The following is a 57671-nucleotide window of genomic DNA, read 5'->3' on the forward strand; positions in this document are numbered from 1 at the left end:
CGGTAACTGGTATCGGTAGCGGCGCATAGCTGTCTTGCGGTCATTACCTTGCCTTGGTAGGTCACAAGGTGCTTGGTAGCCTCGGCCAGTAGTTTCTCTCCGATTCGTAGTCCTTTGTGATACGCGCGATAAAGGGAAGTCATTGGATAGCCAGTTAACTGAGCGAGACGGTACACGCTCATCGATTGACCCTGATATTGAATGCTCATAGTGACTCACTCCCTTAAGCCACTTTAGCGATTTGCTCGTAGATACCAGTAAGGTGCGTTCTACCTACCTTACGGTTAAAGCGCATGGATGGTGTTTGTAGACCTTTCTCGGTAAAGAGCACTAAGGCACTGCCGAAGTTCACACCTTGCTTTTTGGTGTGCCCATCTGTCTCATAGAACGGGTAACGGCCATCCGGCTTGTAAATCATCGTGGCGTAGCCCTCAACCAAGTCCAGCCACCACGTTGTGAGTTCTTCATGTGGTAACAGCATCATACCGTCACGGCCTTTTCTGGCTTGTTCTAGCGCCTTTTCCAGAAATTCAAACTTAAGGTCAAACGGGGGATTGCACCACCAGCCATCTTCCCATTCGCCTTGTAGGCCATCGAACCCAACACAAACAGGGTTTAGGAGTTGAGCGGCCTTGTGTTTTAGCTTAAGGCTTGGGAATCCACTCGGCTGTTCGTTAATCCAGTCAGGAGCCACGTAGAAGCGGTTCACCTTGGCGGTTTGTGGCTCGGCGGCAACATCTAAAACAAACTCTTTTCCGGTATCACGTCGAAAGAGGAATTGAGCATCAAAGAAACAGTTCCAACGAGTCGCCCATTTGTTCTTTGCGCCCTCGACGGTCTTACTTTTGACTAGGTGCGCCATTCTCTGACTTCTCCCCACTCTTGGCCGCGACAGTAATGCGCTCGATGCGTTCTGCGTCCAAATCAATCTTCACTCGCTCTATCTTTGGATAGACCACCAATCCATAAAAGCTGTATGTGCCAATACCGACAACAGCCACCAGCGCTAACACAATGGTTATGGCCAGTAGCCGAACGGAGCCGATAAAGACACGTAGCCCAATTGCCTTACTATCATTCATGGACGCGTACCATGTCCTTGTAAGCAGAGAACAATACGCTGTGCTCGGTTTTGACACCTAAGCGCTCTTTCGTCGCCGGATTAATGGTTGTGCGTTCACGCTCTATGTGACGGAAACGGCCAAAGCCTCGAATTCGCACCTCACGGCCTTTCGCAATCTCAACCAGAATGTGATTGGTCATTGCGTCCAGACAATCGCCCACCAGCTCTGCATCATCACCAGTAAGCTTTAAGCCAAGGCGCTTAGAAATGTTTCTTTCAATGTCAGTTCGGTTTAAGCGTGTGCTCATTAATGTGCCCCCTTGATCTCGTTTACCTTGTTTGCCAGCTCATCGCGGAATACATCCGATGCACTAAAAGTCAGCTTGTCTCGCGCAGCTACAATCGCTGGTGCTCCCGTTTTTGGATTACGGCCAGCTCGCGCTTTCTTAAGGCGAGGTGCGAACGTACCGAAACCACTAAGCAATACAGCATTGCCCTCAATCATGGTTTGAGTTGAGATTTCTTCGATAAAGGCATCAAAAACCTGCTCGCATTCTTCACGTAATGCGCCAGTTTCTTTTTTCATTGCTGAGATCAGTTCGTGCTTACCTACGGCTTTTTGTTTAGACACGCTAAGTCCTCTTGAATATCTTTCAGATAAATTCCGTGCTGTTGGCCTAGAAGATTGATGGCGTAAAGAACCAGTTCTTCTCGACTGCTACAGCCAAGTTCTATTTGGAGTCGCCTAATTTGCTCTCGTTGTGTCGCGCTGGCGCGATAGTATTGACGTTTAATGTCAAACCTAGCCATCTTGGCAAGATGACGATTCCAGCGCTGCTGAGGGGTTAAGGCGTTTTTCTTGGGTTTACGTCCTGCCATGAGACGATTATAACCATTCCGAACACGCCGTAAATATTCCGAACACGACTTCTGTTTTTAACACAAAAAAATACCGCCCATATAGGCGGCATTTGTGGAAAGATGATCAAGGATTGGCGTTAAGCTCGTTTGAACTCCGAAAAGTGGCTGCGCATGCCATCACGAACTTTGAGAGGCGTTTTGCGCAGCTTGGCGCGTGTCGCTGTGTCGTATAAGTATTGTTCCCATTCCCAATAGGACATATCACGTAGTCGGCCTACAGGCTCACCAACACTATTCATGAATATGTAGGTGTTCTTGGCTTGGCCGTTCGGGATTGAGTTGCCATTACCATCCAATATCTCAAAGACCCCTCTCGCACCGACAAACGTCACGGTCAGACCATATTGTGCCGCTGTAGCATCAATCATTGCGCTAGTGAGGTAAACATTCTCGCCAAAGATTTTAGTACGGAGGATTTCACGACGATATTTCTTAATGTCTCGAACCCATTCAAAGATAACGCAGCGAGTATGTGGCGTTCGGATGTTGGTTTTTACTTTGATTAGACCAGCATCGAATAGCATTCTAATGACTCGATAGTTGATCTTCTCTCTTGGTGCAATTGTGTCGCCAGTAGCATCGTAGTCACAAATATGACCACCAGTAAGCCAACGATACGCTTGAGCGCTACCAAATTCCCCTGCGGGAGCATAGCTTAGCAACAACTTGTCATAGTAAAGGTAATCGCATAGGAAGTTACGGACTACCTTTGTTGCTTCTAACACGTCTAAATCAACTGGCTTTTGGCCAATGCTGTGATATTCACTCGCTAACATGAGATAACTAAGCCCTTTTTATATACTTATGCGGCTAGTCTAGTTTTGTTATCAAATGTTGGCAATTGGAGATAGCTATTAATTTGACAAATGCACTCATCAAACCCCTTGGCCACAACCACGTAATACCCTAGATTTTGGAACATTTTTATCTTTTCCTGTTGTTCCTTACTTGGGCGACCTTTTTCCGTTTTCACCTCCAAAAAGAACCCGTGATACACCCCTCTCGGGATAGGAAAAAATATATCTGGCACACCTTTCTTTTGTCCCTCATAGCTCATCATCGAAGCCGCTTTAGGTGTTCGGTAGCCACCATTAGGGATTGAGAAAACCAGCGGGTAAATATCCTTGTACTGCGTCTCTAACGTGTAGAACAAACGCACCTGTAACCAGTGTTCGGCCAGTTTCGTGTCGTTAAACTCTTTCGGGCGCTTAATCCCTTGTGCAAGGCGCGTTTTGTGTGGTGAATCCAGTTCCACTTTCTTCTGTGTTGCAGCGCGCGCAACGTCATTGTCTTTCTCAAGAATACGGATAAGCCAAGCTGGTAGTTCCGACTTATCCACCAGCGCGGTATTAGGGACGTTTATCGATGCCGGATTGATGATGTGATTAACAGAACGGTTAATCTCATTAAGTGCTGCATCGATATTGAAGTCGCCACCGTGGCCAGCTTTCACGCCTTTGCTTTTCCACTTCTTGCGCTTAGCGACTTGGTTTGCGAGGAAAGAGTGATCGAATCGTGGTGCCTTGGCCATAACTAGATAAGCCCTTGTACAACTAAAATCTCTTGCTCCTTACGGCGGTTGAAGTAGGCAAACACCTCGTCCTTGATGAATTGCTTAGATACCACCTTGCGGCGGCCTCCTTGAGAGAAAACACGCTTAGCAATGTCCTCAGATAGCGTCCAACAAAGTGCGGTTTGGATTTCGGATTCGTCATTGATAGCTCGGTAGGCCGTGATCACCTTGGGTAGCTGGCGCACCAAGGAAGCTCTACAGTAAAAACATCGCTCATCGGGCAATTTCTCTACTACTCAAAAATTGGGATAAGGGAATAGGGTTAAAGTGTTTTATTCTTGGTTAGCAAAGCGCTCTAGGCGTTCTTCTAAGTCATCCAGCCAAACCAGTATTTCGCTACCTTTGTGAACGTAGTCGAGGTAGCTGTCTTGGATTAGTTCGGCCACATGACCCGAACACCCGTTTACTTCTGCCGCGATTGCACGGTTACTGAAATAAAAAGCACTTGGTGTGTCCGTAAAATCCGTTTCGCCTGTCGCCTCGCGCATTTCCATAAGCGCTTTAGTGGTCATTCGACGCAATACAATCAGTAAGTCGTCTTGAGTTGCTAACGCTAAATTTTGCTTACTCACCGTTCAAGCCGCCACGTAACTCAGCATCTTGTAATGACGAAACTCGTTCTGGAACGGTATTTCATCGTCAAAATCCATTGGTGGCTCGCCGTATTGCTGTTGAGATTGATCCCAACCGCCTTGTTGTTGCTGGCCACCAGCTCGGTTATTGCCAAGCATTTGCATCACGCCATTAAAGCCTTGAACTACTACCTCTGTGCTGTAACGGTCTTGGCCTTGCTTGTCTTTCCATTTGCGAGTCTGCAATTGACCCTCGATGTAAACTTGTGACCCTTTGCGTAGGAACTCCCCCGCTACTTCGGCCAACTTGCCGAACAACACCACTCGATGCCACTCGGTTTTTTCTCGGTTCTCCCCTGTCGCTTTATCGCGCCAAGTTTCGGATGTAGCGATCGTGATATTCGCTACTGCGCCGCCATTTGGCAGGTATCGGATTTCGGGATCTGACCCCAAGTTACCAACCAGAATGACCTTGTTAATGCCTCTTGAAGCCATTCGTTATTCTCCGGTATCTCTCTTTACCGCTTCGTCTCTGTTAGAAATCGCATCACCAAAGAACAAATAACCCACGTCTGTACTTGTGTAGACCGCTATCAGTTCTAGGTTTTGCACCCTTGGGTTCACTTCGCCATTCTCGATTTTTCGATAAGTGTCTGGTGATAACCCGATTAACCTGCTCATTTCGAGTATGGTTAAATCTGCATGCCGTCTCGATCGCTTGATTCGCGCTGCACGTTGCTGTCGATACTCAAGCGATTGGATTCGAGCGGCCTGTTTAGTCTTTGCGTCTCGCTTTTTCATAGAAGCTCTCCACTTCACTTGCTAGTCGTTCTTCCTCGGTTGTAGTCCCCTTAATCAATGCAACGCGATATTCATATAACCGATTCTTTGACCAATCGAGGCAGAGCTTTTGCCACTTGATAACGGCAACCGGTTCGGAAAGGTCGTAACCAGTCCCAAAACAGCTACAGCACTCCCACTTGCTAAATAACGACTTGGTGTAACCTGTGCCATTGCAAGTCGGGCAGCGATCCGGTTTGTCGTCCAATGTCACATCGGCATCTTGTAACCGGTTCGCCAGAGCTTCGCGTTCGTCCGTAAGCTCTATGCCCTCGAATGTATCCAGGATTGATGGTGAACTTTCGTCTCGCTCTCTTTGCCGTTGTTCCAGTTGAGAACGCTTAATTTCAGAAATTCCCTTACCCACCCCTCATTCCGAACACGTAATTTTTACTTAGAGTATAAAACCACTCAAAAAACAATGCAAAAAGTATTGATACAAAAACCGAAACGATGTATTTTCGTCTAAGCAAACAGGCTCATATGAGGAATCAGCAAATGTCATAGAACAACAGCAAAAAAGTTCACGACCAAATCCAAGCAGACGTTAAAGAGTACATGACCAACACCTCGAATAGCGTCTTAGACTTCGCTTTGGCCAATGCAATTAAGAACGGTCAGAACAACCTATATGACTTGTGTAAAAAGTGGAAAATCCATTTATATAAGCTACTTAGTAAGTTTAACAGTTCTCTTTTTAAAGTGGATGATGATAAAATCCACCTCGCATAGACGAATACGTTTAGCTATCGGGATAAGAGTAATGGAAAGCTTCGGGGAAACTCGAAGCTTTTTTTCGGCTCAACACTCAATCCGAACATTCAAGAATTTACGGCATAAAAAAGCGCCCACTCATAGAGCAAGCGCTTACCGTTCGGAAACCTACCAAACACCCACCAGCAACAAAAACCACAACCAAAAACCACAACCAATATAACAATAAGTGTCGTATTAACTACGAAACATGATTGGTGGAAGGTAAATCACTTCACTTTAAACAAATTATATTTATATTGAATACATAGCTACTTTATACAGATCAAAGATCAAACTGGATGTTATACATCGCCGATTTAAGTTAATGTCGATTTTTGATTATTAGGTTTTCAATGCACTTGGGGTGCAAATTTGGCAAGTGTATAGTGAAAAAAAACGCCTTACGTGATACCAGAGCGTTTAGCGTCTTATCACCGTCAATTAGTTGAGTTTAATACTGTCAACACTTAGGCTAATTGGAAATTAGTGAGCAAAAACTGGCCAAAATGATAGGAAGCTTAGCCACTTAAGTTGTACGGGGAAGCATTTTTGTTTTTAACAGGATAAGATGAGTTAACAGCAATACATTGAATGCGTTAACCCATCTGCTAGAAGCGGCAACTTTCTTTTGAGGTTGGCATCAAGCAGAAACGGAAAATGAACATGAATTATTGGATAAAAATCTTGCTCATATCCCGATTCATGTAGAGAAATGAATATTTTTCAAAGCGTTTCTTTATGAGAGGGGAATTATCTGATAACAATGGGACATAAGGACTTGGGAGTTTTCATGCTCCTAAACCCGAAACAGATAGCCAACGCGTTTGGGCGTTTGCAAAATTGGCAAAAAGTCTGGAATACTAGGCACAGCACGACTTGGAACAAAACGTTCCCTAATAACCTTGATGGTGTGAAGAATATAAAAAAAGGCTGGATTCGAAGAACCCAACCTTTAATTAGGAGGTAATTATGTAATCACCAACCAAGCTCGAAGCAGCTAGAAAGCTTCACTTCGTGCATACGGGTAATCAATGGTGGCCGCCATTAAAAACCCTTGTGCGTTGTCTTTCACCATGAGCCTTATCAGGGGAACAAATGGTAAATTTAATTGAACTGCTTATAGCGATAATCAATCTAGTCGCCGTTATAGTGCAAGCACTATTCGGTTAACCAACGCAGCTCTAGAAGTACATTGTTGCTTCTAGAGCACACTTACAACTATCCAACAATTAATATTTCCTGTCAATTCGTGTTTTTGTCAAGAACTCACACAAATGCGATCGCTATTCGGTTATGCCAGCCCAATTTGCCTTTCATAGTCCCTGCTACTATAAGCTAGATTGGAAATTGACCTACCACTACTTGTAGCACGCCGTTGTCTATAGCTAGGATCATTAACTCATCTAAACAACAAAAACTTGTTGTGTATGTGGGAAACTGTGTAAATCTTTGATTTTCCAGTTATCCACATACGCTATAAAGATCTATATTTAACTATATTAATCTATGGTAACTATAGATCTATAAGATCTATAGGAATTGTAAGTTATTGATATTAATGGACTTTAAATCTTTTAAAGATCTTTTTTTAGGTCTTTGAGTAACAAGATCTAGGTTTAATTGATCATTTATTAGGTGTTTGTGATCTTCTTACAGGCTTTAATGCAACATAATTTAGGTGAAAGTGATCATATATCAGGTGATTGGGTAACATATTTTAGGTGTTTATTTTCTTAAATGACATATTTTAGGTGTGTGAGATGGTTATATCGAAGTCTTGTTCGGTTTTTTTTACTTTCGAGTCAATGATCACGTCGGATTCTCGCTTACATACCTAAAATGTGTCACATAGCTCATTTCAACCTAAAAAATGTCATCTATAGAGCGCATGACCTAAAACTTGTTAGCTATCAGTAATCGTGAGTATCGGTTAGTTCTGAAAGGGTATCTATCTTTTCCATTAACGACTCTAGTTCATGTATTCCATCATCATGTTTTTGTTGCTCTTTTTCTGAGTATCGTTTTGACAAGCTATCTTCAACTTTAAGAGCGTGGTCTTCTTTACCCACATAGCGGTACGCGATGGCAAGTGATTCTAGTTCAGACTCGGTGAGTCTGACTTGGTTTTGAAGCCTTTTCAATTCGAGTTGTCGAATTGTCTTTAGAGCATCGTGTTGATTTAGTTCATCAATTGAACCTAGCTTAACCCACCGGAAGAGAAACTTGATTCCTGTAATGGTTCTACCTTTCTTTACAACCTCAAACCCCTTATCACCCTGGCTACTTTCTAAAAATAGAAGCTCTTTGCTAATCTGAGGATGTTCAGAAAGTTCTTTAATACTTTCCCGGATACAACGTTTCATAAATACGCTGTTGTTTTTGAAGGAACTTTTATCTTTTTTCAGCTTCCCTGATTCGTCCAAAAGCCCAAATATTCCTTTCAGTTCACTAAGCTTTTGCGCATGCATTTCAAAGCCCTTGTCTTTGAAACGACTAAGCAGTTCGTACAAGCGCTTAGAGTACTCCTTTTTTACCTCAAAGAAATTGCGAGTGTTAATCAGAGCAAATCCTTGATTATATTCAATATACTCTGGTTTAAGCATATCGTTAGGAACCATCGTAAGTATGCCGTGTTTATAAGCGATATGTTTAAAAAGAGGTCTATAGTCGAATTCAATATCACCTTTCGGGGTTTCCACCTTTATCCCGATTTTTCGACTAGCTAGGCGGTTCGCTACTGGACTTAAGTTGCTACCGATATGTTTAGACTCAACACCTAACCACTCTGATAATTGATGTGAAGTAAATTCATAGTGTGGTGTTTTCTGATCCCAGTCGTTTGGTTTCATATGTGCAATCATCAACGCAAACATATCAGCTTCCCTAGCGGATAGATCTTGACGACTAAAGACCAGTTGATGGCCTTTTTTGATATGTTTCGGGAGGTTATCGCTTACCGCAGGGTAGAAATATTCTTCATCACTCATGCAAATGCACATCCATAAATAACAAGATTTAGGTAATTATGACACATTTTAGGTCACGCATGTATAGAAATACTCACATCAAGCAGTGATTACAGATACCTGACTTGTACTCGCCCGACTGCGTCACGATAGTATTCAACTAAGCCTTGAGACTCTTTCTCGGAAATGGTGTTCATGTACTCTGCTAACATGGTGGCTGTATCACGAACCTTGTTCACGCTAGCTTTCACGGCGCTTGCAGCCTTGTTGTGCCAGCTAGCAATCACAAACTTAAGGTATGACACGAACTTAGGCGCTAAAGGCTGTTGGTGCTTGTTGTACAGCTTGATAACACGACGAGCTCCACTAGCTGATAGGCGGCCTTGCTTAGCTGCTAGTTGAAGTTGTTTTACTTCGTCAGCGTCACGTTTGAAGATCTTCAAAAACCAAGAATCAGACGGGACACCGTTATTAATTTTATTTTTACTCTCTGTAGAGAGATCTTTTGTATTTATAGTGCCATTTTTGTTTTTGTCTGATTGTTCGCAAGCCTTGTCAGCACTGGCCTCAAGAGGTTTTTCCACAGAAGCCCCCCCTGAGTGCCGTTTTTGTCTATTAAAACGCTTTTGTGCAGCTTGTAGCGCGTATTTGTATGCGCCAGCGAACATTTCTTGGATGGCGTCTACGCATAGAGTGATGTGACGTAGATTCTGACCTGTTGCATTGTTTGGCTTCTGTTCTCGGACAATTAAGTTCAAGTCTTCTGCTGTTTTCAGTTGTTTTTTGAGAGTGTCAAAAGTGGTTGGACGACAATCATAGCGATCGCAGTTCTCGTTGTAGACCTGTACCAATCGAGTAGTTGATGCAAAGCAGGTATGGCCATGCTTAAGAATATGGCTTGAGATAGTTTCTAGTAGGCAAGCAAGTTTACGTTGTGCCGACGGTTTATTGGCTTTGATATTGGAGGCTTGGGTTCTGAATCCTGACTTCCAGTAGCAAGGATGCAGTAAAAGCGGTGTGTTTTGCATAAAATTTGATCAAAAAAAAGGCGTAAAAATTTGCCACCGATCTCTTTGAACGTTATACTTACACCTGCTTTAGTGTGGTGTAATTTGTGTTAACGTTCGCTGAGATTGATGCTCAATCTAAACTGTTAAACTAATTACTAACCATTTGAGGCATTAGTCGCCAACTAAATGTCTCGCCTGATTAGGCTTCGGTCTAATTCATTACGGCATAATGACTTTCCTTAAGTTCGTTTGTCGTGACGCTTTAAGTTAGCCGCTTAAAGCTCGATTGCAGTAAGAAAGCCCGCTCGCCAAAGCGGGCTTTTTTATTTTCTGTTGCCCGAAATCGAATCTCTTTCTCTCTATCACGGTATCGCCATGATCTAATTACAGAAAAACTCCCCTATTATTGATCGTAAATGGTTGATCAAACAAGTCCCTGTATCAAAGCGATTCCGAACAAGGTGCGTTACCATCTGGCGCTAGAGTTTACCAAAAATTTTATCTATTTAAACTCCTTTTGGACGTGTTAATATTCCGAACACGCCGAATTTTGTGGATAACTCTGTGATGAAATTTACTCCCCCACTAAGTGCTGAACAGAAATTGGAAACTCAAGTTAACCAATTAAAACAACAATTTAAGCGCCGTCAGTTCCCGAAAAAGAACGCACCAGCGCTACCGTTGGATTTGTTAGTAACAATCTCAGGTTGCACCTTTGGTTTGCATAGCCAAAAAGACGGTAGACTCGTTCTAAAGGCCGATAAGGCGATTAACTTTGATAAGGGTGTCAATGTGTTGCGCTCAGTGTCGTATATTGCTGGCGCGCGAGATAGCGTATCTATCGCTGGTTGGGACTGGCGACCAACGCACTTCAAGAAAGATAAACTCTATTTGCGTCCTGTCGCGCCTAGTAATTTATAAAATTCCGAATTGGCCACCAGTATTTTCGATTTAATTGAGTGTTTTTTGTACTTAATTACTAATCGCTGGTGGCGCTTTTTAATTGATCAACTTATTGGAATTTTCGTGATGAAGATCCGAAGTTGACGAATTGCTGTTTAATTTGAGGCGCAACACTCACTTTTTGCTCTACTGGAACGTAGCTATTTGTCGGTAAAGTTGCCATTTTTCGGGAACCTAGCGACTCAAACATAGCTCGCACCACTTGATGATCTTCCTTGGTGGCCATGTTGGCGATCGCTTTGCGCTGCGCATCGGTTACATAGATAGGTAAAGAGTCCACAACATCAAGCAGCATCGAGGTTGCCTTAGCGTTTTGCTCTACCTGTTCACGCAATTCTGCGTTCACGCTTTCTAGGTACATAAGCTGGTTAGTAAGATCACCGACAAGCTCAACATTGGTCTGTTGAGTCATGTTCGCGTAGATATTACGCGCGGATTCCTCATCAAAACCTTGTTCCTGTAGCGATTCGAGGATCATTTGCTTGCTGTTCGCACTTTCCATCATCATGGCCGGATGGTCTAGGCTGATATAGTTCGGCTGCAACACGTAGTCCATACCGTGATATGAAGTCGTGATCGATGCCTCGCGTGTATCTTGGCCACCAGTCGCCCAACTCCAACCACCAGCACGGCTATTGTGCAAACCTAAAGCGATACGGCCTGTATCGGTATCTAAAAACTCTTGAGTGTGTTCAACAATACCGTCATCTGAACAGGTGATAGAGACTGTGCGGTTAGATGGCACGTTTTCTACCACAACCGGACGACCATTAATCATGATCACCTCAGTTTCACCGATTGAGAGCTTATTAGCGCGTTGGCGGGATTGATGGCCATAGTAACCATACGCTTCGCCTAGTCGTAGTAGCTCTTGAGTTCGTGGGCTGTTGATCATCGCTTGCACGGCTTTGATGATGTAATTACGCTTGTTGGCGCTAAGCTTGCGACCGTCATTGAATAGGCTGAAACGGTCGGATACTTGTTTAAGTGCTTTTGCTGTCACTTTCTTTTCTCCATTAATGGCTTTGGATTTCGGTTAGTAGGTCGAGAACTACGTCTCTAACGAATCGTTCCGCTTCGCTTTGGTCAGTCATGCCAATGGATTCCATCATTTTGTCGTTCTTGGCCACTTGAGCCGCGAGCTCGGAAATGACTTCATTGGCCAGCTCGGAATCGAGGCCAACAACGGACGTGTAAAGATGGTTTTTGAGTTTCGGAGACTTGCCGATTGGGGATTGCTCGATAAGGTCAAGCACGGTGGCCAGCATGGTTGCGTAGTTCGCTTGAGATTCCATTGCATCGGCTTTCTCTTGCTCAATAGCGGTATTGAGAGAGTTAAAGCGGATCTCGAATGGCATATCGTTATCGTTCCACACCTTGCCGTCTCGGTAGATGGTGTGAATATCGATAGCGCGCTTAACGAACGCCACCACGGCTGCGCGGATTTGGTTGGCGCGTAGTGCAGATTGAATCGATGTGCGGAAGAAGCCGCCCTCGCCTAGTCCACCAGAAAGAAGATCACCAAACCCAAGCATGGATGGGTCTACGCCAAGCGTTCCGGCTAAGCGTTTAAGGTGAAACATAATGTCTTCGATGTGGGAAATATTCGGGTCAGTGGTAAAGGTATCGATCTGCAAGCCACCTTTAGCGCCGCCCATAAATGGCAATAGCGTGTTGATAACGGTTGGAATGAAACCTAGCTTGCGGGAACGGTCTACCACCTCTTGACGGTCTTGCTTCATCTGGTCAGCGACCATGTTGATGTATTCCGCAGCTCCGGCCGCATCTAAGCCGTCAGTGTTTACCGCTATCATGCGATCGATAAGTGAAGCATTCACACGACTTGCGCCGAGCGCTGCAATGGACTGGCGAAGCATCGACCAAGCCTCAAAACAGGTCAGAAGAATGGATGTGCCGTAGTTCTGCGTCTCGATTGGCATGCGTGAATACGCATCGTCATAAAGTGAGTAGCGCTGGCCAGTGTAGTTAACTGGCGGTATATCCATATCTGGTCGCCAGATTGGCATTTTTAGTGGGATAAGCGCCCAAGGCTCGGCAAGGCGTACCTGTTCGCCGTTCGCTCGGGTTTGTAGATATTCCGCAGTAAATCCCGCTAGCTCGCCCGAACGTTCGTACTCACGAATTTGGTTTGGCAACGTGTAGTAGTTGGCCTCAAAGTGAGTAATACCCACGCCCTCTTTCGTGTATGGGCGAACATAGTTAACCCCATAAACCAGCGTTGAATACGTCCAGTTCATTAGGTTTTCGTTGATTGGAGTTAGCAGTTCTCGGTTAAGACGGCCTACGTACTCGGCGTACTTCTCATCGGTTGGATGAAGATACACAGCCATGCCATTGTCGTTTGATACCGAAAGAGCGTGACCAAGGTGCAGATTGAGCGCGGCATCAATCGTGCTGTCCTCGGCCATTTCCTTGAGTATCGGATATAGCATGAAGCGATCTTTCGGCAGCTTGTGCAGAAAAAAGCGGTCTGAGCTTTTTCGACCGTCATTGGTCAGAGCGCCGTTGCTTTCATCTAATTGGTGTTCGCGATCGTGGAATGGCGATCCCGTGTATCCAGCGCCAGATTCAAAACTTATCCCACTCTCTTTATCGTCATTCTCGTTAAAGAAAGGGAACGCTTGTTTTAAAGCTGCCGCTAGCCCAATTGATGCCTTGTTTTGCGACATGTGCGACCTCGGTAATTTGAGGCGCTTTTTACAGGGATGGGGATGATCTTGGATGATAGCGCATCGCGTCAACGTGACCAATACGCTAATAAATCATTGATTTTCTATGCGTTAATTTTTTTTAGTCAAAGTTCAATTGCTTGCCTTTGAATCTTGGTTACTCACCAAAAACACTAATTTTTATTCTTGATGATAATAACCGTGTTCGGAATAATTATCTCGTCCCTAAAAATCTACTTCCTTAGATATTTTAGATTATTCATTAACTTAAATTGATATTGATAGTGGCGTTTTTTTGGGATGGGGAATAGGAAAGGAAAAAGTCGGGCGAAAGCTCGACTTTTTTTTGGCTTTTATCCAAAGAATAAAAGGCACGTTCGATGAACACTGATTTAACCCGCAGTATTGAACAGGCGACAACAATCGATGAACTGGTACGCCAGTTTGAAGCCTTGCTCGCTGTCGATATTAGCGACACTCCAAAAGGCCACCAGCGCCTTAAGGCTAACCAACTAGCCAAAGATATTCTCGCCAAGTACAACGGCGACTACTCCAACGTTTCACCCGAAGATAAAGCAGCTCTGCGCGACTACACAGGTTTTGGCGGTATCGGTGGCTCCACCAACGAATACTACACGCCTAATTGACATCCTCTCCTAGCTAAGTCGCTAGGGGATTCCCATTACTAGGGCGCACACTAAATTGCTTTAGGTGCAAGGTTCCTGCTTCATCAAGCGGCTAATGCCGACTCTCCACAGGCTAACAAGCGGTGTCCCCGCTCTAAAATATTTAATGCACCAACAACATCTGCGTTGTTGGTGTAACCGCACTCAACACACTTAAAATGAGCTTGAGTCTTGCGGTTATCTTTCGATACGTGACCACAACAAGGGCAGGTTTGACTTGTGTATTGTGCTGGCACTGCGACAACCAAGCCACCACGCCATAGCTGTTTATACTCAAGCTGTCTTCTGAACTCATACCAACCTTGATCGAGGATTGATTTGTTCAGTCCTGACTTGGCTTTTACATTTTTACCGTGCTCCTCTATATTGCCTTTTGCTGATTTAGACATATTTGATACACGTAAGTCCTCAATCGCTATCATTGCGTGATTCTTGCTGATTAAGCTTGAGGCTTTGTGCAGGTAGTCTTTGCGGCAGTTGGCAATAAGAGTGTGTAGCTTTTGAATTTTGGCTTTCTGCTTTTGCCAGTTAGCAGAGAATTTAACTTTTCTGGATAGCTTTCGCTGCTCGATAGCAAGGCGTTTCTCGTGTTTGCGAAATGCGTTAAGAGGCTTTAGGTGCGAACCGTCAGACAGCGCAATGAACTTGGCAATCCCAACATCAATACCGATAGCAGAGCTTGATTTGTGTTTAGGTTCGCCAATTTCTTGTTCAACTTGGAATGATATGTACCAGTGTCCAGACTTGAAGCTAACAGTGCAATTTTTGATAGTTCCTTTCACCTCTCGAGACTTACGGAACTTCAACCAACCTAGTTTGCTTGGCAGCTTCACTCGCTTTCCGTCCAGTTCGCAATACTTATTAAAGTTAACGAATCTAATCGAGTCTTGGTTTTTCCCTTTTTTCTTGAAGCGAGGCTTTTCAGCGGCTAGAGACTTATCAAAACAGCGCATCCATGCACTTTGCAAGTCTTTAAGTTTTTGCTGCAAGTTATCCGTGTAAGCTTCTTTTAGCCACAAAAGACCGTCTTGCTTCTTCCACTGAGTCAGAAGTTTATTCAACTCAAAAGCGCTAGGGATTTTCTCGCCACTCTCAAGCTTGTCAAGACAGAACCGCAAACCGTGATTCCACACAAACCGAGCGTGACCGCAAAGCACGGTAAGTCTAGCCGCTTGTTCAGCGGTAGGCTCTAGTCGAAATTTGTATGCTTTGCGTATTAACATGACAATCAGTGTGAATATTGATAATGTATTTATATTATCAACTTACATCCAAAAGGCAATATCAGTGTGTGATGATTTTAATAAGGGTAGGCATAGTTGTTATTCACTGCATTTACATATCGTTTTCGTGACAAAATACAGAAAGAAAGTGTTTGGAGATTTGCATCTACAAAGTCTTGAGGCGACTTTCAGGGAGCTTTGTTTGGGCTTTGATGCGGAGCTAAAGGAATTTAACGGAGAGCCTGACCATGTTCATTTGCTAATATCAACATCTCCGAATACACCTAGCGTTGCAAAATTGGTGAACTCGTTAAAAGCAACCAGTTCACGCAGGATTCGCAGGGAATTTAATGATGTAGCAGGAGCGTTTGGTAAGAATGTGCTTTGGAGTCGTTCATACTTTGCTGGTACGTGCGGAGGTGCGCCATTAACAGTGATCCGCCAATACATCGAGCAACAGGATAGACCGCATTAAGGTGCTATCGCACCTTTGGCTATTCCCCTCCCTGCTTCTTCGCAGGGAGTACCCTAGCCACTTAGGATGGAATTTGGTAAGAAGTTCTCGCATGCGAAAACTTTTGAGATAGAAAAAATAAACCCCGCCACTGAACAAATGGCGGGGATTGCACGTTGAACAGATAAGCTTTGATGCAATCAATCCTACCCCTAATAGTTTTGTTGCCGCCTATCTGTAATTTAATTTATATGAAATAAATTTCATACTCAACAGGTTTTTCAATATTTTTTTATTAAAAACAATGAATTATGCAACTAGGTGCTTTCCCCTTCTTATGCCTGTTGACGCTGCTCTTTGTAACCTAGTTAAGTAATAGAATTGTCAAAAAGTTTTCGCATGCGAAAACACATGGAATCAATCTCACAATTTATCTAATGTTCTCGCATGCGAAAACTTGTGCAATCGGTTCTGTTTGTTACTTTTTTTTCTTGTGCTGTTGCTACTGGCAACGTATAGTGTGTGCCTGTTGCCAGTGACAACAATCGAGAGGCATTGATATGGCATCCAAGGAACGATGCGAAAGATTAAATCAATTAGTCCAAAAGGCAGGAAGTACCAGAAAAGCCAAGCAGCTCATTGATGGCGTTAAGGGTGTAAGCCCTTGCCACACTGCTATTTACAAAGCAATGCACGGCGGCGGTACAACTGATTACGTAGTTCAGTGCTATATCGAGGATCTTGAGGTAGCACTGAGCAAACCAAAACAGCAAACAAATTCCACCAGCAAAGGAAATTAATTAATGAGCATTATCATGGCGATTGCCAACCAAAAAGGCGGCGTTGGTAAAACAACTTGTACTTACAACTTTGGCATTAGCATCGCTAGCCAAGGCAACAAATGTCTATTCCTGGACTTTGACCCACAAAACAACTTAGGCGGCTCAATCGCACCGGAAATGGTCGAGAATCCAGAGTACACATCTGCGAGCTGCCTACACAACGCTTACAACCTTTTTGAAAATCCAGTAAAGGCTAAACCTTTCGAAGTCAGCGAAAACGTACACGTTATTGGCGGCGATAAGCGCATGGGTAACATTACTCAATCACAAATCTTAAACGTGGCTGAGTCTATCGACCTTATCAAAGACGACTACGACTATATCTTTATCGACTGTCCACCAGCGGCGAACGCGCTACAGCATGCAGCGCTACTTGTGGCCAGTAAGCTACTTATCATTAGCCAAGCACAAAAAATGTCGATCAAAGGCGTTAATGAGCTGGTTAAGACCTCGCGCCAAATCCGTCGAATGAACCCTGACTTGGAAGTATTAGGCATTGTCCTAAACCTTATCGAAGCCAACATTACAAACGACCAGCGCGAACAGGAAGCGGAACTTCGTAAAGAGTACGGCAACCTAGTTTTTGAAAACAAACTGATTAAAACAACGCGCGTAAGTGAAGCTCTAAACCAAGGCAAAGCACTGATTGAAAGCAACCCTAAAGCGGCTGAGAAATTCGGCTTTACAGCGGTTTGTGAGGAACTTTGCAAGCGCATGGTAGAGGTGACAGCATGACCAAAAGTTTAAGAGATCGAATCAAGCTTAGCGACCTAGATAATCTCTTGGATGAATCAGAGGTAGAAATCCGCGATGCAGCGAAAGTGTTGGCTATCCCTAAAGACTCTTTGTATTCAGTCGAGCAAGTTCGTGAAGAATTTAATGATGAATCACTACTTGAGTTGTGCGAAAGCCTAGAAGAAAACGGCCAAATTCAACCTGTCGTTGTTTACCCGTTTGATGGCAAGGGATACAAAATCCAAGAGGGTGAACGCCGTTGGCGCGCCACTATGCTGAGCGATAAGCTAACTCACGTTGAGTGTATTGTCCGTGAAAAGGGCGATATTTTTGGTCAGCTCATCGAAAACATTCAGCGAGAAGATTTAACGCCAATCGAATTAGGTAAGGCGTTTAACCAAGCAAAGAAAAAGCACAATCTGGATAACCGTGGCTTGGCTAAGCGCCTTGGCAAATCTGACGGCTACATTTCGAAATACCTAAATGTGCTTAAAGCCCCTGACTTTGTTTTGGAAGCATTCCAAAAAGGGATTATTGGTGATGTAGAGTCCATCAACGAACTACGCAAAGCAACCGTCGATAACTCTGAGCGCGTTCGTGAAGCACTGGAAAGCGGCGAGAAGCTAACACGCCAAGATTGTGTAAAACTGCGCACTGGCGAGCTAGATAGCAAGGTGGAAGTTGCACCTCAACCTAGCAAACCAGAGAAAGCAGAAAAGACCGATAAGACACCAGTAAGCAAAAAGCCTACGGCAAACCAAAAGCCTACCAGCATTTGTGTGATGGTTAATGACCGTCATGGTTTGGTGTTCGCATCTGGTAAGCATAGCGACAAGCTAACGGTACTGTTTGATGATGGCGAACTTGAGCAAGTGCCAGTTGGTGAAGCTCAATTAGTTGGGTATCGTGTGTAAAGTTCTCGCATGCGAAAACTTTTAAAGCGGGTGGCTAATTAGCTGCCCGTTTTTCGTTAGGACGTAATACCCGCCGTCACGGTAGACACCAACCACATAGTGATCGAGCGGCACGTCTTGCCAGCCAAATAGCCCTAGTTCGTCATCGCAATAAGCGACGATATTCACCAGCTTTACCTTTTGGACATGCAGTAGATAGATATTATCTAGCGCCCCTTTAAATGGTCTGTAGATATACTGGCCATCTTTCCTTAAAGCGGGGATCTCATTCCCTGCGACTGAATGGCCATCGGCAACGCCGTCTTCGTTTATGTCGATTAGCCCGTAGTGATAACGATGCCTGATAGTAAACATCCCCTACTCCCAAATGCAAAAACGCCAGATTTGACAATTAAATCTGGCGTTTTTGTGTCTATAAAGGTTGTATAGGCAATATATGCCAAGAACTATTTTAGAGCATGCCTCGAAGCGTTTGCAAGTTCGTCCAGTTGCACACTAGACTCGAACACAAAGCCTGTTTGTACCCCCTCGTTTTCTAGCTCTTGATTTACACGCCCAAGAATATCAATAAGCGATGCACCGCCGCCGCCAAACATATCCCCGAGCGCTTGGCCTTGGTGAAGCAGCTCACTATTGATTGCCTCGGCCATTGCCTTAAATGCCAGTGTCATGCGTTTTGCGCTTCGGTTGTTCGCAGCAATGAATCTCGCCAGCGCTTCGGCCTCGGGATCGTTGTCGCCAAACAAACCGGACTGAGCTAATAGCTCATCGATGTGCTGACCGGAATCTTTGGCCTGTCTTACTAGCTCGGTTGCTTGCACCAATGAGTCAAGTGCTGACTTAGCGAGGTCAGGTTGTGAGGCGTTAATTTCCACGGCTTCTGCCAGCGTTCCAGACGTGTTTTTATGCACCTCTCCGCTAAGGTATTGCATCTCAACAAACGCGCTTGCTGCACCGTTTAGCGCGCTCAAAATGTTGCGAATTTCGGGATCGGCTTCCTCGGCTACCAGCTTCACCAACTTCTCGTTTTTGTACGCCTTGGCAAACACGGCATTTTGCATGCGCTCAATCAGTTGCTTGGTTGGTCGGCCATCTTCGGTAAGTAGTCCGGCGGTTGAGTTATCCCCAATTTCAGTTAAGAAACTGTTTATAAATCCTTGGTTAGACTTGGCCAAAAGGTTGCCTGTTTCGCTCGGTTGGAAAAGGGCAATCATGCGGTCATCGATGCGCTCTGCGTCAACCCAAGCCGTTTCGGCGGCGCTCATCTGTTGCAAGTCAGAGAGGTTGGAGTCTCGGGCAAACTTAGCACGGTTAACTTTGGTGACACGTTCTCGAACCAACACTGGCTCGCGCATGCTCCCAACTTTCTCCGGTGATAGGTCGAAGCGCTCCGCATTGTCGATTAGGAACTGGCGGTACTTATCAGCCTTGCCCTCTCGATACGCCTCGATGATAGCTATGGTTCGACCATTCCCCGACTCCACCACATTATCCGAGCCAACAATCGGTGCGCCGTGGCTAGATAGTCCAGAATCGGTTTATTGTTGTGGACGCAAATCGTTGGCCATCTTTGAGATCTGCAATTTTGAGGATACGCGAGTACGGTCGCGCGGTTGCAGTTCTTGCGGGAAGTTCGGATTGATTCGACCGTCTAAGTCATTCGATGGAATAAGGTCGCTGGCTTCCACGACTTTAAAGCCTGTTTCTACTTCGTCGCCTTTTGCTGTCACAACGTAGCTGGTGCGACCTAGCTTGGGTTTTGGATTGTCTGTTGCGTACAGTTGAACAATCTCGGCTAGGTCATTGATGCTTTTCGCCTCTTTGATTTCGGCGCTAATTGATGTGAGTTGGTTCAATTTGACCGCTCCGGTTGGAGTGGCGAGTTTTCGCATGCGAAAACTTTTGGGACAGGGAAAAGGATTAAAGGCTCTTAAGCAATGCGAAAAGCGCCTTGGCGTAGTTATGACGTTCGCTGGCTGCTAGTGCAAGGTTTAAAGATTGCTTGTAGTAATAGTCTGCTCGGATTTTAGTGAAAATATTCATCGTTTTTTCTCAAGTTCTCTGAAAAGTTCTCGCATGCGAAAAGTATATAGAATGTCATGTTTTAAAGTTCTCGCATGCGAAAACTTAAGCGGCCAGTTTGTCAGGATTGTGCTCGAACCATTCAATCGCTTTTTGCTTGATGCTATCTAGCTCCAAGCCCTCTGAGTGAACGTCTCGCATTACATCAACAAACAACGATGGCTTGGCTGTATTAAACTCCCCTGCAAGGAATCTCGCAACCAGTTCGCTTTGTTCAACTGGACGTTCGCCATTGTCGCGCTCATTCTGCTCAATGTGCTTAGTGATAATCTTGATAGCCTTGCTACGGTCAGCGCGCGACCAGCTACCAAAACCACCATTTTTCTTGGCTGAGCCCGCATCGTTTTTCCAGTAGTCCAAACCGCGCGCAACATGCCCCTTGTAGCCAAACTGGAAGTTTTCGCCATCCTTGTAAACAACGTAGTTATCCCCCTTTTCAACCATTTGGTAGTTAGGGAAAAACGCCATTTCGTATTCGTACCAGTTAGGCAGAAGTAGCACTTCATTGAGCTTTTCAATCTTATCGGAGCGGCCTAACTTGGAAAATTCTTCTACCGATATTGGCTCATCCGAACTTGATACCGGTTCCTGCTCAACCTTTTGGTTAGCGCCTGTCAGTTTATTAAGAATTTCCACCAGCTCACGGTTCTTCTTGATGCGTTCACCAATCGATAGCTGGCCACTCTTAAGCTCTTTCAACAAACCCGCAGCATCGCGGTTGAGCGTCATTTTTTCTCTTAAGCTTAACACTTGATTCTCTCCGGTTTAGGCCGCCGAAGTGGCGGCCTTGGTTGTGATTAAATTTGCGCTTGGATCATGCTTGTGATGTTGCTTAGAGCGGCATCCATCAACGCTTCGTTCTCTGCTATTTGGTCGTTAGCTTCGAAGTGGGCGTAAGCCTGTTCTAGTGCGGTTTGGAACTCATCAACCAATTCCGGCGTAGGTTCACCAGTGAAATCTCGGATTTCCTTTAGTTTCTCTACATGTTCCATTTCTTCGTTATTGCCCTCTGTTTCAGATTGAGGCGCCTCACTACTTAGATTGAACGCTTTCACTAATAGCGCTTCCATTTCCGCTGTATCGTCAAATTCACCGATCAAGTCGTTGCCTTGGTATAGCGCGAACTTGTACTCGCCATCTTTAGCGATCGGATAAATGTCAGCGTGGCTTTCATTTAACCATGAACGGGCGATTAGCGGAGCGTACACGTTCGCTGGCACTGAGCCATTTACTGAGTGGATACCTGCCGCAACACTTGGTTGTACCAATGCGCCTTTTTCGTTGTAGTAGGTATCCGCAGATTGCCAGTCCTTAATCGTCTCAAGTTGAGCTTTCGCTTTTTCGCTTAAGTCGGTCGCTAGAATGTCGAATAGAACGTCTAGGCTGTAAGTGAGTCCGTCCTCATCTTTCGCATTAATCGACTTCACTCGGCCTGTTGGGAAAGTCACTTCCTGCTTACCAAGTTTTAGCTCTAGGTTGGTAAAGGCTTCTAGCTGCTCAAGCGCTTTCGCTTCTTCTTCATCTAGGCTTTCACGGAATGAGGTAACGTCTAATACGTCATCCTCTGCCTGTTCGCCTTGCTGGTGCATTTCAGTTAGAGACGCGAGCTCTACCACTTTGCGCTCTTTACCAAAATCAAAGTCCACGGTTAGGCGGCCACCAAAGAAATTGCGATCGTGGTAATCGGTCATCGTGTCGCTGTTGTTGTAGTCGTATTGGCCTACATAAGCGTTAACGAACTCGATCAGCTGATCTACTGCTTCGGTATAACGGCTCATACCGTGTGGCGCTGGCGAGTTAGGGTTATCAATCTCGAACTGTAGGTAAGCTGGATTGTAGAGCATGACGTTTCTTGGCAAGTCAGTCAGCGTTAGGTCTAGTGTGCCGTAGCGAGGCTTGCGTACTGAGATTTTAACGTCATTACTGATCTTGCCAGCTTTCTTAAGCTGAGCGATAAAGGCGCGGATTCGCTTAGCGATTTCACCCGTATCTCGAATGCCCTCGCTCTCATAGATTGAGCCAAATGAATATTGAGTTGGGTCTAGTGCGAGAAGTTGTTTTTCTTCCTCGGATGCACCCTTGCTCACTTCATCTGCTGTGTCAGATTCTACGGCGTTCTTAGCACCCAATAGCTCAAGCAGTTTGTTCGCACCGTCAACCGTTAGGTAGCTGCGAGAATTGGTGTTAGCGATAAAGCGTAGCTCTTTACCCTTGTTCGACTTCGCAGAGAAGAAACTGTAGCCAAATGTATTTTCCATTTGGTTCTCTTGTTCTTCGGTTAGCGCAATGCCGTTAATCTTGCCGTCATCGTCCACCTTGGCCAGTAGCTTGTCGGCGTTCTCGCGTAGTGTTGGGCGCGAGTGAAGCGAACCCGAGCCGTTAATGGCCAACGTTGAATACAATGATTCAAAGCCGTTGATTGTGGTGAACATAGCCGGACTGACAGGCTCAAGTGGTGCGCTGTATTCCGTCTCTGCAATTTGCTCAAGCGTTTTGCCGTCTTTAAGCATGTTAAAGATTGCAATAGTGCTTTCTTTCACTGCTTGGTCGTTTAGTTGAGTCGCTTTTTGCTGCGCTGCTGCGCCCTCTAGGCCAGTTTCTAGCACCTTGCCTGTGTACGTATCGATAACGCTAAAATCAGATTGGCCAATAGTGCCAACTGGTGCGTAGCGTTTCTCGCGTGTCGCCTTGAATTGACCTTTATGGTTCAAGTCAGGCAACGCAGCAAGGCTAGGGAAGCCACGGCTTTCGTATTCCGCTTCGATAGCTTTTGTGTACCACAATGGCATGACCGAGTTATGGATAGCGCGCGCCATCTGTTCATTGTCGATCTGCTCATCGTTATCCAAGTATCTAAAACCATGCATTGCCAGGATGTCTTGGTTGGTAACACTTGCCATTGCATAGTGCTGAGCAAAGAGCTCATCTGAACTTAGTTCGGATAGGTCAGGGTAGATACCGTCATCAATCGCCTTAATGAAGCGCTCAACTTTTTGGTAGTCCTCGCCTTGGTCTGCCATTGCTGGAATGACGGTTTCACCTTTTGCCTTGGTGTAAGCTACGTCTCCCTCATGGTAAACCGTAGTCGCGCTAAACGCTTTTTCTACGTCATCCAGTGCTAACGCTTCGCCGTTCTCAAACTTCTCGTATAGGTCGCCACGTAGCGCGCGTAGGTCGAACATTTTCGCCGTTGCACTAAAGAATCCGTCACGGTAGTTCAAGATAGCTTGCAGTAGGTCAGCGCGTTTCGCACGGCGGTTAAATGGAATGCGATGAGCCGTTAGGAAATCAGTGATCTCTTTGCGGTTCTTAAATTGCGCTTCCAGTGACGCTAGGGTTTCACCTTGTAGTGATTCCACTAGGTGCGCTTGTTCTGAAATACGCTTAGCTTGGTCATCCACTTTCTCGCCACGTTTTAGTGTTTTACCAGTACCTAGCGTTAGGTCAGCTAGCATAACAAGACGTTTGCGATCGCTTGGGTTTACTGACTGCATATCCTTAAGTTGGGATAGAGCTGCTTCTTGGAAGCGCATGCGGCCTTGCGTGTGTTCTGCTTGGCGCTGTAATTCAGCATCGCTTTGAACCAGCATTAGGTCTTCGGCAATCTCTTGAATCATGTCCGGCGTCACAAGGTCAATCGATGCGCTCCATAGCTTGTACGCGTTTGGATTTTCCTTGCGGTTCTTCATTTCTGGTTGCTGGCGTAGCTGCTTAGCGAACGCTGCTTTGAAGCCCACTTGTTTTAGGGTATCGAGCGTAGACTGAGGAATTTCATCAACGCCTTTGTCCTCAACCCATTGGTCTAGCGCTTCGGTTGCGATGCGCTCCGCTTCTTCTAGGTCGCCCTCAACCATGCCAAATAGCGGCTCTAGGTCAAAGTTACTTACTAATTCTGGTGGCAGTTTTTGGTCATAAGCGATCGCACCGTGGCGAATGCCATTACCAGCGTCAGCGAATTGCTCTTTGGCCGATTCTAGATCGAGGTACTTAACCACTTGATGTTGTGGCGGCGTCGTACCCAAGCCATAAGGGCGTAGACGTAGGCCATACCAGAATAGGTTATCCGTGGTTTCGTCTTTGTCTTGGTCGTTCGCGTTTGGCTCGTCGTTCTCAATTGGTTGTGGTTCTTCGTTGCTGTCATCGGTATCTTGAAGCAACTTAGATTCGCGATCGTAGTCAGCCAGAATAAGTGATTTAGCAGCTTCCCAACCTTGTAGATCGTCGCCACCAGCAAGCGGTGAACCCTCGCCGTAAGTGACAGCCAAGGTTTGGTTATCGCGCGCGTGGATCATGTACTGGCCAAAGCTATCATCGTCGTTCGCGTCAGGGGATTCGAAGTAGACAAACGGCTCGCTATCTTCGCCTTTATCCATCTTCCAGCCCTTAGCAATGGTCTTGCGACCAATAAGAGCCAATAGCCATTCTTTGCGCTCGATATTTGCTTTTCGTTCCCGTTCTTCGTCTGACAACTGAGGAAAATCGTTTTCAATTGAATCACGGATGTATTCTTTAGCCTCGGCAAGCTCTGATACCGTCATAGCACCTTTATCGAGGTCATAAATCACATCATTGATACACGACTCTGAATAAGTGCTAGGAACGTTTTGATTTGCTGCACCTGCAAACTCTAATGAGTCTTTAAACTCTTGGCTTAGCTGCTTAACAAAGGCATCAAGATCGCCATTGAAAGCACGGTTAATGATGAAGTCGCGTTTCTCTTGCTTAGTCCATGAAGCGTCCCATTGCTCGATCACTTGAGACGAACTACCACCAGCGTTTACATTTTTCGTTGCTGTATTTGCTGCTGGCTTGATAGCAGCAAGCTGTTTGCGTAGTTCTTCTTGGATTTCGTTCTGCGTAGCAATCTGAGTTTCCAAGCGCTTCTCTTTCTTGGCCAGCTCATCGAGCTTTTGTTCCAAGTCGGTAGCTTCTTCGCCTAGTTGCGCAGCTTGTTCATCAAGTTCTTGTGCCTTTTGTTGCGCTTCTTCCAATGCTTTCTTGTCAGCGTCTTTCTTGGCCTTAGCAGCGACAAATTTCTCGCTGTTGTTTTCAAGCAACTGCGCTAGCTTGTTGGTCACTTCCTTAAGGGATAAATCCATGTTGCCCTTTGGCGCGACTACGTGAGTAATATCGCGCGAGTTCATTAGAAAGCGGAACGCGATTAACGTGTCATCTGGATTGATTTTTAGCGGATCGTTATCCGGCGCATGGAACGCAATAGAAATGCTCTGGCCATCTGAAAACGGGATTTTCACCATTTGGACAGCAACCGCACCAGACTTGCGCGGTTTGCCTACTTCAACGGCTTCTACCGATAAAGTAGGGGTTTTACGCTCCAAGTGCTTACCGAATTGCTGAGCACGAAATTCAAGCCTTGAGGCTTTCGATTTGAACGCCTCTAGCATCATTTGTGGCACAGGTTTGCACTGATACAAGTAGGTGTTCTCCAAATCCTCAAGTGACAATGCTTCTAGGATTTGATCGGCGTTTTTACCTTGCAGCACCGCTTCAATCTGCTCCGGCGTGAGTTTCTTGGCCAGATGGTCGATGCGATCCACAATCTTGATTTGATTTTGACTGGTAAACATCATGACTTTGCCGCCTCTAATTGTGCTTCAAGTTCTTTGGTTTCTTGCTTCTCTTGCTCTAATGCAGTTTCGAGATCTGCTATGCGGCGTTGTTCTTCTTCCAACTTAGTGCGAACGCTATCCCGAGCGGCTAGGGCATTGGTGTAATTGGACTGAGCGACTTGTTCAGCCGCTTTGGCTTCTTCAAGTCGCTTAGCAATAGAACGTGTAGCTGGTTGAATGTCTGAGGTGTCTTTAACGGCTTTAGCCGCTTTACGTGCAACTTGCTTGTCAAACTTGCTTTGGTTGCGCTTCATTAGGCGAACCATTTCACGCGCAAGCTCGCGCTCGTTCTTCACGCTAGGGATAGGCTGTTTAGTGCTGTTGAGTGTCATTTGGAAAATATCACCCTCATCACCAATAAACAGCGTCATTGACTGGCCATTATCAAAGAATAACTTGGCGCGTTTAACTGTCTCGCCGTCTCGTCTCGTTCTCTTGTTCGAGGCTTCTACGTCTGTAACAGTCGCACCAGCTTGTTTTAACGCAGTGATCAGACTCTTAAGGCCGCGTTCGGTCACGTTGTCAAAATCGACCACCACATAGTTATGTGACTGGTCTAGTGCAAACTTACTGTTGTTACGCAATTTCAAATTCCTCTGAATATGTCGTACAGGTAGGAAAGATTTTGTACAGCGGATTGATTAGGGAACAGGAGCGCTCAATCTTAACGTCCAGAATCCACTCGCCATGCAGCTTTTCCCCCGCTTCGAGTTCGAGTAACTTGCGATCGAACGTCAGGTATTCGCTGTTATGTCCGGCGTGTGAAAAGTCGAGCTTACGTGTGCGAGTAATGACGGCTTTTGGTCGTTTTTTACTGCGCAACGAATAGGTTAAAGTCCCACTCGTTATGGCTCGCTGAGATTGATAACCAAGAACGAATCGAATCACATCGGGATCGTCCATCTGGTTTGCATGCAGTATTTTTACTGCGTTTCGTTTAAGCAAAAATCGGTCAGCAATGGCTAGGCCAATTACTGCAAATTCCATCATTTGCCTTGCCCTCCGGTATTAAAAAATCTCGCTAACATTTGGCTAGCCAGCTTGCGGATAAAGTTGATCGAGTCTGCTCCGTTGTTCGACGCAATGAGGACAAGCGCGCTGGTATAACCAGCCTCCACACCCTCGCTTTCACACAAGTAAGCGACTATCAAACCGACCACCAACGCCAGCGTTAGCTCGGTTAAAAAATCAAGGAATCCACCAGCTAGACGTTGCTCGCGTATGCCTTGGAGATATGACCCAACACCACTGAGGACAGATAGAGCCAGTACGCTAATCGCAAAGCTCTCACCAACAACTGACACTGGCATTAAATCCCCCTTTCGTATATTACCTAGCGAGTGTATTCGGAATGGTGGCTTTTGCTCAATAGACGGGCGTTACTTACTTTTGAATGGGTATCAAATAGGGCTGTTTTGCGGAAAAAAGTTAGATTTCAAGAGCCTATATAAAAAAGAAGCCTCTCACCCAAAAGGCTGGTGAGAGGCTAATCCAAGCGTTTTGTTGCGCGGCAACGCATACAAAACTTCCAACGAGGATAGTCGAGTCGAATCGATATTTGACGAGGAAGATTATATAAATATTGGTTTTCGCATCAATATGCGCCCATGTTTTCGCATGCGAAAACTTTTGCAAAAAAAGGGACAGCATCGTGTCCCTTTGGTTGATGGTTATGGTTTGATGTAGCGGATCGAGAAATGCGAACCCCGAATAGGCGTGGATGCACCTCTGTCTAAGAATTGAATAAGCTCACCGTAGTATAATTTTCCTACCCATCGACAAGTCGTTGGCACGGCATCGAAGTCGTTGGAATCACTTTGAGCCTCCGCTATAATTTTATTGCTTTTGGCGATTGCAGAGTACACAGTCGATGAGTTTGAAGCATTGCGGCGTCGTATCGCAGTCCATTCAATTTCGTAATACCCCTCAACACGAACATCAAAACCAGCAACCGGAGCGTTGTAGTTAATCAAATCAAACGGATCGAGGAAACATCCTATCCAATTCTTGAACTCCCATGTAATGCCATCTATCGTAAGGTTGCCCTCTCTTAGCCCCGCATTACAGCCCAAGGCAACCTCTCCAGCGCGTGATGAAACACCCGCTAGTTTACTATCAACGTAGTCTTTACGTGCGAGAGAGTTACCAGCTGAGCTCTGAGGCGAACCTGCATATACATTGCCGTCCTTAATGTCTACATAATTACTGCGGCGGTTAGTGTAGAAGCGCATCCGACCCTCTGAGTTAGATAGGATCTGAATACCAGAACGGATATTGGTGCCATCATAGTAAGAGGCTAACGCCCAATGCGCACTTGAACTATCTCTACAGTTGATACTGAATCCCGCACGGCCATTCGTCGCCCATGATGAATCCATAAAACTATTATCCATACGAACGGAATCAGTCGAACCACTCCATGCGCCAACTGTTATTTCACCCTCAGTGCGAACCAATGAGCTACCGAAATAGACACCAGAAGTAAACTTTCCTAAATCATTGATGCGAAGCCAGTTGCCGTCTGTATTACGAAATGCAGCTCGCCCACCTAATGAAATGCTCTGATTGAGCATTACATCAATCCCTTTAGCAAAGGTGAACGAGGAGTAAGAGTAAAAGCCGTTTGCGGCCTCAGTCTCCATGTGGCACCAAGATGAATTACGAGAACCAATCCAAGTTTTCTTTGTAGAGTAATCAAGCTCTAAACCCTTTCCATCAACAGAGTTAATTGCCCCTAAGTCTTTATTGTAAGACGTATAGCTAGTGACCATTCGCCCTTTGACAATACCCGCTGGCTGGCTTGCCCCCTTATTGCTAACGTATGGCGTTATGGTGTGACTACACATGTATCGAATAAGAATGTTCGTACTGTAGGCACTACGTGTTTTTACATAGATGGCGTAATTGTCACCGCTAGTATTCACCCAACCAAACTCACTAAATGGTAAGCCGCTAGGATGGTCTGTAATAACCTGACCATTTAGACCTTTAGGGTTTCCGTTACTGGCTCTCAGAGTCATTTGATGTCGTGACGACTGATAGTGCAAGTCAGTGTTAAAGCCAGCACCACCAAAGAACTCAATAACCGCAGTAGAGCTTGATTGAGGCATCGTTACGTTAGCAACCTGACACCAAGAATTATCACTTCCTAAAGAGGTACGGACAACTTGAGTACGGTTGTTTTCCTCGGTGATTACCTTTTGCCCTTGAATCTTGATAGGAACATTGGAATTAAGCTCTGAGCGAGTCAGATCTAGCTTGGCCACTCCACCATTATGAGCACCACCCACCGCGATTTGAACGTAAGCATCCGACGAATTAGAACCGTTCGTTAAGTAAACCGCCCGACGATTACCAATCAACCCGTACCCGTCCAGCTTAACTTGCTCGCTCGATGGAACGTTATTACCAGCGCGAGTGCCTTGCACTTCAACACTACGATTCGAAGATACCGACTCTGTAGCGTTTAGGGAGCCGTATAGTGTTGATTCACCACCTTTGCGGATCTTTAATCGACTTGAAACGTCACTTTCTACAACCTCAAAGGTGCCATCGGTTTTCGTTTCAACATGAAAGCGCTTACCTGCATGACCTATGTGCAATTGAGAAACATTGGAACTGCCCTCATCAATGAGTAGGCCACCAGTCAATGTACCGCCTGACAGTTTTAGGTAGCGGCCATCGGCTTGCGCTTGCGTCATCTTTGAGGCTGCAAGGTCATACGCTTTCTTAACGGCACCTGCCGCCGCAAATTTCACATCGCTAGCATCATTAACCGCTGCTGTGAATGCGTAGTTCGGCACGTTTGATAGACCAACTTGAGCTTTCGTAACCTTGTGTGGGTTCGAGTTGTCTGATTTGTGTTGAGCAATGTTGGTTGTAATGGCCGCTACCGCATCTTCTTGATCCATGAGCGCGTCACCAAGCTCTTTGATTGTATCGAGCGCTTCTGCTGGCGCACCACCAATCAAAGCACTAATGCGGTTGTCAGTGTGGGTATTTGCGTTCGTCTCTGCTTGTTCTGCGCGGTCATAAGCTGCGTTACCGCGATTTAAACCCTCGATGCCTTTGTCGTATGCCTGTTTAACAGCACCAGCGGTCGCAAGTTTGCTGTTGGACGCATCTGTTACCGAGCTGGTGGCCGGATAGTTTGGTACGTTACCTAAGCCTACTTGTGCCTTTGTGACTCCGTGCGGGTTCGTTTTATTGCTAGCGTGTTCATCCACTTTTGTTGTGATTTCTTCACGCAATTTTCGAGCTGGACTACCACCAACTTGAGTCAATTTTTTTAATGCCATTCAGAAATATGCCTTTCTCAATTCAATGACCAGCAACTCCGACAAAGCGCCGGAGCACATCGTTAATGGGGAAGTAGGAAAGGAAACGTCATGTTTACTTGAAGCCGATAACCGTCACGATGTCGCCAGCTTGTAGCTGTTCACCGAACGTGATTGTGTTACCAGATAGACTCCATACACCTGCGTTCTGCATTACGCCGCAAACGCTTAGAACAAGGATTGCTGAGACTGTACCCGCTGGCAGAGCCACCGTAGTTGATGCAGATTCGACAGTAATATCTACCGTTCGGATCGCGTCTTTGATTGAGGCGCCTAGACTATCCTTGGTGGCATACTTACCGTCAGATTCCGCTTTGGTGTATGACGCGCCGCTAGCTGCTAGACCGCTACGCGCTTGTGAAATGATTTGCGATTTAGTGGTGTTCTCAAGCTTCGCTGCGTTAACGGCAGTTGCGCCAGCGTCTAGTGCGCCCACGTCTTCTGCGGTTAGCTCGACGTTTGCGCTTAGCGCGTGACCGTTGATGGTGCGAGTCTTTGGCACTGCATTCACAACGCGAGAGTCGTTACCCTGCATCACTGTGTTAGCGGTAGTACCAAAGTCTTTGTTGAATGCTGTTTTTTTCTCAAGAGCTGGTTCCGCACCAACGTCAGTCGCTTCAAGCACTACGTTACCGCGCTGACCATTAACCGATGAAACGGCATCAGTCGGTGTTAATAGTTCTTGCCAGTTCGCTAGTGTGCTCGCTGGTTGGCGCATAAGAACGAATGATTTACGCAGATCCGAACGGATTGCCATATCACTCTCTTGCGCTGTAAGAGCAAGCATTTCCGCTTCTGACTTAACAGGGAACGTTTCTTTGATAGCGATAGCTGGCAATTGGCCTTGTGGGATCTTACCTGTGCTATCTAGCGTAGCCACACCCTCTGCAACGCCTTTCTTGTTGTTAGGGATGTAGTCGTGCGTGTGGCTTGCTGGCGCTGCGCCCACATCTGAGTGAGTCAGGGTCACATCGCCCGTTAGTGGTTTGTTATTGATAGTGCGAGAAGTTGGGACAAGATTCGAGCGCGCTTCACTGACAACTTGTGCCTTGGTTTTCCCCTCTAGTTTTGATGAGTCTGTTGCGCGAGCGCCCGCTGGTAATGCACCAACGTCTTGCGCTGAAAGATCAGAAACAAGACGGTTGATGCGAGTTAATTTGTTTTGTGTAGCCATAAAAAATCCAATTTCGTTGTTAGTAAAAAGGGCATTTATGGGGAATAGGGCTAGGGGAATTTGAAAACTGATTAGCCGACCAAGGTGATCTCCGTTCCTGCTGCAATTTCGTCAACAAACTGGATAACATCACCGTCCGGTGAGATGGTGTAAGCAATATCTTTTGATTGCTGCACACCTTGTAGGAACACCAGCTTAATCGCGCGTTCCTCAAAGACTGGTGGAACAGTGAAAGTATTCGACGTACTAGCGAAGTGGCTATGGAATACTTCCATAGGCGCGCCAGCGATACCGCTGTTTATGATGGCTTCAAGGTTATCGATATGCTCTTGAAGCTCGGCAATGATAGAGCTTGAGCTTAGAGATGGGACACCTAGAGTAATCACCACTTCATCACCCGTTTCAAGTGGTTCGGCTACTTCAACCTCATTAGTGTCTTTCAAGAATTGCCAAGCACTGTCTTTGGTCTGCACGATACCTTGGATAGACAATGAATCTACTTCCGGCACTTCGTAAGGCAATGCGATTTTTGTTTCGCCACCAGACGCAATGTACGGCCAATGTTCAACCGACTTGTTGTATGCAGCAGCAGCTTTGTCGTGAACCAACTTGATGGCTCTCGCAGTGGCATAAAGCTGATCGTTATCTACGTTTATCTGACTGGTTGCGTCCCAGTTGTTTACCAAGCTAAGGCCAACTTGCGCTTTGGTTACATGGTGCGGGTTTTCACGGTCTGCGTAGTGCGCATTGGCTTCGGCGCGCATCGCATATTGCTTATGTGGATCGGGATGTGAAACGTGACCTTGTAGGTCATAACCGCCTTGTTCACGATCATCAAAGTTAAGGTGTTCACTTTTGAGTTGGGTAACGCCATCTGGCACGGTAGCGCGACACAATATCAAATGATGATCTTCAACCGCTTCCTGCGAAAGCACCTTAATTTCGGACGCTTCAATGTCTGACGCTAAATCGACTTGTTTTGTCTTTACGCCAAACTTATAGAACGCTTCGAGCACCACATAAGAAGTGGCACCAGCCGGAATCTCCACATCAACATCGTGTTGTTGTCGAACGGTTAACACATAGTCGTCGCGCTCAACTAACGCCACGCCAAATTGTTCACCACTGCTCACACGCAGTTTCATTCCACCAGCCGGAGCACATTCAAAACCACGGAAAATACCAGCGCGAACGATGCCGTAAAACTTACGGTTTAGGCTGTTACTGGCCAGTGGTTCTAGGTACTGCGTATCGGTGATAAGCGGTAGCGCTTGCCAGTCCGTTAGCAGTGGCGGGATGATGATCGTTTCTTCGAAGTTTGGGCGACTCATTAGGCACCTACCTGCGCCAATTGAGCGCTATCCGTGCGAGCCGTGTTAATCACGATTTCTATCGATAGACCACGGTCAGAGTAGATCCAAACTGGTTGAGTGACAGCCACTAGAATCAGACCGCCGCTCGCATCTTTCACGCCGACGCAAGAGAACTGGTATTGTTCATCTTCTGCTAGCGTACCCGCTGGCAAGTTTGCCGTGATTACGATATTGCCGTTCACATAGGCGTAGTTCGCCTTAGAACGGTAAAACACGTTTTCAACGGTTGTCTTATCCAGTGGGATGGGCATGCAGCTAGGCTTGCCCTCAATTTCTTGGATAAGGTCAAAACCCCATTCAAGATCGCCAAATTGGAAATAAGGCTCAGTACCATTGGTAGGCAACGACGACAAGGCGCGTTCGTCGTAATAACGATTAAGCAGTTCACACTGCGATAGGACTACTTTTTGTGTAAGCACCTTTACGACCTCGTATAAGTCGTGGCGCTTTAATGGGACGGGGAATAGGAATAGGGTTAATAGTACCGTCTATCAATGGAGATCGCATCTAAGGGGATCGCATCCATTCTAGGTGTACCATACATAGGGCTAGCAGGGCGTTCTTCCTGTGTCGTCGTTCCAGTTTGAACGAAATCCTGTTTATAGATCGGTGTTGATTCTATATCGGTCGTGGTCTGTTTTCCAACCGTAACATGGTCAGAATAGCTAGGTATTTCCACCATATCCATGACTTCAAATTCAATAGAATACAATTGGCCATCTAAAACAATTCGTAATGGGATAAGAGGATGCACCACTCGCTTAATCTTCGCTTCGAATGCTCGAATGGCTTCCTCGGTAATGCCGTCCTCACCTGCAATGTCGTTCAAAGGGATGCGAATAGCACCGCGACTAGTCAGAAAAAAGTCGCTCGGGTTTAGTCCGTTTTGCAGCTCCAACTCTGACTCGGGAACTAAGAACGTGCCGTATGGAAATTGCTCTTGGTCTACTGGCGCGTAGATTCGTTCCCACTTAACACGTAACCCTTTAAATTCACGCGCGAGCGTTGAGATAAGTGGATAAATGGTCTTTTTAAAGTGAATTTCGTCCTTACGCTGCATCACAACGTGTGGCAAGTCCTCATCGGCCACTTCTCCTAGTGGGAAGATTTTTCGCAGCTCTTTAATGTCTTCTAGCAGCGATTCTTTGTCCATTTCGTACAGTGAAGAACGCGCTTTAAGCTTTTCAATGTATGACTCTACGTGAGTTTCAATTGACTCTGCGATCGCGCTTGCTAAATCTACCCAAGCGGTTTCCTTTTGACGCGCCTTGGTTAGCTGGCCAGATAGCCATTTTCTGAAGTCTCCAAATGCCATGTTTTTCGCCTTATTGGTGTAAAAGTTTTCGCATGCGAAAACTATACGGGATGATGCTTCTTAAAGTTCTCGCATGCGAAAACATCCGTGTCTTTCTTGCTCCGTGCGAAAACTTCTATGAGTAATCGAAGTTCAGTTGAATGGTTGACGCATTCACATCTAAATAGTGGTAAGTATCAATCGGGATGCGGTCAAGAATCCCAACGACTTCAACCTCAAACTCTTTAATACCCAAAGTCACGTTGAGCTCTTGGATGGCATCCCAAATTTGGTTTTTGGTAATGCGCTCATTGCGACTTGTCTGTTTGCCAAATTTCTCATCTAACGCATCGGCCAGTACCTTTGTCGCCCATTCTGGATTTGAACTTGGGTAAAGCTTACCTTTGACCGTCACGGTAAATGGCACGTCCTTACGCTCCACCAGCTTATAGCGCTCGTTATAGCCCTCTCGGCCAGCGAATAGAACTTGGATTTCCTGATTCAAAATCTCGTCGGTTTTATCGGCAGAGTAAGCACAAATAAAGATCGTATTGATGTTGCGAACGTCCGGCGTTCCTGTGAGTTTTTCCTGCTCCGCTTCACCCCAAATCGACAACCAAGTAACACCAGAAATATTGCGCTTAACAAAGGTCATGTAATCCGAGTCCCACGCTATCTGCTCGTCATAGATTGGCGAGTAAAGGGCGTTGTTTCGGATTGATTCAATGTCTTCCGGCTCTGCACCGCCGATAATGCTGGTGGAAGTTTTGATTGAGAGCTGGTCTTTATAGGCGCTTTGAATCCCCATATCGATAAGCTCTAAATACTGCGCATCGAGTAGGGTAGTCACACCATTAGTCAGCCATAGCTCAAACTCAATTACATCACCTGTCGCTGGCGCACGACCGTTATTGTTGTTACCAAAACGAACGCCTAACTGGTCGGTTGGCTTGTAATACTCCATGTAGGCTTTGGATTTGCCGTCTGTATTACGAAACTTAAAGACGTGCGTCCAGTCTTCTCCGTTCACACGCACGATGATGTTATGAATACGCTTAGTCAGCTCTTGAGGGAACGCCACGGCCAACCAGTTTTTTCCCTCATCGACCGTGTAGTTCATCTTGGACACTTCGAACTGTTGCACCTCTACTGCGGCGCTTTCTTGCGGCATAAGATCAATGGCTTCCATTAGCGTATAGCGCAATTGATTGTCAGCCACGCATTGGCTGTATTTCGGCAAGGTAACGCGCTTTGTTCCGGTATTGGTCACTAGCGCACAGCCTTTCGATGGCGCTGCTTTTCGCCCTACATAGCCCTCAGTTTCAGCACCCGCCAAAATGGAGGTGCGTTTAGTGGCTAGCGTCAGGTAGGATTCTTGCAATGCACGGCTACTGATTGCTGCCATGCGTTCAACAATCTTGGCCACAAATAAGCAAAGGTAGTCAACGAACTGCGAACCTATATGACGCGACCACCAGCTTGAACCAGCAATCGCCTCGTTAAAGGTCTTTTTGACTTCTTCTAACTTGCTCAAAACGTAATACCTCTCTCCAACGTTTGACCGTTCACAACGATCGTCAATTTGTAGGCATCGATACCGTTCACGCTTGGCTCTACGGCAATGCCTTGAACCACCGCGTCTTTCACGTCAATTGGGAGGGTTAATAGGATTGAGTTTTCGATAGCTGCTGCTGTGGTTTCGTTTATTGGTTCATGCTTGTATGCCCCTAATCTGTTGCCCCATTTTGGAGCGCCCCAAACTTGGCCTTGAGGTGTATCGAGCCATTCAGAGACGCGCGCAACGATCGCGTGTTTCTCATCGGCTACTTTTACACCGTCAATATCGACCCGTAGTAAGTAATCAATTTCTTGGCTCATCTATTACTCCATATCAGCGCTTTGACGCTGTAACGAACGGTCATCAAAGTTGAGAGGAATAGAGCCGCTAGCCTTAGTGGCTGACGCTGGCTTGTCTTTGCTTGAGCTGCCGCTAGGCGCTGCAAAGATAGTGGTCGGTTTGTTGTTATCACTGCCGCTAACCGCGCGCCCAATGGCATCCAGTGAATGTTTGCTAAGTTCCACGGTTTGAGGCTTGCCGCTCTCTTTGAGGTCTTTCATTGCTGCCTGTGCTTGCAGCTCGCTAACTCGCTCATTGCGTTGAATGGATGATTGAGTCGCAACCGTCTTATTCGAGGTGTTTTCGGTGTCCACTTTCACCACGGATTGAGTGTCCGTTTTCTGGTTACTTAGCTCGGTATTGATGGATGATTCATGGCTGGCTGTGGTCACGCTGTTGGTTTGCGTGTTGTTTGCAGCCTTGGTTAGTGCGGCTACAGCCTCAGCCTCTTTACGGCGTTTGATCTCCGCATCGACGGCGGCCACTTGTTCAGCTTTCTTATCTGGCGAGTAAACTTGGCCAAGCTCGGGATGCTCGACCATGCCGGACATATCCATGCCTGTTTCATTAGCCACTTGCACACGTTTGTCCTGGCTAATACGTTTTTCTCTTTCTACAGCTAAGTAAGCTTCTTTGTAGCTAATCCCTTGCTCGCTGGCCTTTTGCGATGCCTCTTGAGAGGTCACTTGAATTGAGTTTTTCGCATCAAGTTCGCGCATGGCTTGGCTATCATTGGATGTTTTAGCCGTGTGGTAGGCTTCGGCGTTCTTAAGGTGTTCTTCTTTCTCCGGTTGAGCTTTCTCAGCCTTAGAATCCTTAGCCTCTTTGTCGTCCTCAATCTCACCGCCAAATAGCTTGTAAATGCCTTTGGCCATATCGCCAGAATCAAAGGTCAACGCTTCCTTAGCGCCATCAAAACCGAACGCCCCAAGCGCCGAACCAAGCAAACCAGCACCGCCACTGACTAGGCCACCCAAATCGAGCGCGTTTGCCAATGCCATTGAGCTTTTCTGGCCAGTTGTCGCTTCTTGGCCATCTTTGAGATTGAACGTCTCTTTTTGTTTGTCTTGGTCAGTGAATCCGCTAAACGCATCGTAGGCCATTAAGGCCGGAGCAAGGAAAGGGATCGCCTTGCCAGCAACAGAGCCGATTTTAGACATACCTTTAAAGGCGGCACCCGCCATCGATACGCCCTTGCTGGCCACGTTTGAGGCTTTGCTGCCAATGCCTGACATTACCGATTTAACTCGGCCACGCTTACCGTCAGCTTTACGACCACGGCGGCGTTCAAACATATCGCCAGCTAGGTCTAATAGGCCACCTTGGCCATCGTTCGCCACTGCTTTGGTTGCCGAAATCAGATCGTCGAGCTTATCTAGTACATCATCGAATTGGCGTTCACGATCAGCACTCGATTCATGGAGCACTTCAAGCATGTTTGCTCGGTAGCTCTGTTCTTTGGTGCTTTTGATCTCACTAGCTGTGCTTATCCGGCTAGAATCACTCCCAACAAGATTGACAGGCATGTTACCCCTAGCACCATCACGGTTAGGTCGATCACTAGACGTAATTTGCGTTGAATGGCTTGTCTCGAACGAATCTTTTGTCGCTGATAGTTGTTCATGGCTAACTGTCTCTATGGCTGTGACGGCCTGACTGTCTGCCTCTGGCGCTTGCTTGCCTCGGGTAAAGAGTCGGCCTAGTTTCGATTCTTTTAGCTTGTCCTTGGTTGAGGTGGCCTTTTCGGTCACATCATCCAATGCTTCTTTAGCGTCTTGCCCTAAGTGATAAAGCTCTTTAGCGGAGTAGAAGAACGAACCACCAGCCGCAGCGCCAGCCGCATCGGTCGCGTCGTTTTCTTCCTGTAGGAACTCTTTCACGTTATTGATGGCCAGTTGCTTAAGGCTGGTGGCCACCTTGGCAAAAACGTTCTGGCTTTCCTTTTCCGTGTCGGTTTGCTTTTCAATTTGGCGCTCTAATGCGGTTTGCTGTGCGTTCTTGTAAGCCGATTGCTCTTGCTTACTCGCATAGCGACCATCGGAGCGTCGAAGCTTGCCGTTAGCGTCTTCCCAATAGCCCTCAAACTCTGCCAGTGCGTCAGAGACAGCCTTTTCTAACTTCTCTGGCACATCATCAAGGATTGAGGTATCCAAACGTTCAGAATTGGATTCTGGCGCTTCTACATTCACGACAACGGGCGCTTGTTTTACTGGCTCGCGCGCGTCCTCGCTTTTCAGCGTGTCAGCAATCGACTTTACGCCACTTACAGAGCTGCTTTGCTCGATCGCTTTGGAGTCCGGCTTGGCTTGTGTTTCTGCTGGCTGACTAGGCGCAAATGACAACTCAATTTCACCTGTACGCTTGGTCTTGGTTGCACTTGGTTTAGGTGTGCCGCTTGATTGTTGTTTTAATCCTTTTTGTGGATTAATGCTCGGAATGGTAGAGACGTTAAGAGAGGCATTGGAAACGCCCTTAGTTACCGCCTTTTCGATGCCCTTTGTATCCACTGCAAGGACGGCCTTTTGTTGGCTCGTTGGTAGAGTCTTGCCATCGAGTTTGCGACTAATCTCAGATAGCACGGTCAGCTCTTTGTCACTGGCTCGCTTCACTGCATCAACAACCAGTGAAAGATCAACCTCTTGTTGGTTTCTGTCCATTTTTCACCTTGTCTTGGAGCGCTTTATCTAGGCTTATGGCCATCGTTTGAGGTGTTTTGAATACCGCATCGATAGGCTGGCCACCGTAGATCGTTAAGTTCTCAATCAGTACGTTCCAACCAACGTAATCAAAACGTTGTAATGAAGTCGTTATGCCGAAAGGGTAAGAGCAACGTTCGAGTTGCTTCACCTCCTTGCTCGATAACTTTCTGGCACTGCGGAATGGTGGCGACTAGGTAGTAACGCCCCTCGTCGTACTTGGTGAGCAATCCGTGACGCGCATTGCGTAGGCACTTTTCAACCTTGGCAAAGGCCACACGAAATTCCGTGTTGAGGTACATCGATTTCAATAGGTCGATTTTCCACACTAGGGCATCGTCTTGGTCTTTGGGTTGATCTTCGAACGTTAGGCAGTAGGCCAGCTCAGTGAGCGCCATGTGATTCGCTTGCTGCTTCCATTCAGCGCTGTCCGGTTCGTACTGGTCGCGCTCATTGCGAATGTTCTCAAGTTGCTCCGCTTCGTAACCGGTTAGTGGTTTCACGTTCGCTAGGTATGACTTGCCTTTCACGCTTAAGGTGATCTCTTGTTTTGGCAATCCATTGAGCGCTTTGGCCGATTCCATTAGCTCGCCCATATTGAGATCGAGATAGTGAGTTTCTTTGCAGTGCTCGCACTCATAGCTAAAGGGAATAGTGCCTAGCTCGCTGGTGGACATAAAAATCCACCACAATGCTGCGCGGCGATCTTCACCAGTCCATAGGCCGCTATCACTCATAGGGCGCTTACTGGTGTCTTGCATGTGGTTCAGATAGCGAGTTGTATTGGCTTCCTCTTGGTACTCGTTGAGGTCGCAGAACAATAGAGCGTCTTCCACGGTTGGGACTCGAAACTCAATCACTTCTGAAATGTTACTTGGTAGTGGAAATGATGGAATGTGCATTACAGTACCTTGTTACCTACAGACATAAATTTTTGGAGAATGAGCGGGAATGACTGAATCTGGTTGCCGTTTTCGCGTGAAAACATCACGTTGCCAATCTTGGTAGGAAAGACTTGATAGCTCTTATAGAGTGACTTTTTGCCGTCCTCATTGAGCGTGAATATGTTGATTTTGAACACGTACTCTTTGGGGATGTTGAGTGTGCCGTCTTGGTTTCTGACTTTCTTTATTCGGCTTTCAAACCATTTAGAAACAGTCAGGTTTTGGTCATCACGAACCGTTAGCGTGATTTCGCCAACACTGCTGTATGTAGGCAGCGCAATCGAGCCAGAACCGACTTGGAATGAATCCGCATCGATAGAGCCAGCACCAAAATCAATATCCTTTACGTAAATATCAAAGTCCGTTGGCGCGTCCGGCGAGTCGATTTCTACCGCCCATTGCCAGCCTTGCAGCCACGGCTTATTCATAAAGTTATTGGTCGCGCGTTTGGCGCGCTGCATGTATGGATTCATGGCGGCCTCGCTTAGAGCAACGATACTGGTGGAACAATGGCACGGTTCGCGCGCATTGAGTTTTCAATCTCGGCTTTACGTGCGGCTAGATCAGGTTCGGCAGCAATATCGGTCACATCCAACTTGCCAGCGATGGCAATACGGCGTTGACGCTCTGCGTTCGGGATAGTGATCAGCAATTCCAGATAATCGCCAAGCAAGCTAATGCACGGCGTTGGAAGCTGGAACGAATCAAACGGCTCATTGAGTACGTTTTGCATGTACATCAATGTCAGTGGGAATGTTTCTGCGCCCGTTAATTTCAGTTCAAGAACGTTGCCCCAAACCTCGCTACGCACATAACGGCCACGGTCATCTTTGACCACCAGCCTTGCAGCAAAGTCGGACGGTAATTCAAACTGATTGCTATCGGCTAAGTCGCGTTGTTGGATGCGGGTTTTAGTGGTAAATCCGGCAACCTCTTGGTACTTGGCCAGCGCTTTACGCAGTAGGCTTAACAGCGCCTTTTCGTCGTCGTGGAGCAAGATAGGGAATCTCGCTTTCACGTCTTCGAGTAGTTCAATCGGTGTCATGGCCGCTCCGGTAGTGGCGGCGCATTTTGAGATAGGGGGCAGGCTTGGTGAATCTTAACTCAAACGAATAGGGCACGCGATTTAAACTTTGTTATTGTCGATGGACAACAAAGACTGAAACTCACTTTTGGACAAAAGCGTGTTAGCGACTTTACTAATTTAGTTCATGACGAATAACTAGAAGTATGGCTAACGTACAATTGACTGCCAACAGGCCTCAACAACTATACTTACTAACTTGTATGTGAGAAATTCCATATTAATACAATCGGATAGTGTGGATAATCACATGGGATTCAGAGTTAATACCATCGCAAATCATGAGCTTTGGCATTTGGGGTCAACTGAAGAGAACGCTTTTACTGTAATAATAGGAAATAACGGGTGTGGAAAAACGCAGCTGTTAGTTGATACTTGTGCTTATTATCAAGAAATGTACTCTCAGTTGCTCAATAGCGACAAACCTAACGTAGCTACAGCAGTCCGTGATGTAAAGGAATATTCTGCTGAGTGGAGTCTATTAGGAGAAAGGTTCGGCCTTTCTTTACCAAAAAAGTTGATTGCAGCGTCAACGAGTCAGTTTGAAAAGTTCCAACAAAGATGGAAGAGTAAGAAGGACATTCAACAAAACGGGTTTTATGCCTACGTAGGTTCTAAACCTTATTCACCATTTCAAGCACCTTCAACACGTATCGCGTCGAAAGCAATTCAACAATTATTGGGCAATGAAAAATTTGAAACGAGAAAACTTGTTGCGTTAACAAATTTCCTGCATAAGTTCGATTTTGGTGGTTTATTGCGTTTGCGTTTTAATGTGGCTATTTCTAGCGATGACTTTACAAATTTGCAAAATGGCCAACAATTACAGCCCAAAACAACTCTGATACTGAAGGAAGCCCTAGAAGAATATGAACAAGAAGAAATCCTTGGGCTAATCCAATATTGTGAAGAAATCTACAAAGAACCAGAATTCCTTCTTTCTTTAGATCGCAATGCTTTTACATTAAAACACTTAAGAAAACACGAAGAGACCTTTTCTGACGTTGACATTGATCGTCATGTCGTTTCCACGCTGCTTAGGGCTGGACTTATCGAGCTAGAAAATCTTGAGACAGTTCGTCACACAAAAAGTCCCTCAAATTATGTAGACGATCTTGATATATCAGATGTACCTCTGACGGGCTTAGCTAAGCGTAGTTCTGGCGAGCAATGCTTATTCTTGCTCTTTTTGGGTATTATTTCTTCTATAGAAGATGATGCACTGATCTGCATCGATGAACCTGAAATCAGCCTTCATCCGCAATGGCAAGAGAAGTTTGTAGACATTCTTAGGGACTCATTTTCAGGCTATCAAGGGTGCCATTTCCTTATCGCAACGCACTCTCCCTTAATTGTGTCAGACATCTCCGCTTCAAATAGTTGCGTGTACGATATGGTTAATCGCAAGTTAATTGATGCTCGCCCTCATAAAGAGCGCTCTGCAGATTATCAGTTGGCGACGTTGTTCCATAATCCAGGCAATAACAATGAATATTTGATTACTCAAATTATTGAGGTCTTGGATTCTGTCTGTAAGACAGAAAACCCTCCCGAAGAAGCGTTAATAACTGCGAATTGGCTATTGAGCTTTGAATCTCAATTGGAAGAACACGATAAAGTCAGAGTCTTACTGGGAATTATGCGCTCAACTTTGTTGGCTGGAGGGTATCTATGACCCCTTTTGTTCTGAACGAAAATGACGAAGCGATCATCAAAAGCGTGTTGGAAAAAAACGTATCCCCTAATGAAAAATGGGCGGATCCTGCGGTGACAGAACTCAAAACTAGAATGAAACGACATTACATCGAACAGCAAGAATATTGCTGTGCTTATTGTAAGGTTCACAAACCTTCTTTGCACGGTGGGGATTGGGATTTAGAACATATCATGCACAAAAACAATTTTGATAAGTGGATGTTTCACCCAGAGAACCTCTGTGTCTCCTGTAAAGAATGTAATGGATACAAAGGTACATCGTTAATTACCAAATCCCCTACTTATAACAAATTCCCCACTCGGTCATCGAGTTACACTATCGTCCATGCACACTACGATAGGTACGAAGACCACATAACCGCACTGGTGCCTGGAATAACCTATAGGTATAAGGGGGATAAGCATGGTAAAGGATGGAAAACCATCGAAGTGTGTGGGTTGTTGCGCTACCACGAAGAGGGAGGCCGAACACAGGTTGACCCAATCATCCAAGCTGTATTGCGTTTGGCTGCTGATGACCAGAGACAAGAAAACTTGCAGCTTGCTATCGAAATGTTACAAAGCAAAATCAACGCACTAAGTTAGTCTGAGTTGCACTCTTAACTGATTGTATCCGAAAAGTTGTTTGGTATTAGAAAATCTATGAAAAACTCTTGAAGTTAGACGGGGCGCATTTACTTTCTCCAGCACGAAATGGGGCAGTTCTGCGTTAAGATGATCTACCCCGCCAGCAAGCCGTTAGACAAAAATGCGTTACGAAAAATCGAATATTAGCAATTCATTAATAACTCTTTGTAAGTCAAATATTGCCAGCTAATAAGCTTTCGTATAGTACGCACTTTGGGTGCTTACTGTGAATTCGATTGCATACCTGCATCCTATAAAATGTCTCTCTTTTGAGGGACAATTCAATAAAGTATCACGAAATTACTAAAACTATGTTTTTCGTGAATTTGAATGTGGTTTAACCGTCGAAGAAGCTGCCAAACTTTGCTTAAAAACTGTGAGAACGATGGAAGAATGGGGTAAGGGGAAATCTATTCCTTCAGAGTGTAAACGCTTGATGAGGATGAATAAGGTTAGGGAGTTGAGTTTTTGTGAAGATTGGGTAAATTTCGTAATGAGGCATGATCGTCTAGAGCTTCCGACAGGGCAGTTGGTCACAGCGCAACATGTGCTTATCGAAGTAGCTTTGCTTGAATTAGGTTCGTCAAGTGATATTAAAACTGCTCATCAAGTTTTGAAATATGCTCGAGCTTTAAAAAATAGTTTAATAAATAGGCTCCAAATGGACCCTATTTGCAGATACTAAACTTAACAGAATAGTAATATGTTTATCATTCAGGTAATCGGTCACCAAAAGTAGGATATGCGCTATCTAAATCATCAAGTATTCCGTTAATAATCAAGCATGCATCACGCAAAGTTTCTGGTAATTTAGTTGCTTTGGGATAACGATGTAATCTATGTAATGGGTTACCACATGTACAAAAACAAACTTCGCGAATTGCTCCCCAAGTAGCATGAGAATATGTTGAGGACCACGAATAGAACTTATCATACGAAGGTTTCAAACCAGCTTTTTCACTAAGCTTTCTTAAATCAGCGCCGCTCCAACTACCTAGATCAATATTTACAAACTCCTCCCATAGATCTTCTCCGGCTATCGATTCTAAAGTTTCGGTATTTATAAATTTTGGGGGGTCGATCAACTCATCAAACTTAAGTGCATTAAGTTTTGCTTGACCAGCTCCGTAGGTTCTCCACTTTTTCCAGAGGTTCTGATCATCTTTAACGACTAAATATCTCAAACTGATGTGAGCTTCCAGTATAGTTCTTAAACCAAGGCGAGAAAGAATTCCTACTTCTTGACTTGAGGCCAACATTTCTTTCAAGATTGATATAGTGTAAAAAGCAATACCGAATACTGCATCGTGTTTTGCGTCGACATCTGTTGTAGTATGAGTATCTACCCAGTGTTGCTCAAGCTTTATACACAGAGCATCAAGCTCTTCAAGACTACAATGCTTTTCTTCTATTTGTTCTTCTGTTTGTGGAATTAGCTCTAAACAAGGTGTATTTACCCAAGCTTCGTCCCAGAAGTTGTTAGCCCAAGTTAAATCTTTCTCATCATCCCCAATCGAATCTAACGGAATCTCACAAGCACGAATAGAAGGTCTGACTTTCCTAAGATCTACGTCATAAGGATACTTAAACCAAGGTTCAATGATTTCACGAGGAGCCTTCATTTTTCCACTAACAACTCTCAGCATTAGTCGTAGCCAACGACAGTCGGTTGCTTCTTGAGATTGATGTGGTAAACATAAACCTACTGCTGCCATTAATAATTCTACATCAGGCTTGCTTGGCGGTAGGAATTTAAGCCAAGAATCCCGGGCAGGTAGGTTATCAAATAGTTTTAGAACCGTAAGCGCTGAGCCCGTATGTGGGCTTTTAACTAAAAATGATATGAACTCTTCTCTAAGCTGTTCGTCCATACTTGCAAGTCCGGATATTGATAAATCATACAGACTCTCTTTTTCTTTATGAGAACTAACAAAATCGATAACTCTTTTAAACTCTGAAATTGCGTAATCTTGATTTTGAATAACTCTTATAACCGCAGCCCAAAGCATTTCAGGTAAACGTTCATTTGACCAGCTGGAAAATGTTACATTTTCTGAGAACTGAGAAAATGTTGATTGCAACTCAGAACCAACTTTCTTGTGGTCAAGTAACTGTGTTCTATTTTTCCCACTTTTACTCGGCTTTTTCTTTCTTCTATTCTTTTTCGCAGGCATTAGCCCCCCTCATTATAAGCAACTTGTTGCGTTTGTTGGGCATTTTGCAGCTTGTTCCTATTTGTCACACCAAAATTGTTTCTTGATATCAATAAATTGATTAGTTGCATACTAATGTACTTAAAAAGAGATTTCTTAATGTTGAATCACAAAGGAGGTTGTTCATGTATAGCAAAGAAACCGTTAGTTTTGTGGAATTTACCCCCGTAATACAACACGGGGATTTACAAACGAACACCACTAGAAGAATGGATTAATTTTTGTAGGGGAAAAGACCATGAAAAGGATGTGAATGAGTAAAAGGTCTACCAAATAATGGGGCAGGAGTTAGTTAGATCAATATATCTGTATCGTGCGATGACGTCCTGGCAAATCCACCTAATTACAATCACCGCGACGAATCACGTAGGGCTCTTTAACTAGAATACTTCAACTCCAAATGCTCGAGATAGTGATAGTTTAGCGAATCTGTGAGATCTTGAAGTTGAACTCGTTGTTATGCACTTCTAAATACTTTTCGAATCGATCACGATGCTGTTCACTCATCTCTTCAGAACAAAGTTCCTCACCACCTTGAATTCCCAAACCTTTTAACAGTGAAGTATCAAGGTTGGGTGATAACTTAGATATGTACTTCGAGCCCTTCTTTGTGAAGGTTAGCAGGTGCGCGTCAAAGAGTTTATCAACATGAGCACAGAGTAGAATACCATTTGCCCCATCAAGCCTCTGCTCATCACTTTCGCATTTAGACCAAGGCACTATATGAGATGCAATTAATATCTCGCGCACCGGTGTAAGGGTTAACGCACAGCTCTCACCATTACCCCAAACGTTGATGACGTTTTGTCTAAATTGCCCTTGTCCAACACGAGAAAGTACTAAGCTTTCGCGCTCAGTCTTATTAGTAGTAGTACCGAATATACCATCGATGTCTTGTGCTACGTTGGGTAAAGGCATTTTAGAGTGCTTTGCTTTATGGTTACCAACCGCATAGTAATTACCGCCAACAATATCTAGAGACATGTCAGAGACTTCTTCAATATACTCTTTTATCTTGGCGCTGCCTGTATCTGCGTAACCGTCGTTATCTTCATCCCATATTATTGGGAATGTTCTTAATGAATAACCTTCATTTTCTACTAGTTTTATATACTCAAGAGCTTCGCCAAATGCATTAACCCTACGCCCTTCGTTATTGAACTCCCAGGCCATTGAAAAAATCAACGCTCTGTTTCCGTTTGTATTGACATCCCACGCACCAAAATATACTTCCTTTTTTTCGTGATTCACAAAGGCCCAGCCATACCGAGCGTTGCGATTAGTTGCGCCGTAGGATTCCATAAATTTTTTTCGTGACATTATCTACCTTACTTAGTAGTTAGTTTTTATTTGTGTAAATATAAATGTTTGATTAGGTTAATCGGTGTTAGTTCTTAACTTTTGACCAGTATTACTTTTTGCATATCAAAGTTAACAGAAAATCTATGCTCATACTTTGGTTCATCACTTGTTTCGGTGACAAGGGTGGTTGCCGAGGTCAGCCCCAACACGTTTTAGGGCACTTATAAGTGTTACGAAGTGAATTTGAGAGTGACTTCCTGAAAAGCCAACTATTCGAAAGGTTTTGAACTTTACTGTCTACCGACAGTTGTTGATCACTGGCAGAGAATATTGATCGATTGGGATGGAAGTTAAGGGGACAACTGTATTATTGAAAGTATTCAGCAAAGCATTGCACCCCTTGTAACTACCAGATAGATAAGCGATTGACTCCCGCTGCCTGTGTGTAATACTGGATTCATTAAACATTTTGAAAAAGTTTCACGGCATGAGCAAAAAGATTGCGGGGGTTAGCCTCCCACCAGCAAAACCTACTGATTTTATTAAAGTAGTAGAGCTAATCGACAAGCTAGACCCAATTAAATACGGGTTTGATAGTAGCGGTAATTACTTGCACTGGAATGACTTCCAGTACCGTTCAAAAGAGTTTAAAGGCGACCAAAAGAGCTACGCTTGGCATGCCCTAAAAATCAGACGTGGCCTTAACGACATTTCGCTTGTTGATGAAAAGGGCAATCCGTTCCAGCTTAGTGCCGCCAGTCTCGACGCTAAGCTATTCCGCATCGATAAACAGCTTAAACTAGAAGATTTGCCGCTATCTGCTCAAGATAAAAAGGCACACCTAGTGAAAAGCGTGATCATGGAAGAAGCCATTAGCAGCGCTCAATTGGAGGGAGCGGCCACAACGCGCAAAGTGGCCAAGGAAATGCTTGAAACGGAACGTGAGCCTAAAGATGACTCCGAACGGATGATTATCAATAACTGGCGTTTGATTATGATGGCCGATGATCTTAAGGATGTAGAGCTCACACCAGAATTGATTAGCGGGTTTAATGGCATCGCCACCGATGGAGTGTTAGAGAATGAGCACGTTGCTGGCCAATACAGAACGGATGCAGTCATGGTTAGAGACGTGGCCACTGGCGATATTATTCATGAAGCGCCAGAACATGAGCACGTTTTGAAGCTCATCGAGCAACTATGTGACTTCGCCAACACCGACCATACCACCAGCACCAATTTTATTAACCCAATCGTTAAGGCTTGTATTCTGCACTTCATGATTGGCTACATTCACCCATTCATGGACGGCAACGGGAGAACGGCTAGGGCGCTTTTCTACTGGTTCATCCTTAAGCATGGTTATGAGAACTTTAAGTACGTCTCGATCTCTGCGCCACTTAAGAGCGCGCCAACCAAGTACGTTAGAAGCTACGTTTACACCGAAACGGACGACAATGACTTAACGCACTTTGTGGACTACCAGCTAACGGTCATCATCAATGCGATTGAGCGCTTTAACGAGTACATCAAATCTAAGATTGAAGATACGAGAGAGGTGCGCGAGCTGCTAGGCGAGTCCAAGCTTAAGAGCGTGTTGAAACTGCCGCACATTGTGATTCTGGCCAAGGGATTAGAAACAGCCGGACGTGTCTTTTCTGTTAAGGAAATCCAGTCTGATTTTGACGTGTCTCATACCTCTGCGCGCAAGTATCTTGAGAAGCTGGTGGAGCTGAAATTGCTGTTCAAATCAAAGGATGGCAACGAGAATACCTACATTGCACCAGCCGACTTGAAAGATAGGCTAACCAAAGCTTAAGAGCATCAAAAAAGCCGCCAAACTGGCGGCCTTTTTGTAGGGAATAGAACAGGACTGGTTGGCGATTAGAAATCTACCCAGTTGTATTGCAGTGTGATAGCTGGCTTAACAAGTGCTGCTGAATCTTCTGTCGATAGGTCGATCACGTCTGAACGTACTTTTACGTGCTCCAAACGGAATCGATGCGAGGTTGCACCCTTACCCTTAGTTGATTCAGGCGTAGACTCGATAACGACAGTGACCATTTTCTTTTCACGAACGATCTCACGTAGCATTTCTAGCACTGTACCTGTGATCGTTTCTACGCACGTCACCGCGATTTCACCTTTGTTCTCAAGCGCACCATTTTGGATGTAGCCCAAGCCCATTTGGCCAAAATCTTCTACGTCTGCACGACCCATTGCTGGAAACTGAGTAGAACGCACCAAAACGCTAAGATTAGGGTATTCTTCGATTTTCATCTCGAACTCTGTACCCATCATCTTTTCGCCAGCTTGGACGTTCTTAGTGAATTTCTGTTTTAAGAAATTCATATCGCCTTTTGCGTTAAATGATCCGGCCATAATTACACCTATTCTATTGGAAGTGGTTCGGAATCTGTGACTGATTAATCATTTGCTTAGGAGCGGCGGTAATAGTTACCGTGTTGTAAGCGAAATTGCCGTCTCGCGTCTTAGGGGCGTTAATGTCATAACTCACCTCGCTAATACGCATAGGCAGATTGAGCGCTTTGCCAATCTTGAATCTCGCATCATTTGGAACACGGCCACCAAGGCCATCGGAACTGACTGGAACAGTATTTTGGAGCTCGGGACTGATCATTTGAGCCAGGTATTTAATGGGATCATTAACCTCTGATTTGGCATTGGTGAACGCGACAAATTTCAGCGTTGCTGTGATTTCTGGCGGTTCGTTTCCTTGCCAAACTTGTTGACTGTTCCATAGTGTCTTACTCGTCTTATCCGACACGGTTTGCGCGACTGAGGACGTTTTATCTAGGGCATTGATGTTACCCACGGAATCGCCCTCAAACGGCGCTTCCCATATCGCTCTAAAGGCAAGCTGACACTCATCAGTCATGTAACCAATGACCGTAACCTCTTGACCGCCTATGACTTGTGTAATGGCGCATTTATTGTGGATAGACACGCCATCATCATTAGGTACGCCGACAATTACAGCCATTGCTTACCCTTACTTGTTCATACCGAGAGAATCGCTCATGCGGTTAGACTTTTTGCGAGCTGCTTTAGCCGATGAGCTGTGAGCTTTCGCGCGCGCTTTCTTAAGTGCTGCTTTTTGTGCTGCACTCATACGGCGCTTACGGCGATTCGTTTTGATGTAAGTTACCTTGCCATCACGGATCACTTTCTTAAGCGCTTCAAGCATCATGGATTCACGAACGGCGAACTCTGCAATCGCTTCGTCTGAGTCCACGTTGTCTAGGCCACGCTCTAGGGATTCAAAGATGCGATCTGCTGCTTCTGGATCTTCCAGTGCTTCTAGCATGTCGCCCTCTTTTGGCTGGCCAACTTGAGCAATGAACTCGCTAGCCGCTTCCTGTAGCGATTCGTATAGTGCTACTTGGCCATCGGTTAGCTCGGTATCGTCATCGCCACCAGCCATGCCAAATAGCATTGCGTCTAGGTTGTCGATTGAGCTGTCACCACCGTTAACCCACTGAACACAAGCCGCTGCTGCGTCTTGGCGAGCCATGATGGTTGATGCACGATTGATGGATTCAAGAAGTTGGTCTTCTGTTACAGACTCAAAAAATGCAGTTTCAGTTTGTTCCTGCTCGGCCACTTGTGGCATCACAAATGGGCGAGCAAGAACAGAACCCTCAGAAAACATTGATTTCATTCTATTCTTGCTCTTTGTTCATTAACGGATTAGTACAGGTTCACCAAGGATTCGACGCGCTGAGCCAGTTGGACAGAACGACCAAGTGACTTTCCAGTAGTCGATTTCGACTTGCTTAACTTCCAACGTCCAAGCGTTCTCGCCGTCTTGTGCTGGATTACGAGGTGTCACTAGCGCACCAACGGCTTCATAGCCTTCAAGGATGCTGGCCATACCGTCAGTTAGACCCTCAAGCGTTGCACCGTCAGGTTGGTGTTTTAGGCGATTACCTAGTGCGTAGAAGTCGCGTGAGATAGCGTCAGCAATAGACACGACTTGCTCAAAACGTAGGTAGTTTTCAGCCGCAGATGACGTTAGAGAGTCATCAATGAACAGGTTGCCGTTTTCGTCTGTGCCTAGTTTGTTTAGACGTGCCTTGTACATTTCTTGGTAGTTAGGCTCGCCAGCACCTTGGATTGGTTTTAGGCCAGTACGTTGGATAACAGCACGTTCAACACCTGCTGGTGTGTAGTGCCAACCGCCGACCGGAGAGGTCTTAGCAACGCCAAGCGCTTTAGCTGCAAAGCCGATACCCGAGCCGCCCCATACCGCCATGTTGCCGTAGAAACGACACTTAGCTTGGTAAGGGATATGCACGAATGAAGCGCGATGGTTGTTGAAGTTCAGACCTTTTTTGAACTCCAATGCCGCTTCGTGCGTTAGGCGAGGATCAACATCGAAGTAGCCAGAAATGCGTTTGTCTTTACAGATTTGCGCAAGGTCAGTGATTACCGCAGTGTCGTAGCAGCCCAAACCACAAACGTAGTTAAAGCTATAAACGGTAGTGCGTAGTGCTTTCACTGCTTTCTGGTAATCGTCAGCCGTAATGTCGCTAATATTGCCGTTGGTCGCGCCTGTGAATTTGGTTTTCGCAATTGCAGTAACTTCGCGTTTCGCTACTTCTGCATCGATGCGACAAGTTAGGTACTGCGAACGTTCTTCAAGAACAGTCTCGATAAACGCAGCGCTACCCATTTGGTCTACTGCTGTAGGCTCTAGGGATACAACCCATTCTTCTAGCACTACAGAGCCACCAGCCGCCTGTTCTTCCTCTAGGGTAAGAGTGAACATGCCAGCGCCGTAAGTCGCCTCGTCTGCTTTCGCAAGCGTGATAGAGCGGTTATCGGATTGCGCACCGTCTTTGATAGCGATCGCTAAAAATTCGCCATCTTCAAGTGACAGGTCAGCCGAGTAGTTGATCGCTTCGTTAGTGATCGTCACTTCGTCTGCTGGTTTGGTTAGCTTGATAGCTGGATAGGTTGCCGTTTTTGGTACGACACGAACCACAAGGCCATTACCGCCGCGCAAGGCTTCATCAAGAACGCGCATGCCGTCAGCCAATTTGCCAAGGCTTGAGTGGTAAGGCTTACCTAGCTTGTCTAGGAAGTTAGCCGCCGTCACCGGAATCACTTCGAACGGCTTACCTTTTTGAGACACAATCACACCGCCAAACACTAGCTGGTTAGAGCCAGTGCCTTGCTTAGTTGTCGAGTCAGCGTTAATTGGCGAAACCGCAACTTGTGAGACGTTATCCATTGAAAATTCAATCTTACTCATCTTCTGTCTCTTTCAGCGTTAGATCCTGTGCTGCAAGCTGGTCTACAATTTCTTGCAAACCCGCTTGAGCAATACCTTTCACCGCAATCACGTTGTCTTTCGTCATTTCGGTTAGTTGCTCAACCGTTGTCACACCGTGGTTAATCAGTGCTTTTTCAACGCTCGCGCTAAGCTCAAGCGCGGATAGCGCTGTGCCTTTGTCGCTGGTGGCTGTGTCTGGTTTCGTTTGAACTTCTGGTAGAACCGTTGGCTCAAGGCGAACCGAAACGAGGCCGTTTGGATAGGCCGCTTCCACTTCGTGTTTGAAGCGGTTCACGTTGAAAACTGAGAGAGGGAAATCTTTGGCCAGTGGCGGCATAACGCGACCCTGAACCGTGATTTCCTTTGGTGAGTGGTTGGTGATTAAAACGATCGTTTCTTTCATCGAATCCCCCAAGAGCGGCAGCCCGTAAGACTGCCGCTTACTTGCCTTATGCCGCTGCTGCTACAGGAGCTTCATCGATAAGTTTCACGCGGTAGAAGTAGTCTTCTCCGTCGAATGGATGGATTTCGCCGTAGGCCAGTTCGTATAGCGTGTTAGACGCTACTAGACCTTTACCGATTGGATGCGTGTACATGGTTGCTGCGATTGCATCACCTGCTACGTAGCCCGCTTCTGAGTGAGAAGAACCGCGACCGTAACAAAGCATGTCGTTCGTACCGATCACTACCGGACACTCGAACACTTTCCACATGCCGAACAACTTACCTGCGTAGTGGATAGCGTTTTTCTGTTGGTAGTTAGCCGGAGCTACGAAATATGGAGCACCTAGTGACTTAAGGATTGTTGACGCGCCAGTACCAGCAAAGATACCTGTCATGCCAGTTGTGCGAGTCGCTTGTAGGATCTTCGTAGAAACGTTTAGAAGAACTTCGTTTAGACGTTCACGATGTAGACGCCAATCTTCACCAGCCGCTACGTAGATATTGAATGTTTCTTCGCGCGTACAAGCAAAGTCCATATCTACTAGGTGGCGAGTCGCTTTTTCCGATGCCAATGTGTTGCGCATGTGGCTCATCTGTAGAGATTTCAGATCTTGGCCAAACTCGCGTTGCATTGTGAACATCGCTTGAATAGTCGCGTCTGCTGCGATTGCGTTTTGACGTGGGCGCAGTATACGAGAGTCCATATCATGGTCGATCGTTGGGATAAGGTCAGGGCGTCTTTCAATGTCTACTTCGAACTCGATGTGCAGAACCGTCCCTGCTGGTAGGGCTGATGTTGGAGTGACGGTAACTTTGCCTTTTGCATGGTCTATCTGACAGTTAATAACCATACCATTGTGAGTACCTGTCATTATTTGACTACCGTTGCTGTCTAGGTCGCGAGCCACACGTTTATGGTTAATAAATAGGGAAACAGATGTCTTCGTGAATGGGATTTCAAACTTGGTGTGTTGTAGGTCAGTCTTAGAGTCAAAGACGTGAGTTGTCTTAGTGCCGTCTGGTTGCTGTTCAGAGACAAACTTGTAGCGCTGACGCATAGACGAGTATTGGCCAACCGTTGCTTGGTCGATTTCAGTACCCGCTGCGAAGTCACCAAAGTTTGAGCCAGTGCGGCGGTAAACTTTGAAGATCTCAACTTCGTTCGCACCCGCTGGGATCATGGTTACAGCGTCAAGTGTTGCTGTCTCAAGAAGAACTGGAAGCACTAGGCCAACCATCTTCGCACGGATTTCAACACCCTCAGATGTTGATAGAGATTGACCGATCGACTCAAGCATCATTGCGCCTGTTGAGCCATCACGCTTAGCACCCTCTAGCATCATCATGTTACGCATAGTTGCGTGAGCTGATGCCATTAGCTCATCGCTAGGTAGGTGGCCGTAAGTATTTTCGTATTCACGCACCGCAGACTGCATGCCTGATACGATGCTAACCGCTGTTTCTTGAGACACTGACTCGAACATAGGCTCATTCGCAATGGCTGACAAAATAGCCGCGCCACGAGAATCGTCGTCAGTTAGAAATATGCCTGTTTGTGAATCGAATTGGGATTCGACACACAGATTATGCATTGCTTGAGCGCCTAAATGAATCGCCTCAATGCGTTTGTTGAAGTTAGAACGTTTATCTGCCATGTAAATAAACCTTAGTTATTAATTGAGTGTGTTCGGAATGGTTAAGCCGCAGGAAAGCGGTAAAAATTCGCTCAATTTCGGATAGTAGTTAAGATTTATTGCGAAAAAAATAGGGGTAAAATTGCATTTAAATTATTGTTATATAATGAATTTATTTCTTTTTGTGTGCTTTTGTGGGAATGGTAACGACAGGGGATTTCTATGTCGTTGATCGTGCATCTTTTTTGAGAGAAAAGGGGATAGGAAAGGGCATCTAAAAAAATTTAAAAAATTTTCAGTTGTTATAGGGTTCCTGCCAAAAAGCCGAACACGTTGCTTAGTAGCTCTTGTGTGTCAGTCTCTAAGCATGGAAGGTCAACACCATAGAAAACGGCCAAAAAGTCACGAACAATGAGTTGATAAACGACCACCAGCGCGATGCTCCATATCATCGCGGCGCGTCCAGTACGTACCAATGTGTTAGAGCTGGCCGCTTCAAGCTCTGCCAGTTTGTAGGCAAACTCTTTGCGTTCTTCGTCACTGGTAAACACACGATCACCAAACTCGGTCAGTTCGTGGATAATGCCACCTACTTTCTCGCTGGTGGCGCTATTAAATAGACTACTTGTAAACACTTTTGCTAGTCCCATCATTAGTTGCTCTCTTTAATGTGTTCTGCGAACGCTTCTGCCAGTGCTACGGCTAGCTTTTCGCGCAGTCCCAATCCCTTTTGTAACGACTCGTCGTTAGACAAAAAGAACGGCTCCAAAATCACGGCTGGCATTTTGGTTTTCATCAAGAAACGCCAACCGCGAGTATCAGTACCAGTGTTCGAGATAGGCTTAAGGCCACGATCACGCTGTCCGATAAGTCCAGCCACCGCTTTTTGTAGGCGCTGAGCAAGTGCTTGACTCTTGTCCGACTTATGCCAATGCAATGTCTCTGAACCTTGAACTGACTTATTGGCCACGCTGTTACAATGTAACTCGATGGCATAGTCAGCGCCCGATTCGTTCACATCACCGATCATCCGTGAGTAGGTGTCTCGATACATGATCACTGGAAGAATGTCTCGCTTATGTAGCTCGGCGGCCAATAAGCTGGCTAGGGGATGATTATAGCCATACTCATTCATTCCGAATGTTTCGTTGTAAGCGCCGCCATCTTTAAAACTATGGCCAACAACAATACAGACTTTTTTCATTTTATAAATTCCCAAACTTAGCTTAACTAATATGTACTTAGGTATTGACTATGTTCGGAATAGGAAATATATTTGCTTTACCAGATCGGCATCCCAATCGACTGGTGTCAACTAACGTTGAAACTTCATTTTTAACCTTTGTAATAGCTTCTTGCGCCGCGAACACTTACCTCGCGGCTTTTTTTTGCCTGCAATTTAGAAAAAAACCAGCGCGAACGCTGGCTTTGCTTGGATTATGGTCGGTTTTGAACGGGCTCTATCTTGTTTGATTTGAAGTAATCAAGAACAGGATTAACTCGATAGGGTTCTACGTGGAAGCTGGCCATCACCTGATCTTTACGCATCAAGTAAAACTGATTTCCGCTGTATCGCACCGCATCAAATATCACGTTCATTCTGCACCCATCGTACATGTACTCTCCCTCAACACTGAGGCTTTTGCGTATCACAAAGGATAGTCGCGCCTTGGTGGATTTAAGCTCGTTTCGAGTTCTAAATAGGTTAATTGCTAGTACGATGATAAGCGACATTAATCCGCATAGTTCATATGCGTTTAAATAAACTGAATAACTCATTTTGTCTTTTTTCTAGTGCGAATAGGAAAGAGATTATCAACAAAAACATTCTACAGTCTAAATACCTCCGCTGTCGCGTCTTTGATGCTCGTTTTTTTCGTCTGGTTGCTACAAATGGTAAATGAAATCGCCTTAGTGAAGTAGCCTAACGCTAAGGTGCGTTCCTCTTTCGACGCAATGATCATTGCGTCAATCACCGTGCTTGAGCTGGTCACGCCACCAGCAAGGGGAGACATGATCTCGTTTAGCGCATTCGCTTGGTTTTCTAGTTCCGGCGGCAAGTCTGGTGGCGGTAAGGTTGCACCGTTATCTGACTCACTGCCGCTTGTTGGTGGCGTTAATGCAGTATTGATTTGCGCCATAAGAGATACGGCTGCATCCACATGGCCGGAAAGACCGTTGATCACTGCCTCAAGCGCTTTCAGTTCTTCCTTGCTGGTAATTGGCAAGATACTCGGAGCGGGTACGTTGTCCTCTGTACCATCAACCTTGTGTTTGATGTTCACACCAATAGACACTTGTTCGAGGTCGGTTGGATCGGTGATCAACACTAGGTGCTCATTCCATTGCGTTAACGTGGCCACCGTTGCGCTCACTGAGTCATTCAAACCCTTAAGCGTTACCACTAACTGCGATGCGCCTTGGTAGTCCTCAATATCCTCGCTCACGCAGCCTGATAGCTTCCCTGACAAACTTTCACACTTCACCTTAAGGGATTTGCCTCGGGTAAGGTTCTCCGCTTCCTTAAGGCCGCCTACGTCTAAAAACTGGCGAAACTGTTCGATTTGCTCTTGTGTGTCTAACATCAAATTGCCTCAATCAATCGTCACCAAGTCGTTACCGTTTACCAGCGTAGCGCCACACCCAAGGGCATCGCCTACCACGGCGACCGGAACGCCATTAACAGTAAGTTTTGAACTACCAGTAATAACGCCTACGTGCGGCGGGTTATCTGGTTTTACGTGCATGACGGATATATCGCCCGTACCTAATACATTGATTCCATTCACGGTCAGTAGTGGCTGGCCAGAAACAAAAACACCTGGACTAAAGCCACCATGACCACTATCCACACTCCCTACAATTCCTACGGCTGGCATAGTGCATTACCCTAATGTAAATGGAGCTGCGGCAGCCTTAACAGCGAACTGGCCACCAGCATCGATATTGACGTTACCACTCGCTTTAATGGTCACTTCATTGCCCTCTAGGTTGGCTTTACCGGAGGCTTTTACGGTTGCATTACCACCCGCTTCGATGTTCGCATCGCCTTTCACTTTGATAGTTAGTGCGCCTCCGATTTGCTCCAATGTGTTCCCTGTTGAGCTGCGAAACGCATTGCCCTCGACGTGGATAACACATTGGCCATCTGGTGTGATTTCAATGGCCGTGCCGCTTTGGGTATGCGTTACTGAGTAGCCGCCTTGATGCGTGATGAGCTCGCGCAAACCAAATCGCACAAAGAGCGCATCTTTGCGGTCATAGGCTGGTGGCTCGGGTTCACCCTCGGCTCGTTTAGGCTGATAGGCTTCTCCGTTCACCTCGCTTGGTAGGTACGACTCATAGTTAGGCGCGTAGTAAAGCGATCCGGTAATACGGGGATAACGGGTATCACCATTACGAGGAAAATCCACCCAAACCAGATCCCCTTTTTCCACTGGCACTGCATGGCCACCACTCGGTTTTGCACCTAATGGCAGTAGAAACTCGGCAAAAGGTAAATCCTTATCGGGGATTGCATCCCAATAACCAAGCAAGCGAACGGATACCATGTACAAGCCTTTCGGATGGACAGGATTGACCACCTCGGCCTGATAGCTACCAAACAAGCGGTTAGTGACGTTGGTGCGTGTTCTGTTCTCTGACGAATCGCTCATAGGTTGCGTACTCCCAACTCGATACGACACTGATACCGGTTCCCACGTTGGCAATGGGCGA

At 45.8% G+C, this 57671-nt stretch carries 60 protein-coding genes and 2 pseudogenes (2 of these 62 running past the window's edge); 10 read left to right on the top strand and 52 right to left on the bottom strand.

From position 1 onward, the window contains the following. The 15 genes from IJ23_RS03585 to IJ23_RS03655 all read right to left on the bottom strand — a co-directional run. Positions 1 to 209: the start of a hypothetical protein gene (locus tag IJ23_RS03585; protein WP_033905411.1), read on the bottom strand. It extends 277 nt beyond the left edge of the window; only the first 209 of its 486 coding nucleotides appear in the window; it begins with the start codon at positions 207 to 209; its stop codon lies off the left edge, out of view. 14 nt (positions 210 to 223) lie between these two features. Further along, positions 224 to 862 carry a DNA N-6-adenine-methyltransferase gene (locus IJ23_RS03590; RefSeq protein WP_050550054.1) on the bottom strand — a complete coding sequence of 213 codons (639 nt, stop codon included), beginning with the start codon at positions 860 to 862 and terminating at the stop codon, positions 224 to 226. After that, entirely contained in the window at positions 840 to 1082 is a 243-nt protein-coding gene (locus IJ23_RS03595) for a hypothetical protein (protein ID WP_017634081.1), read from the bottom strand. The genes IJ23_RS03590 and IJ23_RS03595 overlap by 23 nt, the downstream gene beginning before the upstream one ends. Continuing rightward, complete coding sequence (locus IJ23_RS03600) at positions 1075 to 1371, bottom strand: HU family DNA-binding protein (RefSeq protein WP_033905412.1); 297 nt, start codon at positions 1369 to 1371, stop codon at positions 1075 to 1077. Before IJ23_RS03600 ends, IJ23_RS03595 begins: the two co-directional genes overlap by 8 nt. Then, entirely contained in the window at positions 1371 to 1694 is a 324-nt protein-coding gene (locus IJ23_RS03605; protein ID WP_033905413.1) for an HU family DNA-binding protein, read from the bottom strand. Before IJ23_RS03605 ends, IJ23_RS03600 begins: the two co-directional genes overlap by 1 nt. After that, positions 1673 to 1942: a hypothetical protein gene (locus IJ23_RS03610; protein ID WP_017634078.1), complete on the bottom strand. Its 270-nt coding sequence runs from the start codon at positions 1940 to 1942 to the stop codon at positions 1673 to 1675. Before IJ23_RS03610 ends, IJ23_RS03605 begins: the two co-directional genes overlap by 22 nt. Before the next feature lie 119 nt (positions 1943 to 2061). After that, on the bottom strand, positions 2062 to 2760 hold the full coding sequence (locus IJ23_RS03615) for a hypothetical protein (protein WP_017634077.1): 699 nt from the start codon (positions 2758 to 2760) through the stop codon (positions 2062 to 2064). Between the two features lie 26 nt (positions 2761 to 2786). After that, a complete protein-coding gene (locus IJ23_RS23720) occupies positions 2787 to 3515 on the bottom strand; it encodes a VRR-NUC domain-containing protein (protein ID WP_048626743.1) in 729 nt (242 codons plus the stop codon). 2 nt (positions 3516 to 3517) lie between these two features. Next, entirely contained in the window at positions 3518 to 3742 is a 225-nt protein-coding gene (locus IJ23_RS03625; RefSeq protein WP_193387729.1) for a hypothetical protein, read from the bottom strand. Between the two features lie 87 nt (positions 3743 to 3829). Beyond that, the gene (locus IJ23_RS03630; protein WP_033905414.1) at positions 3830 to 4129 is read right to left on the bottom strand and encodes a hypothetical protein; all 300 of its coding nucleotides are present in this window, start codon (positions 4127 to 4129) and stop codon (positions 3830 to 3832) included. Between the two features lie 3 nt (positions 4130 to 4132). Beyond that, positions 4133 to 4624 carry a single-stranded DNA-binding protein gene (locus IJ23_RS03635; protein WP_033905415.1) on the bottom strand — a complete coding sequence of 164 codons (492 nt, stop codon included), beginning with the start codon at positions 4622 to 4624 and terminating at the stop codon, positions 4133 to 4135. A gap of 3 nt (positions 4625 to 4627) precedes the next feature. After that, positions 4628 to 4930 carry a helix-turn-helix domain-containing protein gene (locus IJ23_RS03640; RefSeq protein WP_033905416.1) on the bottom strand — a complete coding sequence of 101 codons (303 nt, stop codon included), beginning with the start codon at positions 4928 to 4930 and terminating at the stop codon, positions 4628 to 4630. Next, positions 4905 to 5336 carry a hypothetical protein gene (locus IJ23_RS03645; protein WP_033905417.1) on the bottom strand — a complete coding sequence of 144 codons (432 nt, stop codon included), beginning with the start codon at positions 5334 to 5336 and terminating at the stop codon, positions 4905 to 4907. The genes IJ23_RS03640 and IJ23_RS03645 overlap by 26 nt, the downstream gene beginning before the upstream one ends. A gap of 2299 nt (positions 5337 to 7635) precedes the next feature. Beyond that, the gene (locus tag IJ23_RS03650) at positions 7636 to 8712 is read right to left on the bottom strand and encodes a replication initiation protein (RefSeq protein ID WP_024703815.1); all 1077 of its coding nucleotides are present in this window, start codon (positions 8710 to 8712) and stop codon (positions 7636 to 7638) included. 89 nt (positions 8713 to 8801) lie between these two features. Next, the gene (locus IJ23_RS03655) at positions 8802 to 9719 is read right to left on the bottom strand and encodes a hypothetical protein (protein WP_033905418.1); all 918 of its coding nucleotides are present in this window, start codon (positions 9717 to 9719) and stop codon (positions 8802 to 8804) included. Positions 9720 to 10265: 546 nt separating this feature from the next. Here IJ23_RS03655 and IJ23_RS03660 point away from each other — a divergent pair. Next, entirely contained in the window at positions 10266 to 10622 is a 357-nt protein-coding gene (locus IJ23_RS03660; RefSeq protein WP_161781339.1) for a hypothetical protein, read from the top strand. A 91-nt stretch (positions 10623 to 10713) separates the two neighbouring features. Here the strand turns inward: IJ23_RS03660 and IJ23_RS03665 are convergent, their stop codons facing one another. Together IJ23_RS03665 and IJ23_RS03670 are read right to left on the bottom strand one after the other, a co-directional pair. After that, the gene (locus IJ23_RS03665; protein ID WP_050550055.1) at positions 10714 to 11667 is read right to left on the bottom strand and encodes a hypothetical protein; all 954 of its coding nucleotides are present in this window, start codon (positions 11665 to 11667) and stop codon (positions 10714 to 10716) included. Between the two features lie 13 nt (positions 11668 to 11680). Beyond that, positions 11681 to 13354 (bottom strand): portal protein, encoded by a 1674-nt coding sequence (locus IJ23_RS03670; protein ID WP_050550056.1) that lies wholly within the window; start codon positions 13352 to 13354, stop codon positions 11681 to 11683. A gap of 380 nt (positions 13355 to 13734) precedes the next feature. Here IJ23_RS03670 and IJ23_RS03675 point away from each other — a divergent pair, with 380 nt between their 5' ends. Beyond that, positions 13735 to 14001, top strand: coding sequence for a hypothetical protein (locus IJ23_RS03675; protein ID WP_033905420.1), 267 nt, complete (start codon positions 13735 to 13737; stop codon positions 13999 to 14001). An 83-nt stretch (positions 14002 to 14084) separates the two neighbouring features. On the opposite strand, the gene IJ23_RS03680 is transcribed toward IJ23_RS03675, so the two are convergent. After that, complete coding sequence (locus tag IJ23_RS03680) at positions 14085 to 15263, bottom strand: RNA-guided endonuclease InsQ/TnpB family protein (protein WP_033905421.1); 1179 nt, start codon at positions 15261 to 15263, stop codon at positions 14085 to 14087. Positions 15264 to 15321: 58 nt separating this feature from the next. On the opposite strand from IJ23_RS03680, the gene tnpA reads away from it, so the two are divergent. The 4 genes from tnpA to IJ23_RS03700 all read left to right on the top strand — a co-directional run bounded on the left by tnpA (position 15322) and on the right by IJ23_RS03700 (position 18208). After that, complete coding sequence (gene tnpA, locus IJ23_RS03685) at positions 15322 to 15738, top strand: IS200/IS605 family transposase (RefSeq protein ID WP_033905489.1); 417 nt, start codon at positions 15322 to 15324, stop codon at positions 15736 to 15738. 539 nt (positions 15739 to 16277) lie between these two features. Further along, a complete protein-coding gene (locus tag IJ23_RS03690) occupies positions 16278 to 16517 on the top strand; it encodes a hypothetical protein (protein ID WP_017634062.1) in 240 nt (79 codons plus the stop codon). A 3-nt stretch (positions 16518 to 16520) separates the two neighbouring features. Then, complete coding sequence (locus tag IJ23_RS03695; RefSeq protein ID WP_033905422.1) at positions 16521 to 17294, top strand: ParA family protein; 774 nt, start codon at positions 16521 to 16523, stop codon at positions 17292 to 17294. After that, on the top strand, positions 17291 to 18208 hold the full coding sequence (locus IJ23_RS03700; RefSeq protein ID WP_033905423.1) for a ParB/RepB/Spo0J family partition protein: 918 nt from the start codon (positions 17291 to 17293) through the stop codon (positions 18206 to 18208). Before IJ23_RS03695 ends, IJ23_RS03700 begins: the two co-directional genes overlap by 4 nt. A 21-nt stretch (positions 18209 to 18229) precedes the next feature. Here IJ23_RS03700 and IJ23_RS03705 read toward each other — a convergent pair whose 3' ends face one another. From IJ23_RS03705 to IJ23_RS25385, 19 genes and pseudogenes are all read right to left on the bottom strand, one after another. Then, complete coding sequence (locus IJ23_RS03705; protein ID WP_050550057.1) at positions 18230 to 18562, bottom strand: hypothetical protein; 333 nt, start codon at positions 18560 to 18562, stop codon at positions 18230 to 18232. Between the two features lie 92 nt (positions 18563 to 18654). Beyond that, a pseudogene (locus IJ23_RS03710) lies at positions 18655 to 20100 on the bottom strand (hypothetical protein). 28 nt (positions 20101 to 20128) lie between these two features. Further along, positions 20129 to 20251 carry a hypothetical protein gene (locus IJ23_RS25690; protein WP_258479591.1) on the bottom strand — a complete coding sequence of 41 codons (123 nt, stop codon included), beginning with the start codon at positions 20249 to 20251 and terminating at the stop codon, positions 20129 to 20131. Between the two features lie 84 nt (positions 20252 to 20335). Then, positions 20336 to 21019, bottom strand: coding sequence for a hypothetical protein (locus tag IJ23_RS03715; protein ID WP_033905424.1), 684 nt, complete (start codon positions 21017 to 21019; stop codon positions 20336 to 20338). A 68-nt stretch (positions 21020 to 21087) separates the two neighbouring features. Beyond that, positions 21088 to 25881, bottom strand: a complete 4794-nt coding sequence (locus IJ23_RS03720; RefSeq protein WP_033905425.1) for a hypothetical protein — start codon at positions 25879 to 25881, stop codon at positions 21088 to 21090. Beyond that, positions 25878 to 26504 carry a hypothetical protein gene (locus IJ23_RS03725; protein WP_033905426.1) on the bottom strand — a complete coding sequence of 209 codons (627 nt, stop codon included), beginning with the start codon at positions 26502 to 26504 and terminating at the stop codon, positions 25878 to 25880. Before IJ23_RS03725 ends, IJ23_RS03720 begins: the two co-directional genes overlap by 4 nt. Next, entirely contained in the window at positions 26497 to 26910 is a 414-nt protein-coding gene (locus IJ23_RS03730; RefSeq protein WP_136976912.1) for a hypothetical protein, read from the bottom strand. Before IJ23_RS03730 ends, IJ23_RS03725 begins: the two co-directional genes overlap by 8 nt. Continuing rightward, positions 26907 to 27230 carry a hypothetical protein gene (locus IJ23_RS03735; protein ID WP_017634052.1) on the bottom strand — a complete coding sequence of 108 codons (324 nt, stop codon included), beginning with the start codon at positions 27228 to 27230 and terminating at the stop codon, positions 26907 to 26909. Before IJ23_RS03735 ends, IJ23_RS03730 begins: the two co-directional genes overlap by 4 nt. A gap of 360 nt (positions 27231 to 27590) precedes the next feature. Continuing rightward, positions 27591 to 30218 (bottom strand): hypothetical protein, encoded by a 2628-nt coding sequence (locus IJ23_RS03745; RefSeq protein WP_033905429.1) that lies wholly within the window; start codon positions 30216 to 30218, stop codon positions 27591 to 27593. 94 nt (positions 30219 to 30312) lie between these two features. After that, positions 30313 to 31431: a hypothetical protein gene (locus tag IJ23_RS03750; RefSeq protein WP_033905430.1), complete on the bottom strand. Its 1119-nt coding sequence runs from the start codon at positions 31429 to 31431 to the stop codon at positions 30313 to 30315. Between the two features lie 71 nt (positions 31432 to 31502). Then, positions 31503 to 32762, bottom strand: a complete 1260-nt coding sequence (locus tag IJ23_RS03755; protein ID WP_033905431.1) for a hypothetical protein — start codon at positions 32760 to 32762, stop codon at positions 31503 to 31505. Then, the gene (locus tag IJ23_RS03760; protein WP_033905433.1) at positions 32762 to 33223 is read right to left on the bottom strand and encodes a hypothetical protein; all 462 of its coding nucleotides are present in this window, start codon (positions 33221 to 33223) and stop codon (positions 32762 to 32764) included. Before IJ23_RS03760 ends, IJ23_RS03755 begins: the two co-directional genes overlap by 1 nt. Positions 33224 to 33279: 56 nt before the next feature. Continuing rightward, positions 33280 to 34119, bottom strand: a complete 840-nt coding sequence (locus tag IJ23_RS03765) for a hypothetical protein (protein WP_048626752.1) — start codon at positions 34117 to 34119, stop codon at positions 33280 to 33282. Between the two features lie 115 nt (positions 34120 to 34234). Then, positions 34235 to 35632, bottom strand: coding sequence for a hypothetical protein (locus tag IJ23_RS03770; RefSeq protein ID WP_033905434.1), 1398 nt, complete (start codon positions 35630 to 35632; stop codon positions 34235 to 34237). Then, a complete protein-coding gene (locus tag IJ23_RS03775) occupies positions 35629 to 35976 on the bottom strand; it encodes a hypothetical protein (protein WP_033905435.1) in 348 nt (115 codons plus the stop codon). Before IJ23_RS03775 ends, IJ23_RS03770 begins: the two co-directional genes overlap by 4 nt. 3 nt (positions 35977 to 35979) lie before the next feature. Continuing rightward, positions 35980 to 38652, bottom strand: a complete 2673-nt coding sequence (locus IJ23_RS03780) for a hypothetical protein (protein WP_033905437.1) — start codon at positions 38650 to 38652, stop codon at positions 35980 to 35982. Positions 38653 to 38780: 128 nt separating this feature from the next. Next, the gene (locus IJ23_RS03785) at positions 38781 to 39593 is read right to left on the bottom strand and encodes a hypothetical protein (protein ID WP_033905439.1); all 813 of its coding nucleotides are present in this window, start codon (positions 39591 to 39593) and stop codon (positions 38781 to 38783) included. Then, on the bottom strand, positions 39593 to 40108 hold the full coding sequence (locus tag IJ23_RS03790) for a hypothetical protein (RefSeq protein ID WP_050550058.1): 516 nt from the start codon (positions 40106 to 40108) through the stop codon (positions 39593 to 39595). The genes IJ23_RS03785 and IJ23_RS03790 overlap by 1 nt, the downstream gene beginning before the upstream one ends. An 11-nt stretch (positions 40109 to 40119) precedes the next feature. Then, complete coding sequence (locus IJ23_RS25385) at positions 40120 to 40680, bottom strand: hypothetical protein (protein WP_033905440.1); 561 nt, start codon at positions 40678 to 40680, stop codon at positions 40120 to 40122. 289 nt (positions 40681 to 40969) lie between these two features. On the opposite strand from IJ23_RS25385, the gene IJ23_RS03800 reads away from it, so the two are divergent. The 3 genes and pseudogenes from IJ23_RS03800 to IJ23_RS25535 all read left to right on the top strand — a co-directional run bounded on the left by IJ23_RS03800 (position 40970) and on the right by IJ23_RS25535 (position 43747). After that, complete coding sequence (locus IJ23_RS03800) at positions 40970 to 42394, top strand: AAA family ATPase (RefSeq protein WP_033905442.1); 1425 nt, start codon at positions 40970 to 40972, stop codon at positions 42392 to 42394. Continuing rightward, positions 42391 to 43020 (top strand): HNH endonuclease, encoded by a 630-nt coding sequence (locus IJ23_RS03805; RefSeq protein WP_033905444.1) that lies wholly within the window; start codon positions 42391 to 42393, stop codon positions 43018 to 43020. Before IJ23_RS03800 ends, IJ23_RS03805 begins: the two co-directional genes overlap by 4 nt. A 326-nt stretch (positions 43021 to 43346) precedes the next feature. Continuing rightward, positions 43347 to 43747: pseudogene (locus tag IJ23_RS25535) on the top strand (regulator). Between the two features lie 25 nt (positions 43748 to 43772). On the opposite strand, the gene IJ23_RS03815 reads toward IJ23_RS25535, so the two are convergent. Both IJ23_RS03815 and IJ23_RS03820 read right to left on the bottom strand, forming a co-directional pair. Then, positions 43773 to 45236 (bottom strand): DUF5677 domain-containing protein, encoded by a 1464-nt coding sequence (locus IJ23_RS03815; RefSeq protein ID WP_033905446.1) that lies wholly within the window; start codon positions 45234 to 45236, stop codon positions 43773 to 43775. 459 nt (positions 45237 to 45695) lie between these two features. Then, positions 45696 to 46595: an HNH endonuclease gene (locus IJ23_RS03820; protein WP_033905447.1), complete on the bottom strand. Its 900-nt coding sequence runs from the start codon at positions 46593 to 46595 to the stop codon at positions 45696 to 45698. Between the two features lie 469 nt (positions 46596 to 47064). Between IJ23_RS03820 and IJ23_RS03825 the strand changes: the two genes are divergently transcribed. Then, the gene (locus tag IJ23_RS03825) at positions 47065 to 48396 is read left to right on the top strand and encodes a Fic family protein (protein WP_033905448.1); all 1332 of its coding nucleotides are present in this window, start codon (positions 47065 to 47067) and stop codon (positions 48394 to 48396) included. A gap of 65 nt (positions 48397 to 48461) precedes the next feature. Here the strand turns inward: IJ23_RS03825 and IJ23_RS03830 are convergent, their stop codons facing one another. From IJ23_RS03830 to IJ23_RS03890, 13 genes are all read right to left on the bottom strand, one after another. After that, positions 48462 to 48959, bottom strand: a complete 498-nt coding sequence (locus IJ23_RS03830) for a hypothetical protein (protein WP_033905449.1) — start codon at positions 48957 to 48959, stop codon at positions 48462 to 48464. A gap of 13 nt (positions 48960 to 48972) precedes the next feature. Beyond that, positions 48973 to 49581: a hypothetical protein gene (locus IJ23_RS03835; protein ID WP_033905450.1), complete on the bottom strand. Its 609-nt coding sequence runs from the start codon at positions 49579 to 49581 to the stop codon at positions 48973 to 48975. Between the two features lie 9 nt (positions 49582 to 49590). Continuing rightward, the gene (locus IJ23_RS03840; RefSeq protein WP_050550059.1) at positions 49591 to 50259 is read right to left on the bottom strand and encodes a hypothetical protein; all 669 of its coding nucleotides are present in this window, start codon (positions 50257 to 50259) and stop codon (positions 49591 to 49593) included. A 21-nt stretch (positions 50260 to 50280) separates the two neighbouring features. After that, positions 50281 to 51855, bottom strand: coding sequence for a hypothetical protein (locus IJ23_RS03845; protein ID WP_033905451.1), 1575 nt, complete (start codon positions 51853 to 51855; stop codon positions 50281 to 50283). Next, on the bottom strand, positions 51848 to 52279 hold the full coding sequence (locus IJ23_RS03850) for a DNA-directed RNA polymerase subunit alpha C-terminal domain-containing protein (RefSeq protein ID WP_033905453.1): 432 nt from the start codon (positions 52277 to 52279) through the stop codon (positions 51848 to 51850). The genes IJ23_RS03845 and IJ23_RS03850 overlap by 8 nt, the downstream gene beginning before the upstream one ends. 46 nt (positions 52280 to 52325) lie before the next feature. Next, on the bottom strand, positions 52326 to 53975 hold the full coding sequence (locus IJ23_RS03855) for a hypothetical protein (RefSeq protein WP_033905454.1): 1650 nt from the start codon (positions 53973 to 53975) through the stop codon (positions 52326 to 52328). A gap of 281 nt (positions 53976 to 54256) precedes the next feature. Next, a complete protein-coding gene (locus IJ23_RS03860) occupies positions 54257 to 54607 on the bottom strand; it encodes a hypothetical protein (RefSeq protein ID WP_033905455.1) in 351 nt (116 codons plus the stop codon). Then, entirely contained in the window at positions 54607 to 55158 is a 552-nt protein-coding gene (locus IJ23_RS03865) for an N-acetylmuramoyl-L-alanine amidase (protein ID WP_050550060.1), read from the bottom strand. Before IJ23_RS03865 ends, IJ23_RS03860 begins: the two co-directional genes overlap by 1 nt. A 233-nt stretch (positions 55159 to 55391) precedes the next feature. After that, positions 55392 to 55571 (bottom strand): hypothetical protein, encoded by a 180-nt coding sequence (locus tag IJ23_RS24715; protein WP_146192901.1) that lies wholly within the window; start codon positions 55569 to 55571, stop codon positions 55392 to 55394. Positions 55572 to 55783: 212 nt separating this feature from the next. Continuing rightward, complete coding sequence (locus IJ23_RS03875; protein ID WP_033905458.1) at positions 55784 to 56539, bottom strand: hypothetical protein; 756 nt, start codon at positions 56537 to 56539, stop codon at positions 55784 to 55786. Positions 56540 to 56548: 9 nt separating this feature from the next. Continuing rightward, positions 56549 to 56833, bottom strand: a complete 285-nt coding sequence (locus IJ23_RS03880; RefSeq protein ID WP_033905459.1) for a PAAR domain-containing protein — start codon at positions 56831 to 56833, stop codon at positions 56549 to 56551. A 6-nt stretch (positions 56834 to 56839) separates the two neighbouring features. Then, complete coding sequence (locus tag IJ23_RS03885) at positions 56840 to 57610, bottom strand: hypothetical protein (RefSeq protein ID WP_033905460.1); 771 nt, start codon at positions 57608 to 57610, stop codon at positions 56840 to 56842. Continuing rightward, positions 57607 to 57671, bottom strand: partial view of a hypothetical protein gene (locus IJ23_RS03890; protein ID WP_033905462.1) — the 3' end only. The gene runs 913 nt beyond the window's last position; 65 of the gene's 978 nt are visible here — the last part of the coding sequence; its start codon lies beyond the right edge, outside the window; the stop codon is at positions 57607 to 57609. The genes IJ23_RS03885 and IJ23_RS03890 overlap by 4 nt, the downstream gene beginning before the upstream one ends.

It is taken from the genome of Vibrio sp. OY15 (genome assembly GCF_000742455.1).
In the GTDB taxonomy this organism is placed as follows: domain Bacteria; phylum Pseudomonadota; class Gammaproteobacteria; order Enterobacterales; family Vibrionaceae; genus Vibrio; species Vibrio alginolyticus.

Bases quoted from the DNA above. Each gene is read 5' to 3' on its own strand.
- IJ23_RS03590 (WP_050550054.1), bottom strand. From the start codon at position 862: ATGGCGCACCTAGTCAAAAGTAAGACCGTCGAGGGCGCAAAGAACAAA.
- IJ23_RS03595 (WP_017634081.1), bottom strand. From the start codon at position 1,082: ATGAATGATAGTAAGGCAATTGGGCTACGTGTCTTTATCGGCTCCGTT.
- IJ23_RS03600 (WP_033905412.1), bottom strand. From the start codon at position 1,371: ATGAGCACACGCTTAAACCGAACTGACATTGAAAGAAACATTTCTAAG.
- IJ23_RS03610 (WP_017634078.1), bottom strand. From the start codon at position 1,942: ATGGCAGGACGTAAACCCAAGAAAAACGCCTTAACCCCTCAGCAGCGC.
- IJ23_RS03615 (WP_017634077.1), bottom strand. From the start codon at position 2,760: ATGTTAGCGAGTGAATATCACAGCATTGGCCAAAAGCCAGTTGATTTA.
- IJ23_RS23720 (WP_048626743.1), bottom strand. From the start codon at position 3,515: ATGGCCAAGGCACCACGATTCGATCACTCTTTCCTCGCAAACCAAGTC.
- IJ23_RS03635 (WP_033905415.1), bottom strand. From the start codon at position 4,624: ATGGCTTCAAGAGGCATTAACAAGGTCATTCTGGTTGGTAACTTGGGG.
- IJ23_RS03640 (WP_033905416.1), bottom strand. From the start codon at position 4,930: ATGAAAAAGCGAGACGCAAAGACTAAACAGGCCGCTCGAATCCAATCG.
- IJ23_RS03650 (WP_024703815.1), bottom strand. From the start codon at position 8,712: ATGAGTGATGAAGAATATTTCTACCCTGCGGTAAGCGATAACCTCCCG.
- IJ23_RS03655 (WP_033905418.1), bottom strand. From the start codon at position 9,719: ATGCAAAACACACCGCTTTTACTGCATCCTTGCTACTGGAAGTCAGGA.
- IJ23_RS03670 (WP_050550056.1), bottom strand. From the start codon at position 13,354: ATGTCGCAAAACAAGGCATCAATTGGGCTAGCGGCAGCTTTAAAACAA.
- IJ23_RS03675 (WP_033905420.1), top strand. From the start codon at position 13,735: ATGAACACTGATTTAACCCGCAGTATTGAACAGGCGACAACAATCGAT.
- IJ23_RS03680 (WP_033905421.1), bottom strand. From the start codon at position 15,263: ATGTTAATACGCAAAGCATACAAATTTCGACTAGAGCCTACCGCTGAA.
- IJ23_RS03690 (WP_017634062.1), top strand. From the start codon at position 16,278: ATGGCATCCAAGGAACGATGCGAAAGATTAAATCAATTAGTCCAAAAG.
- IJ23_RS03695 (WP_033905422.1), top strand. From the start codon at position 16,521: ATGAGCATTATCATGGCGATTGCCAACCAAAAAGGCGGCGTTGGTAAA.
- IJ23_RS03700 (WP_033905423.1), top strand. From the start codon at position 17,291: ATGACCAAAAGTTTAAGAGATCGAATCAAGCTTAGCGACCTAGATAAT.
- IJ23_RS03705 (WP_050550057.1), bottom strand. From the start codon at position 18,562: ATGTTTACTATCAGGCATCGTTATCACTACGGGCTAATCGACATAAAC.
- IJ23_RS25690 (WP_258479591.1), bottom strand. From the start codon at position 20,251: ATGAATATTTTCACTAAAATCCGAGCAGACTATTACTACAAGCAATCT.
- IJ23_RS03715 (WP_033905424.1), bottom strand. From the start codon at position 21,019: ATGACGCTCAACCGCGATGCTGCGGGTTTGTTGAAAGAGCTTAAGAGT.
- IJ23_RS03720 (WP_033905425.1), bottom strand. From the start codon at position 25,881: ATGATGTTTACCAGTCAAAATCAAATCAAGATTGTGGATCGCATCGAC.
- IJ23_RS03730 (WP_136976912.1), bottom strand. From the start codon at position 26,910: ATGATGGAATTTGCAGTAATTGGCCTAGCCATTGCTGACCGATTTTTG.
- IJ23_RS03735 (WP_017634052.1), bottom strand. From the start codon at position 27,230: ATGCCAGTGTCAGTTGTTGGTGAGAGCTTTGCGATTAGCGTACTGGCT.
- IJ23_RS03745 (WP_033905429.1), bottom strand. From the start codon at position 30,218: ATGGCATTAAAAAAATTGACTCAAGTTGGTGGTAGTCCAGCTCGAAAA.
- IJ23_RS03750 (WP_033905430.1), bottom strand. From the start codon at position 31,431: ATGGCTACACAAAACAAATTAACTCGCATCAACCGTCTTGTTTCTGAT.
- IJ23_RS03755 (WP_033905431.1), bottom strand. From the start codon at position 32,762: ATGAGTCGCCCAAACTTCGAAGAAACGATCATCATCCCGCCACTGCTA.
- IJ23_RS03765 (WP_048626752.1), bottom strand. From the start codon at position 34,119: ATGGCATTTGGAGACTTCAGAAAATGGCTATCTGGCCAGCTAACCAAG.
- IJ23_RS03775 (WP_033905435.1), bottom strand. From the start codon at position 35,976: ATGAGCCAAGAAATTGATTACTTACTACGGGTCGATATTGACGGTGTA.
- IJ23_RS03780 (WP_033905437.1), bottom strand. From the start codon at position 38,652: ATGGACAGAAACCAACAAGAGGTTGATCTTTCACTGGTTGTTGATGCA.
- IJ23_RS03785 (WP_033905439.1), bottom strand. From the start codon at position 39,593: ATGCACATTCCATCATTTCCACTACCAAGTAACATTTCAGAAGTGATT.
- IJ23_RS03790 (WP_050550058.1), bottom strand. From the start codon at position 40,108: ATGAATCCATACATGCAGCGCGCCAAACGCGCGACCAATAACTTTATG.
- IJ23_RS25385 (WP_033905440.1), bottom strand. From the start codon at position 40,680: ATGACACCGATTGAACTACTCGAAGACGTGAAAGCGAGATTCCCTATC.
- IJ23_RS03800 (WP_033905442.1), top strand. From the start codon at position 40,970: ATGGGATTCAGAGTTAATACCATCGCAAATCATGAGCTTTGGCATTTG.
- IJ23_RS03805 (WP_033905444.1), top strand. From the start codon at position 42,391: ATGACCCCTTTTGTTCTGAACGAAAATGACGAAGCGATCATCAAAAGC.
- IJ23_RS03815 (WP_033905446.1), bottom strand. From the start codon at position 45,236: ATGCCTGCGAAAAAGAATAGAAGAAAGAAAAAGCCGAGTAAAAGTGGG.
- IJ23_RS03820 (WP_033905447.1), bottom strand. From the start codon at position 46,595: ATGTCACGAAAAAAATTTATGGAATCCTACGGCGCAACTAATCGCAAC.
- IJ23_RS03825 (WP_033905448.1), top strand. From the start codon at position 47,065: ATGAGCAAAAAGATTGCGGGGGTTAGCCTCCCACCAGCAAAACCTACT.
- IJ23_RS03830 (WP_033905449.1), bottom strand. From the start codon at position 48,959: ATGGCCGGATCATTTAACGCAAAAGGCGATATGAATTTCTTAAAACAG.
- IJ23_RS03835 (WP_033905450.1), bottom strand. From the start codon at position 49,581: ATGGCTGTAATTGTCGGCGTACCTAATGATGATGGCGTGTCTATCCAC.
- IJ23_RS03840 (WP_050550059.1), bottom strand. From the start codon at position 50,259: ATGAAATCAATGTTTTCTGAGGGTTCTGTTCTTGCTCGCCCATTTGTG.
- IJ23_RS03845 (WP_033905451.1), bottom strand. From the start codon at position 51,855: ATGAGTAAGATTGAATTTTCAATGGATAACGTCTCACAAGTTGCGGTT.
- IJ23_RS03850 (WP_033905453.1), bottom strand. From the start codon at position 52,279: ATGAAAGAAACGATCGTTTTAATCACCAACCACTCACCAAAGGAAATC.
- IJ23_RS03855 (WP_033905454.1), bottom strand. From the start codon at position 53,975: ATGGCAGATAAACGTTCTAACTTCAACAAACGCATTGAGGCGATTCAT.
- IJ23_RS03860 (WP_033905455.1), bottom strand. From the start codon at position 54,607: ATGATGGGACTAGCAAAAGTGTTTACAAGTAGTCTATTTAATAGCGCC.
- IJ23_RS03865 (WP_050550060.1), bottom strand. From the start codon at position 55,158: ATGAAAAAAGTCTGTATTGTTGTTGGCCATAGTTTTAAAGATGGCGGC.
- IJ23_RS24715 (WP_146192901.1), bottom strand. From the start codon at position 55,571: ATGTACGATGGGTGCAGAATGAACGTGATATTTGATGCGGTGCGATAC.
- IJ23_RS03875 (WP_033905458.1), bottom strand. From the start codon at position 56,539: ATGTTAGACACACAAGAGCAAATCGAACAGTTTCGCCAGTTTTTAGAC.
- IJ23_RS03880 (WP_033905459.1), bottom strand. From the start codon at position 56,833: ATGCCAGCCGTAGGAATTGTAGGGAGTGTGGATAGTGGTCATGGTGGC.
- IJ23_RS03885 (WP_033905460.1), bottom strand. From the start codon at position 57,610: ATGAGCGATTCGTCAGAGAACAGAACACGCACCAACGTCACTAACCGC.